Origin of the sequence: Paraburkholderia diazotrophica (assembly GCF_900108945.1) — a bacterium.
GTDB classification, from domain to species: Bacteria; Pseudomonadota; Gammaproteobacteria; order Burkholderiales; family Burkholderiaceae; genus Paraburkholderia; species Paraburkholderia diazotrophica.
In genome coordinates, this window is record NZ_FNYE01000010.1 from 57,158 (window position 1) to 114,138 (window position 56,981).

Annotated in this window: 53 protein-coding genes (2 of these 53 running past the window's edge); 27 read left to right on the forward strand and 26 right to left on the reverse strand. The window is 64.6% G+C overall.

The annotated features are described in order from the left end of the window. From BMW76_RS14990 to BMW76_RS15015, 6 genes are all read left to right on the forward strand, one after another. A protein-coding gene (locus BMW76_RS14990; RefSeq protein WP_090866222.1) for a heterodisulfide reductase-related iron-sulfur binding cluster crosses the window boundary here: on the forward strand, positions 1-536 show its 3' portion. Its footprint begins 1,627 nt before the window's first position; only the last 536 of its 2,163 coding nucleotides appear in the window; its start codon lies off the left edge, out of view; its stop codon occupies positions 534-536. A 22-nt stretch (positions 537-558) separates the two neighbouring features. Beyond that, complete coding sequence (locus tag BMW76_RS14995; protein WP_090866515.1) at positions 559-2,124, forward strand: hypothetical protein; 1,566 nt, start codon at positions 559-561, stop codon at positions 2,122-2,124. Next, a complete protein-coding gene (locus BMW76_RS15000) occupies positions 2,121-2,918 on the forward strand; it encodes an electron transfer flavoprotein subunit beta/FixA family protein (protein WP_090866224.1) in 798 nt (265 codons plus the stop codon). Before BMW76_RS14995 ends, BMW76_RS15000 begins: the two co-directional genes overlap by 4 nt. Beyond that, positions 2,918-3,877 (forward strand): electron transfer flavoprotein subunit alpha/FixB family protein, encoded by a 960-nt coding sequence (locus BMW76_RS15005; protein WP_090866226.1) that lies wholly within the window; start codon positions 2,918-2,920, stop codon positions 3,875-3,877. The genes BMW76_RS15000 and BMW76_RS15005 overlap by 1 nt, the downstream gene beginning before the upstream one ends. Before the next feature lie 216 nt (positions 3,878-4,093). Next, positions 4,094-4,741, forward strand: coding sequence for a two-component system response regulator NarL (gene narL, locus BMW76_RS15010; protein WP_090866228.1), 648 nt, complete (start codon positions 4,094-4,096; stop codon positions 4,739-4,741). A gap of 241 nt (positions 4,742-4,982) precedes the next feature. Continuing rightward, on the forward strand, positions 4,983-7,031 hold the full coding sequence (locus BMW76_RS15015; protein WP_090866230.1) for a sigma-54-dependent Fis family transcriptional regulator: 2,049 nt from the start codon (positions 4,983-4,985) through the stop codon (positions 7,029-7,031). A gap of 31 nt (positions 7,032-7,062) precedes the next feature. Here the strand turns inward: BMW76_RS15015 and gph are convergent, their stop codons facing one another. Genes gph through BMW76_RS15030 form a run of 3 tightly spaced genes read right to left on the reverse strand, consistent with a single transcriptional unit; the run spans position 7,063 to position 9,942 of the window. After that, positions 7,063-7,833, reverse strand: a complete 771-nt coding sequence (gph, locus tag BMW76_RS15020) for a phosphoglycolate phosphatase (RefSeq protein WP_090866232.1) — start codon at positions 7,831-7,833, stop codon at positions 7,063-7,065. Between the two features lie 43 nt (positions 7,834-7,876). Next, on the reverse strand, positions 7,877-8,749 hold the full coding sequence (locus BMW76_RS15025; protein ID WP_090866234.1) for a phosphoribulokinase: 873 nt from the start codon (positions 8,747-8,749) through the stop codon (positions 7,877-7,879). A 14-nt stretch (positions 8,750-8,763) separates the two neighbouring features. After that, positions 8,764-9,942: a class 1 fructose-bisphosphatase gene (locus tag BMW76_RS15030; RefSeq protein WP_090866236.1), complete on the reverse strand. Its 1,179-nt coding sequence runs from the start codon at positions 9,940-9,942 to the stop codon at positions 8,764-8,766. Between the two features lie 133 nt (positions 9,943-10,075). Here BMW76_RS15030 and BMW76_RS15035 point away from each other — a divergent pair, with 133 nt between their 5' ends. From BMW76_RS15035 to BMW76_RS15060, 6 genes are all read left to right on the forward strand, one after another. Continuing rightward, on the forward strand, positions 10,076-11,047 hold the full coding sequence (locus tag BMW76_RS15035; RefSeq protein WP_090866238.1) for a LysR substrate-binding domain-containing protein: 972 nt from the start codon (positions 10,076-10,078) through the stop codon (positions 11,045-11,047). A 193-nt stretch (positions 11,048-11,240) separates the two neighbouring features. After that, entirely contained in the window at positions 11,241-12,263 is a 1,023-nt protein-coding gene (locus BMW76_RS15040) for a beta-ribofuranosylaminobenzene 5'-phosphate synthase family protein (protein WP_177200393.1), read from the forward strand. Positions 12,264-12,286: 23 nt separating this feature from the next. Then, complete coding sequence (locus BMW76_RS15045) at positions 12,287-13,207, forward strand: NAD(P)-dependent methylenetetrahydromethanopterin dehydrogenase (RefSeq protein WP_090866241.1); 921 nt, start codon at positions 12,287-12,289, stop codon at positions 13,205-13,207. Positions 13,208-13,282: 75 nt separating this feature from the next. After that, positions 13,283-14,311 carry a methenyltetrahydromethanopterin cyclohydrolase gene (mch, locus tag BMW76_RS15050; RefSeq protein WP_090866243.1) on the forward strand — a complete coding sequence of 343 codons (1,029 nt, stop codon included), beginning with the start codon at positions 13,283-13,285 and terminating at the stop codon, positions 14,309-14,311. 10 nt (positions 14,312-14,321) lie between these two features. After that, positions 14,322-15,275: an ATP-grasp domain-containing protein gene (locus BMW76_RS15055; RefSeq protein WP_090866245.1), complete on the forward strand. Its 954-nt coding sequence runs from the start codon at positions 14,322-14,324 to the stop codon at positions 15,273-15,275. Next, complete coding sequence (locus BMW76_RS15060) at positions 15,272-16,210, forward strand: triphosphoribosyl-dephospho-CoA synthase (protein ID WP_090866248.1); 939 nt, start codon at positions 15,272-15,274, stop codon at positions 16,208-16,210. The genes BMW76_RS15055 and BMW76_RS15060 overlap by 4 nt, the downstream gene beginning before the upstream one ends. A 43-nt stretch (positions 16,211-16,253) precedes the next feature. On the opposite strand, the gene BMW76_RS15065 is transcribed toward BMW76_RS15060, so the two are convergent. Beyond that, entirely contained in the window at positions 16,254-16,667 is a 414-nt protein-coding gene (locus BMW76_RS15065; protein ID WP_090866250.1) for a dihydroneopterin aldolase, read from the reverse strand. 196 nt (positions 16,668-16,863) lie between these two features. Between BMW76_RS15065 and BMW76_RS15070 the strand changes: the two genes are divergently transcribed. The 4 genes from BMW76_RS15070 to BMW76_RS15085 are packed head-to-tail and all read left to right on the forward strand — an operon-like array spanning position 16,864 to position 20,226. Further along, positions 16,864-17,478: a flavoprotein gene (locus BMW76_RS15070; RefSeq protein WP_218162538.1), complete on the forward strand. Its 615-nt coding sequence runs from the start codon at positions 16,864-16,866 to the stop codon at positions 17,476-17,478. Further along, on the forward strand, positions 17,478-18,863 hold the full coding sequence (locus BMW76_RS15075) for a DUF6513 domain-containing protein (protein ID WP_090866254.1): 1,386 nt from the start codon (positions 17,478-17,480) through the stop codon (positions 18,861-18,863). Before BMW76_RS15070 ends, BMW76_RS15075 begins: the two co-directional genes overlap by 1 nt. Positions 18,864-18,865: 2 nt before the next feature. Continuing rightward, a complete protein-coding gene (locus tag BMW76_RS15080) occupies positions 18,866-19,459 on the forward strand; it encodes a DUF447 domain-containing protein (protein WP_090866256.1) in 594 nt (197 codons plus the stop codon). Beyond that, positions 19,456-20,226, forward strand: coding sequence for a (5-formylfuran-3-yl)methyl phosphate synthase (locus BMW76_RS15085; RefSeq protein WP_090866258.1), 771 nt, complete (start codon positions 19,456-19,458; stop codon positions 20,224-20,226). Before BMW76_RS15080 ends, BMW76_RS15085 begins: the two co-directional genes overlap by 4 nt. On the opposite strand, the gene BMW76_RS15090 is transcribed toward BMW76_RS15085, so the two are convergent. The 4 genes from BMW76_RS15090 to BMW76_RS41140 are packed head-to-tail and all read right to left on the reverse strand — an operon-like array spanning position 20,208 to position 23,247. Continuing rightward, complete coding sequence (locus BMW76_RS15090) at positions 20,208-20,798, reverse strand: amino acid kinase family protein (protein ID WP_090866260.1); 591 nt, start codon at positions 20,796-20,798, stop codon at positions 20,208-20,210. The two genes, BMW76_RS15085 and BMW76_RS15090, sit on opposite strands and share 19 nt — an antisense overlap. Before the next feature lie 30 nt (positions 20,799-20,828). Next, complete coding sequence (locus BMW76_RS15095; protein WP_090866262.1) at positions 20,829-21,890, reverse strand: hydantoinase/oxoprolinase family protein; 1,062 nt, start codon at positions 21,888-21,890, stop codon at positions 20,829-20,831. Next, the gene (locus tag BMW76_RS15100; RefSeq protein ID WP_090866264.1) at positions 21,880-22,878 is read right to left on the reverse strand and encodes an ATP-grasp domain-containing protein; all 999 of its coding nucleotides are present in this window, start codon (positions 22,876-22,878) and stop codon (positions 21,880-21,882) included. The genes BMW76_RS15095 and BMW76_RS15100 overlap by 11 nt, the downstream gene beginning before the upstream one ends. A gap of 18 nt (positions 22,879-22,896) precedes the next feature. After that, the gene (locus BMW76_RS41140) at positions 22,897-23,247 is read right to left on the reverse strand and encodes a hypothetical protein (RefSeq protein WP_177200388.1); all 351 of its coding nucleotides are present in this window, start codon (positions 23,245-23,247) and stop codon (positions 22,897-22,899) included. A gap of 64 nt (positions 23,248-23,311) precedes the next feature. Here BMW76_RS41140 and BMW76_RS15110 point away from each other — a divergent pair, with 64 nt between their 5' ends. Genes BMW76_RS15110 through BMW76_RS15125 form a run of 4 tightly spaced genes read left to right on the forward strand, consistent with a single transcriptional unit; the run spans position 23,312 to position 27,991 of the window. After that, the gene (locus tag BMW76_RS15110; RefSeq protein WP_245763237.1) at positions 23,312-24,499 is read left to right on the forward strand and encodes a molybdopterin-binding domain-containing protein; all 1,188 of its coding nucleotides are present in this window, start codon (positions 23,312-23,314) and stop codon (positions 24,497-24,499) included. Further along, the gene (locus tag BMW76_RS15115; protein ID WP_090866270.1) at positions 24,496-26,187 is read left to right on the forward strand and encodes a formylmethanofuran dehydrogenase subunit A; all 1,692 of its coding nucleotides are present in this window, start codon (positions 24,496-24,498) and stop codon (positions 26,185-26,187) included. The genes BMW76_RS15110 and BMW76_RS15115 overlap by 4 nt, the downstream gene beginning before the upstream one ends. After that, positions 26,184-27,170: a formylmethanofuran--tetrahydromethanopterin N-formyltransferase gene (fhcD, locus tag BMW76_RS15120; protein ID WP_090866272.1), complete on the forward strand. Its 987-nt coding sequence runs from the start codon at positions 26,184-26,186 to the stop codon at positions 27,168-27,170. Before BMW76_RS15115 ends, fhcD begins: the two co-directional genes overlap by 4 nt. After that, positions 27,167-27,991, forward strand: coding sequence for a formylmethanofuran dehydrogenase subunit C (locus tag BMW76_RS15125; RefSeq protein WP_090866274.1), 825 nt, complete (start codon positions 27,167-27,169; stop codon positions 27,989-27,991). The genes fhcD and BMW76_RS15125 overlap by 4 nt, the downstream gene beginning before the upstream one ends. Here BMW76_RS15125 and BMW76_RS15130 read toward each other — a convergent pair. Beyond that, positions 27,988-28,911, reverse strand: coding sequence for a LysR family transcriptional regulator (locus BMW76_RS15130; RefSeq protein ID WP_090866276.1), 924 nt, complete (start codon positions 28,909-28,911; stop codon positions 27,988-27,990). The genes BMW76_RS15125 and BMW76_RS15130 overlap by 4 nt on opposite strands. A gap of 287 nt (positions 28,912-29,198) precedes the next feature. Here BMW76_RS15130 and glyA point away from each other — a divergent pair, with 287 nt between their 5' ends. From glyA to BMW76_RS15165, 7 genes are all read left to right on the forward strand, one after another. Next, the gene (glyA, locus tag BMW76_RS15135; RefSeq protein WP_090866278.1) at positions 29,199-30,521 is read left to right on the forward strand and encodes a serine hydroxymethyltransferase; all 1,323 of its coding nucleotides are present in this window, start codon (positions 29,199-29,201) and stop codon (positions 30,519-30,521) included. 55 nt (positions 30,522-30,576) lie between these two features. Further along, the gene (locus tag BMW76_RS15140) at positions 30,577-31,845 is read left to right on the forward strand and encodes an aminotransferase class V-fold PLP-dependent enzyme (RefSeq protein ID WP_090866280.1); all 1,269 of its coding nucleotides are present in this window, start codon (positions 30,577-30,579) and stop codon (positions 31,843-31,845) included. Between the two features lie 98 nt (positions 31,846-31,943). Beyond that, positions 31,944-32,900, forward strand: coding sequence for a D-2-hydroxyacid dehydrogenase (locus BMW76_RS15145; RefSeq protein ID WP_090866282.1), 957 nt, complete (start codon positions 31,944-31,946; stop codon positions 32,898-32,900). A 51-nt stretch (positions 32,901-32,951) separates the two neighbouring features. Next, a complete protein-coding gene (locus tag BMW76_RS15150; RefSeq protein WP_090866285.1) occupies positions 32,952-34,139 on the forward strand; it encodes a malate--CoA ligase subunit beta in 1,188 nt (395 codons plus the stop codon). Between the two features lie 11 nt (positions 34,140-34,150). Next, positions 34,151-35,056 carry a succinate--CoA ligase subunit alpha gene (gene sucD, locus BMW76_RS15155; protein ID WP_090866289.1) on the forward strand — a complete coding sequence of 302 codons (906 nt, stop codon included), beginning with the start codon at positions 34,151-34,153 and terminating at the stop codon, positions 35,054-35,056. Next, on the forward strand, positions 35,034-37,946 hold the full coding sequence (locus BMW76_RS15160) for a phosphoenolpyruvate carboxylase (RefSeq protein WP_090866291.1): 2,913 nt from the start codon (positions 35,034-35,036) through the stop codon (positions 37,944-37,946). The genes sucD and BMW76_RS15160 overlap by 23 nt, the downstream gene beginning before the upstream one ends. A gap of 58 nt (positions 37,947-38,004) precedes the next feature. After that, entirely contained in the window at positions 38,005-38,985 is a 981-nt protein-coding gene (locus BMW76_RS15165) for an HpcH/HpaI aldolase/citrate lyase family protein (protein ID WP_090866293.1), read from the forward strand. Between the two features lie 58 nt (positions 38,986-39,043). Here BMW76_RS15165 and BMW76_RS15170 read toward each other — a convergent pair whose 3' ends face one another. From BMW76_RS15170 to BMW76_RS15255, 17 genes are all read right to left on the reverse strand, one after another. After that, entirely contained in the window at positions 39,044-40,495 is a 1,452-nt protein-coding gene (locus BMW76_RS15170; RefSeq protein ID WP_090866295.1) for a pyridoxal phosphate-dependent decarboxylase family protein, read from the reverse strand. A gap of 33 nt (positions 40,496-40,528) precedes the next feature. After that, a complete protein-coding gene (folD, locus tag BMW76_RS15175; RefSeq protein WP_090866297.1) occupies positions 40,529-41,428 on the reverse strand; it encodes a bifunctional methylenetetrahydrofolate dehydrogenase/methenyltetrahydrofolate cyclohydrolase FolD in 900 nt (299 codons plus the stop codon). Then, positions 41,425-42,792: an FMN-binding glutamate synthase family protein gene (locus BMW76_RS15180; RefSeq protein ID WP_090866299.1), complete on the reverse strand. Its 1,368-nt coding sequence runs from the start codon at positions 42,790-42,792 to the stop codon at positions 41,425-41,427. Before BMW76_RS15180 ends, folD begins: the two co-directional genes overlap by 4 nt. Before the next feature lie 14 nt (positions 42,793-42,806). Further along, complete coding sequence (locus BMW76_RS15185) at positions 42,807-43,505, reverse strand: GltB/FmdC/FwdC-like GXGXG domain-containing protein (RefSeq protein ID WP_090866300.1); 699 nt, start codon at positions 43,503-43,505, stop codon at positions 42,807-42,809. After that, on the reverse strand, positions 43,493-44,401 hold the full coding sequence (locus BMW76_RS15190; protein ID WP_090866302.1) for a class II glutamine amidotransferase domain-containing protein: 909 nt from the start codon (positions 44,399-44,401) through the stop codon (positions 43,493-43,495). Before BMW76_RS15190 ends, BMW76_RS15185 begins: the two co-directional genes overlap by 13 nt. Before the next feature lie 50 nt (positions 44,402-44,451). Further along, entirely contained in the window at positions 44,452-45,780 is a 1,329-nt protein-coding gene (glnT, locus tag BMW76_RS15195; protein WP_090866304.1) for a type III glutamate--ammonia ligase, read from the reverse strand. A gap of 80 nt (positions 45,781-45,860) precedes the next feature. Continuing rightward, positions 45,861-46,535, reverse strand: coding sequence for a hypothetical protein (locus BMW76_RS15200; protein WP_090866306.1), 675 nt, complete (start codon positions 46,533-46,535; stop codon positions 45,861-45,863). Further along, on the reverse strand, positions 46,532-49,498 hold the full coding sequence (locus tag BMW76_RS15205; RefSeq protein ID WP_245763238.1) for a glycine cleavage T C-terminal barrel domain-containing protein: 2,967 nt from the start codon (positions 49,496-49,498) through the stop codon (positions 46,532-46,534). Before BMW76_RS15205 ends, BMW76_RS15200 begins: the two co-directional genes overlap by 4 nt. Next, positions 49,499-49,756, reverse strand: a complete 258-nt coding sequence (locus BMW76_RS15210) for a sarcosine oxidase subunit delta (protein WP_090866308.1) — start codon at positions 49,754-49,756, stop codon at positions 49,499-49,501. A 14-nt stretch (positions 49,757-49,770) separates the two neighbouring features. After that, a complete protein-coding gene (locus BMW76_RS15215) occupies positions 49,771-50,958 on the reverse strand; it encodes an FAD-dependent oxidoreductase (protein WP_245763239.1) in 1,188 nt (395 codons plus the stop codon). A 122-nt stretch (positions 50,959-51,080) separates the two neighbouring features. After that, positions 51,081-51,944 carry a formyltetrahydrofolate deformylase gene (gene purU, locus BMW76_RS15220; protein WP_090866313.1) on the reverse strand — a complete coding sequence of 288 codons (864 nt, stop codon included), beginning with the start codon at positions 51,942-51,944 and terminating at the stop codon, positions 51,081-51,083. A gap of 334 nt (positions 51,945-52,278) precedes the next feature. Further along, positions 52,279-52,923, reverse strand: coding sequence for a helix-turn-helix domain-containing protein (locus tag BMW76_RS15225; RefSeq protein ID WP_090866315.1), 645 nt, complete (start codon positions 52,921-52,923; stop codon positions 52,279-52,281). Positions 52,924-53,058: 135 nt separating this feature from the next. After that, positions 53,059-53,718, reverse strand: a complete 660-nt coding sequence (gene narL / locus BMW76_RS15230; protein ID WP_090866317.1) for a two-component system response regulator NarL — start codon at positions 53,716-53,718, stop codon at positions 53,059-53,061. A gap of 95 nt (positions 53,719-53,813) precedes the next feature. Further along, positions 53,814-54,059: a hypothetical protein gene (locus BMW76_RS15235; protein WP_090866319.1), complete on the reverse strand. Its 246-nt coding sequence runs from the start codon at positions 54,057-54,059 to the stop codon at positions 53,814-53,816. Positions 54,060-54,127: 68 nt separating this feature from the next. After that, a complete protein-coding gene (locus tag BMW76_RS15240) occupies positions 54,128-54,556 on the reverse strand; it encodes a hypothetical protein (protein WP_090866321.1) in 429 nt (142 codons plus the stop codon). An 887-nt stretch (positions 54,557-55,443) separates the two neighbouring features. Beyond that, a complete protein-coding gene (locus tag BMW76_RS15250) occupies positions 55,444-56,292 on the reverse strand; it encodes an N-formylglutamate amidohydrolase (RefSeq protein ID WP_090866327.1) in 849 nt (282 codons plus the stop codon). 232 nt (positions 56,293-56,524) lie between these two features. Continuing rightward, a protein-coding gene (locus BMW76_RS15255) for a glycoside hydrolase family 28 protein (RefSeq protein ID WP_143062264.1) crosses the window boundary here: on the reverse strand, positions 56,525-56,981 show its 3' portion. It continues 1,745 nt past the right edge of the window; the window shows 457 of its 2,202 coding nt (coding positions 1,746-2,202); its start codon lies off the right edge, out of view; the stop codon is at positions 56,525-56,527.

Genomic DNA, 56,981 nt, shown 5'->3' on the forward strand with positions numbered 1-56,981 from the left:
ATTCGTACAACACGATCCGCAACGAGTACCCGGACTTCGGCGGCCATTTCGAAATCGAGCACTACACGAGTCTCGTCGCGCGCATGATCGCGGAAGGCACGATACGCCCGAAGCGCAAGCTCGGCTATCGCGTGACGTTCCATGATCCGTGTCACCTCGGCCGCTTCAACAAGGGTTACGACGCGCCGCGCCAGATCATCGAAGCACTCGGATGCGAACTCGTCGACATGAAGCGCTCGCGCGACAACTCGTTCTGCTGCGGCGCGGGCGGCGGCCGCATCTGGATGAACGACCCCGTCGGCCAGGAAAAGCCTTCGCAAAACCGCATGAAGGAAGCGGCGGCTATCGAAGGGCTCGAAGTGTTCGTCGTGTGCTGCCCGAAAGACCTGACGATGTTCGAGGACGCGCTCAAGACGAGCGGATACGAAGGCCGTTTCGTCGTGCGCGAACTGATCGAGCTGATTGCCGAAAGTCTTGCCGACGCCGACGGCGACACGCCACCCGCCGACGACGTACGCGTCACCGCGGACGCCTGAGCAACGCCACGGACAGCCCGCCATGACGAGCTTCGCCAGTCCTGCCGAACGCCACCCTCGCCCCACCGATGCGGCGCGCGAGGGTGCACGGCTGCGCCGTCACTGGCGCGAACTGGTGCGGCTCGCGCTCGACGCGCCCGACGTGCTCACGTCGTCGATGCTCTATCCGCATGCGCAAGGCACGGATCGCAAACGGCTCGAAGCCCGCATGTTCGGCTCGCGCAGCGACCGGCTCGCGCTCGCTGCATGCGCGTATGCGCCGCCCGCTGTTCTCGCGCGGCTTTGCACGCTCGCGACGGCGGACGCGGATGCCACGCTCGCGACACGTCTCGCCCGTAACGCCGCCACGCCCGCGTGTGGCCTGCAACGGCTCGCCGACGGTCTGCAACGGCTCGACGATACCCGCACGCAGCCGTGTGGAGACCGCATCGCGCAACTGCTCGCGCGCCATCCGCTTGCGCCGCCCGCGCTGCTGGCGAGGATCGCGGCGAACACCGCGAGTATCGATACGTTACGCTCGCTATGCGAGAACGTCGGCGTGCAGCCGGATCTGCTCGCGCAACTGGCCGGCCGCGGCATCGAACCGCTGCAACGATTGCTCGCGATTCACTTCGCGACGAACGCGCATACGCTGCATCACCTGTGGCACAGCACGCGCGAAAGCGCCGTCCGCGCCCAGGTGCTGCGCCACACCGCGTGCCCGGGCGAGCTGTTGCGAAGCATCCCCGCATCGAGTCTGGAGCGGCGCAGTCTCGCGCTGAACGTGCGGACCATGGGTGAAGTTCTGACGGCGCTCGCGCGCGACGACGACCCCGCCGTGCGGCGCGCCGCGGCCACCAATCCGGCGACGCCCGCAGGCGCGCTCATTCTGCTGTGCTTCGATGCAGACCTTCTCGTCAGACGCGCGATCGCCGTGCGTGACGACCTGCCGCTCAAGGTCGTCGAGTGGCTCGCCGAAGACAGCGATGTGTGGGTGCGCAGCAGTCTCGCGCGCAACCGCGCCTGCCCGCGCATCTGGCTCGACCGGCTCGCGCGCGATCGCGAAGCGGACGTGCGCCGCTCGGTGACGCGCCACCTTGCGTGCCCGGCGCCGCTGCTTTCGCTCCTCGCAAGCGACGAAGTCGCATGGGTCAGAGCGGGCGTCGCGTTGCGTGACGAACTGCCGGGACGCGTGCTGCACAGACTGTCGCAAGACACCGATATCGACGTGCTGGCGGGCGTGGCGCGCAATCGCGGCACACCGCAGGCAACGCTCGCGCGCCTCGCCGGACATGCGTCGTCCGATGTACGGCGGTCCGTCATCCTGAACCGCCACGCGCAGCGGCGCGTGCTGCTGCCGCTGCGCGACGAGCCCTATCCGCTGCACCGGGTACTCGTATTCATGCATTCGAGCCTGACCGATGCGGACCGCTGGCGCATGCGCTTCGAACCGGATGCCGAGGCCCGCGCCCGCATGTACGGCCATCTCGCCTGCACGCTCGCCGCGGCGCTCGATCGCAGTCGCGAGCCCCCGTCCGTTGCGACCGCAACGCAAGCACATGAGCCGGGCACACATCAATTGACCACATCAGTGGAGGAGGCAGGATGAAGATACTCGTAGCCATCAAGCAGGTCGCGTCGCTCGATGAGGATTTCGAGCTGCGCGACGATGACCGCGACGTCGAAGCGGACTTTCATGTATTCGATCTCAACGAATGGGACCATTACGCGCTAGAACAGGCGCTGCTGCTGAAGGAAGCGGGCAATAGCGACATCGAAGTCGTGGTCGTGACCGTCGGCCCCGAGCGCGCCGACGAAGAACTGCGCAAATGCCTCGCGAAAGGCGCAGACCGCGCGATCCGTATCTGGAGCGACGAGCTGGAAGAGGCCGACTCCGTCGGCGTCGCGCGCGCGCTCGCCGCGCTCGCACGACGCGAAGCGCCCGACATGATTTTCGCCGGCGTGCAGGCGTCCGACCACGCGTACGGCGCAACGGGCATGGCGCTCGCCGGCCTGCTCGACTGGCCGCACGCGGCCGTCGTCGCGGGTCTCGAGTACACGCCGGGCGCGGGCACGGCCAGCGCGCGCCGCGAACTCGAAGGCGGCGCGTACGCGAACGTCACCGTGCAATGCCCGGCCGTCCTGACGCTGCAACTAGGCATCAATACGCCGCGCTACGCGTCGCTGCGCGGCATCAAGCAGGCGGCGTCGAGGCCGATCGAAACCGTCGCGCCGGACGCACTCGGTCTGAGCGCCGACGAAACGGGCCCGCGAGGCTCGCTCTCGCGCATCCGCCGCGTCTATGTGCCCGAACTCGGGCGCGCGCAGATGATCGACGGCACGCCAGCCGAACAGGCCGCCCGCCTCGCGGGCATCATCAAGGAACTTCGAGGGGAAGCGTAATGGGCGGGATTCTGGTTATTGCCGAACATCGTCAGGGACAATTGCGCCCTGTGAGCATCGAAGTGATCGGCGCGGCAGTTGCTGCGCGCGAGGCAGGCGGCGAACGCGTGACGGTCGCGGTGCTGGGCGCCGCGCCGGCGGCGTTCGTCGATGCGCTCAAGCTGGCGGGCGTCGATGAGATCGTCACCGTGCGCACGCAAACGGATGCGTTCGATCCCGACACGTACCAGGCGGTGGCACACGCGCTGATCGAGGCACGCAAGCCGTCGCTCGTGCTGCTGCCTCATACGATCGACACGCTGGGCTACGCCGCGCCCCTCGCCGTCAAAGGAAACTACGGCTTCACCACCGACGCGTTCGGGCTCGCGCGCGACGGCGAAAGCTGGATCGCCACGCGCTCCGGCTATGGACAGAAGGTCAACATGGAAATCGAGTTTCCCGGCCGCGCGAGTGTCGTCGTCACGGTGCGGCCCGGCGCCTTCAAGGCACCCGAAGGCGCGGGCACGCCCGAAGTCAGCGAGTTCGATGCACCCGCGCTCGCGCCACGCAGTCACCACGAGTCGTTCGAAGAACCCGCGGCGAGCGGCGACGTCGATATCGCCGGCGCGGACTTCATCATGTCGATCGGCCGCGGCATCGGCGAAGAAACCCATGTCGAGCAGTTCCGCGAACTCGCAAGCTCGCTTGGCGCCACGCTCGGCTGCTCGCGTCCCATTGCGGACTCCGGCTGGCTGCCCAAGGCGCACCAGGTCGGGCAGTCCGGCAAGACGGCCGCGAACTGCAAGCTCTACATCGCGATGGGCATCTCGGGCTCGGTGCAGCACATGGCGGGCATGAAGCATGTCGAGAACATCATCGCCGTCAATACCGATCCCGAAGCGTCGATCTTTTCGATCGCGAAGTACGGCATCGTCGGCGACATCTTCGATATTGCGGAAGAACTGCGCGGCCACTTCTAGGCCCGTACTATGGAAAACCCGGAATGTGCCTGCATTCCGGGTGCAAACTATTTTTTCAATTGCAGCAAGTTGTTAAACTGATTGAAGCAACACTTCGGCAATAGCAACAATAAGCCACCGCTCAAAGGTTCACGATCGCGCTGCGCCATGCGCGCAGTTTTCGCAGCCAGGCCAATGAAAGCCGATTGGTATGGTTAATGAGTCCAGGAAGAGCAGATGGTCCCTCACAAAGTACTTCTTATCGACGACCACGCGTTGTTTCGCAAAGGAGTCGCACAACTGATCCAGATGGACCCGGCATTCGAGGTCGCGGGCGAAGCGACCTCAGGCCGGGACGGGATCGACATGGCCGTGCAGCTCAAGCCGGACATCGTTCTGATCGATCTGAACATGCCGCGCATGAACGGTATCGAAACGCTGGAAGGCATGCGCAAGGCGGGCGTCGACGCGCGCTTCATCATGCTGACGGTGTCGGACAACGAACGCGATGTCGTGGCCGCGTTGCGTGCGGGCGCGCACGGCTATCTGCTGAAGGACATGGACCCCGAGGACCTGTGCGTGTCGCTGCAAAAAGCGCTCAAGGGCACAGCCGTGCTCAGCGAATCCGTGACGGGCAGTCTCGTTCATGCGCTCTCGGGCGGGCAGCGCATTCCCGCCGCGCAAAATGACCTGACGGCACGCGAACTCGAGGTGTTCGACTATCTGGTGTCCGGCCTGTGCAACAAGGCCATCGCGCGCAAGCTCGATATCAGCGTTGGAACCGTGAAGGTTCACGTCAAGCACGTGCTGCGCAAACTCGATCTTCACTCGCGTCTCGAAGCCGTGCTGTGGCAGCAGGAGCACGGCTCGCGCTCGCATTCCTGATCCGGCGGCGCGCATGCGCGCCGCTTCCCTTCGTTTCCCCGGGTGCGCTCACGTTCCGCTCACGTTCGCGCGGCATCATGCCGTGCGAACGTCGCGCACGTGCGTCTGGTTTACCTCTACTCCCTGCGAGGTAGACCATCGAGGCTGATTGTCAGGCCGAAGCCGATTGCCAATAATCGGCTTCAGTGTGGCGCACCTGTCCGCATGTCGGTGCGTCCGTGACTTCTCGGAGATGTTCACCATGTCGTCATGCCAGCCGCTCGCGGGAAAGAGTAACCGGGTCGAAGCCATCATGCGCGAGCGCCTTGGCGCATTCGCCCCGAGCGCGCCCGTCGTGCGCTCCTGGACGCGCTGCGTCGAACACTACGGTCTCGATCCCGACGCGTGTATCCCGCCGCCCGTGATGACGAGTGCGGAACTCGCGCTGCGCCGCGAGCAGAACGCTGATCTCGTCGATTGTGCGAAGCTCGAAATGGCGACGCTCTATCAGCAGCTCGGCGACTCCGAGCTCGCCGTCGTCATGACGGATGCCGATGGCGTGATCCTGCATCTCGCGTCGTCGCCCGAGTTCGCCAGCGAAGTCGAAGACTGGGGACTGTGCGCCGGCGCCATATGGAACGAGCGCGAAGCGGGCACCAACGGCATGGGCACCTGTCTCGCCGAAGGCGAGCCTGTCGCCGTGCGCCAGCGCGAGCACTTCTACAGCCGCTATGGCACGCTGACCTGCGCGGCCGCGCCCGTACTCGACGAACGCGGATCGATCGCGGGCGTGCTGGACGTCACGAGCCGCTCGCCCCTGTTGCAGCAGCACTCGCTCGTGCTCGTCGGCATGTCCCGGCAGATGGTCGAGAACCGCCTGCTCGATGCACGTCATACGCACGCGTATCGTATCCAGTTTCACAGCCGCCCTGAGTTCGTCGGCACCTTGCATGCGGGCAAGCTGACCGTCGGCGAAGACGGCGCGATACTCGGCGCGAACCGCAGCGCGCTCGTGCAACTCGGCTTCGTGTCGCTCGACGCGATCGCGGGCAAATCGATCACCGACATCTTCAATGCTTCTCTCGAGGAGATCGTCGCGCGCAGTGCACGCAGTTCGTTTTATCCCATCGCGATCTATCGCACGCATGCGTCGAGCCGCTTCTTCGTGGTCGCTCAGGAGCCGCGCGATCGCGCCGCGCGCGAAGCCATCGCACCGGCGCAGCGGGCCGCGTCGAACGACGACACGGCTGCCACGGGCGCCCGGCGTCTGGCACGCGCGACGCGGACAACGGGCGCGTCGGGTGCGTCGGTTGCGGGCACGGTGCGCGTCGAATTCGGCGACGCGCAGATCGCCAGTCAGTTCGATCTCGGCGCACGCGTGATCGATCGCGGCATCGCCGTGCTCGTGCATGGCGAGACAGGCAGCGGAAAGGAAGTGTTCGCCCATGCGCTGCACGCGGCAAGCGAGCGCGGCAATGGCCCGTTCGTCGCAGTCAACTGTGCTTCGTTGCCTGAACACCTGATCGAAAGCGAGCTGTTCGGCTACCGCGCGGGCGCCTTCACGGGCGCGCAACGCGAAGGACGGCGCGGCAAGATTCTGCAAGCCGATGGCGGCACGCTCTTTCTCGATGAGATCGGCGATATGCCGCTCGCGTTGCAGGCGCGTCTGTTGCGCGTCCTCGAAGAACGCGAAGTGACGCCGCTCGGTTCCGAAACCGTCGTCAAGGTGGACTTCCAGCTCGTCAGCGCAAGCCACCGCGATCTCGCGGAACTGGTCGAAAGCGGCCAGTTCCGCGAGGATCTGTATTACCGGCTCAATGGCGTGATGCTGGAGCTTCCCCCGCTGCGCGCGCGCAAGGACAAGCTCGCACTGATCCGTCATCTGCTGGAAAAAGAGCAGACCCCTGCTCCACGGCTTTCAGCGGACGTACGGCAGATTCTGCTCGATTGCGACTGGCCCGGGAATATCCGCCAGTTGCGCAACGTGCTGCGTACCGCGGCCGTCCTCTGCAACGGCGATGAGCTCACCGCGGCCCATCTGCCCGCGTGGCTCGTGCAGCGTGACAAGAACCTGCATCGCCCACGACCGGGCAGCCCCGCAGCGCCACTGCCCGAGAGCGACGAAGCGGCCGACGCGGAAGACGAAATGGACGCCGCTGCGCCGCTCAATGCGATTCTGCAGGCCGAACGCGAAGCGCTGCTCGCGCTGCTCGACAAGCATCGCTGGAACGTGAGCCAGGTCGCCATCGCACTCGGCATCACGCGCAATACGCTCTACCGGAAGATGAAGCGCGTCCACATCAAGACCTGACGCGCCTCGCCTTTTTCATAACGCGCCGCGCTCAGTTCGGCTGGCTTGTCTGCATCTCCTGCGCTGCGATGCCGCGATCGATACGCGTTGCGCGAGGCCATTTGCGCGACGGTCCGCCGATCAGCTCCGTCAACTCGCTGATGCTGTCGATCACGCGGATGCACGGCAGTTCGGACACGGGATGGTCGCCGCTGTAGCCATAGCTCACGCACACCATCGGCATGCCAGCGGCCTGGGCGGCCAGTGCATCCGTCGCGCAATCGCCGACGAAAAGCGTATGCGCCGGGTCGACGCCCAGCGCTTCGCACGCATGCAGCAGCGGCTCGGGATCGGGCTTGCGCGGCAAGCGCGTATCCCCGTCGACGACCATGTCGAACCACGTCTGCAAGCCGAAGCGCCACATCAGCGGATCGACGAAACGCGATTCCGTGTTGGTGACCACGCCGAGCTTGAGTCCCATCTCGCGCAGACTGTCGAGCGTCGCCTCGGCGCCCGGATAGAGCCGCGTCAGCTGGTCCCCGTCGCGGCAGATCTGGTGGTAGCACGTCTCGTAGCGGCGCAGCACGAGATCGAGCGTCGCGGGACGCGCGTCGACACCCAGCAGCGTCAGCGCGCGATCGACGAGAATCTCCGAGCCGCCGCCGATCAACGTCTGCGCAACGCCTGGCGCGAGCAAAGGAAAGCCGTTCTCGGCCAGCGCCCGGTTGAGCGCATTGCCGATATCCGGCGACGTATGCAACAGCGTGCCATCGAGATCGAACAGCACCGCATCGATCGGCAGATTGCGCGGCATGACTTGCATGTCTGTGTCTCCTGTTGACGGTTGGAATGTCCCCGCAGACGGTTCAGGCCGCCCGTTTCTGACGGTCGATCATCTGCAGGATCATGGGTGTGAAGATCAATTGCATCGCGAGTCCCATCTTGCCGCCCGGCACGACGATCACGTTCGGCCGGCTCATGAACGAGTCGTGCAGCATCGTGAGCAGATACGGAAAGTCGATGCCCTTCGGGTTGGCGAAGCGGATCACGACAAAGCTCTCGTCGGCGCTCGGAATGTCGCGTGCGGTGAAAGGATTCGATGTATCCACGGTCGGCACGCGCTGGAAGTTCACATGCGTGCGGCTGAACTGCGGACAGATATGGTGAGCGTAGTCGGGCATCCGGCGCAGGATCGTGTCCATCACGGCTTCCTGCGAATAGCCGCGCAGCGTCTTGTCGCGATGCAGCTTCTGAATCCACTCGAGGTTGATGATGGGTACGACGCCCACCAGCAGGTCAGCGTGTTGCGCCACATCGATGCCGCGTCCGACGAAGCCGCCGTGCAGCCCCTCGTAAAAGAGCAGATCCGTGGGCGGCGCGATGTCCTCCCACGGCGAGAACGTGCCCGGCTCCTGGCCGTACTCAGCGGCTTGGGCCTCGTCGTGCAGGTATTTGCGCACGCGCCCCCGGCCCGTCGCCGCATATTCGCTGAACAGCGCCGCGAGCTCCTCCAGCAGGTTTGCTTCCGGGCCGAAGTGGCTGAACTGACGGCGGCTCTCTTCCGCCTCCTTCATCGCGGCGCGCATTCCTGCGCGGTCGAAGCGATGAAACGCGTCTCCTTCGACGATCTGCGCATTGAGCTTTTCACGGCGGAAGATGTGCTGGAAGCTGTTCATCACGGTCGTCGTCCCTGCTCCACTCGAACCCGTGACGGCAACAATCGGATGTCTGATCGACATGGTGTCACTCCCGCCTACACGCGCGCTTCAGGACGAAAGAGCGAGCGCTCGTTGAAGAGCGGTGACGTGAACGGCGCATCCTCGCCACGCTCGTGTTCGCGGTGGTAGCGTTCGATGCGCTCGACTTCGCGCTGCGTGCCGAAAAACATCGGCGTGCTCGCCTGCATATCGCCCTGCACGTCAAGAATGCGCGCACGTCCCGTGCTGGCGAGTCCCCCCGCCTGCTCGACGAGCCATGCAAGTGACTGCGCCTGGTACAGCAGAGGCGCACGCGCGGCTCGCGGCGTTCGACGGCTCTCGCGCGGGAAAAGACACAAGCCGCCGCTCATCAGCGTGCGATGCGTATCGGCCGCGAGCGATGCGCTCCAGCGCGTGTCGAAGTCACGCTGACGCACGCCCCCGCTGCCGTCGCGGCATTCGCGCATGTAACGCTGCACGGGCGGCTCCCAGAAGCGCTCGTTGCCGCCGTTGATGGCCAGTACCGCGCCCTGTTCGGGAATGCGCAGCGCCTGATGCGTCAACACGAACTCGTCGCGCTCGCGGCAGAGGGTGAAACCGTGCGTGCCGCGCCCGATGGTGATCACCATCATCGTCAAGGGTCCAAACAGTGCGTAGCCAGCGGCAAGCTGCTTCGTGCCCGTGATCGCGCATCCTCCCGCGGCGCTTGCAGCACCCGCGAGGCGCAGCGAGAAAACGGTGCCGAGTGCATCGTTCGATCCTGCATTCGCGGTGCCGTCGAGCGGGTCGGCAAAGAGCACATAGCGCCCCGCCGACGTCGTGCGCACGGATTCGACACCAGCCGAGACCATGCCCGCGACTTCCGAGCCGCGTTCATACATCACGGCTAGCACGTCATGCGCGCCCGTATCGGGCGCCGTGTGATTCGAACGCGCGTGTGCTGCATGGACGGCTTGCTGTCCGCTGATCGCACCCCGCCCGATGCGGGCAGCGATGATCTTCACCGCCTGCGCGATTTCGTCGATCACAGCGCAAAGCCCGGCAGCGTCGGCGGCGTGCACGACGCCTGGCGCCTGCGAGCGGCGAGGAGCGAGATGCGCGGCAAGGAAACTCGACAGCGTCGGTTGCACGGCGCGCTCAACGGCTGCGAAATCGTCGTTGTCGCGCTCGCCGCAGTCGTCGTTCGCGACGCCGACCGGGGGCGCCTGTTCGCCTGGTTCAATTCGTGCATTCATGGTGACCTCGATCGTCCGTTGCTTGCGATGACGGCTGGCAATCACAGTAAGCCAGCCATCTGTCGAGAGAAATTCAGATATTTTTATTTGCGCTTTAAGCGACGCTTATCTGTCGCTGGATGGAGTGCCGATCATGCTCAACCTGCTTCGCAACCTCACGCTGCGCCAGTTGCAAATCTTCTCGGCGGCCTCTCAATACGAGAGCTTCGCCCGCGCCGCAGACGATCTGCATCTGACACAGCCCGCCGTCTCCATGCAGATCAAGCAGCTCGAAGAGGCGATCGGCTTGCCGCTCTTCGAACGCATCGGACGGCGGATCACGCTCACCGAGGCGGGCGCGACGCTGTCGCATCACGCGAAGCGGATCCTGGGCGACATCAGGAACGCCGAAGATGCGATGCGCTCGCTTTCGTCGGCCGATAGCGGAACCATCTCCATCGGTCTCGTCAGTTCGGCGCGATACTTCGTCCCTCGCCAGATCGCGCGCTATGCGGAGCGTCATCCGAAAGTCGATATCCGCTTCCTGATCGGCAAACGCGATGTGCTGCTGCGCCAGTTGCAGGACAACGCAATCGATCTCGCCGTGATGGGGCGACCGCCCGTCGACTTCGACGCGCACTGCGAACCGCTCGCGTACAACCCGCATGTGATTGCCGCGAGCGTGACTCATCCGTTCGTCGATGCAGCGTGCTTCGACTTGCACGAATTGCGCCATGACACGTTTCTGATGCGCGAGCCCGGCTCCGACACGGCCGTCGTCGCAGCCGATATGTTCCAGCATCATCTCTTCACACCGGCCCGCACGCTGGCGCTCGACAGCCACGAGACCGTCAAGCAGGCCGTGATGGCGGGCATGGGCGTAAGCGTGCTGCCGCTGCACACGCTGCGGCTCGAACTGCTGGCGCGAGAGGTGTCGGTTCTGCGCGTGAACGGCACGCCCATCGATCGCGTCTGGCACGTCGTCCACATGAACGCAAAACAACTATCGCCGACCTGCTCCGCCTTCAGGCGCTTTCTGATCGAGAAAACGGGCGCCTGGCTCGAAGGCCAGTTCGCGGAGCTCACGCCGCCCCCGCACGCTGCGAGTCCGTTCGTGCAGACATGAAGCAGAATGTCACCGATTCTGCACAAGGTTCGACTGCACACTTTCCTTCGCGACGGATGTTCTTCCAGAAGCACACACTGCGTTCGCACACAGTCTTGCAGGCGCTCATCGTTGCGTGCGCCTCCTATGGCATGACGCTTGCGTTTCAGGTCCCCGACAACGATGACCCGTCATGGGATTGAGGAACGCGCATATGAGCCGATATGGCATCGCTGAATCGACGGCGAAACACACTAGCATCGTCACCGTGAATGCTCCCGGACGCCTGCATCTGGGATTCCTCGATCCGGGCGCGTCGCTCGGCCGGCGCTTCGGCAGTCTCGGGCTCGTGATCGACGGCATCAGCACGACACTCGACGCGCGCCTTTCCTCGGACGATGAGGATCACTACACGGCTGTGCCTTCCGCGTGCGATGAGTTGCCGCGTATTCAAGCCCACATCGAAACGCTGCGCAATCTGACGGGCATCGACGCACCCATCGATGTGCGATTGCAGCGCACGTTGCCGGCTCATGCGGGTCTCGGTTCCGGCACGCAACTGGCGCTCACCGTCGGCCATGCGTTCGCCCGCCTGCACGGTCTCGACATGAGCGCAGCGCAGCTCGCACCAGCACTTGCGCGCGGTGCGCGTTCGGGTGTGGGTATCGCCGGGTTCGAGCGCGGCGGCCTGATCGTCGATGGCGGTCCACGCGGGCCGGGTATCTTGCCGCCTGTGCTGTCGCGCTTCGACTTCCCATCCGCATGGCGCGTGATGCTCGTCTTCGACGATTCACGCACAGGGCTCTCAGGGCCGGCGGAGCGCGAGGCGCTCGCCGCGTTGCCGCCGTTTCCGCAGGCGCTCGCTGCGCACGCGTGTCACCTCACGATGATGCAGATCCTGCCCGCCGTCGCCGAACATGAGTTCGCGCCATTCGCGCAGGGCGTGAGCGCGCTGCAGGACGGCATCGGCCGCTACTTCGCGAAGTCGCAGGGCGGCATCTATACGAGCCCCGATGTCGGGCGCGCACTCGACTGGATCGGCGCGCGCTATTGCGCGGGCGTCGGTCAGAGTTCATGGGGACCGACAGGCTTCGCGATCATGGAATCGCAGGAAGAAGCAGAACACGCATTGCGCTCCGCGCGTGACGCGAATGCGATTGGAGCCGGGCTGCGAGTCGAGATAGTCAGAGGACTCAACTCGGGCGCCACCGTCAGCTGGGCGTCCGCCCAGGATTGATCCATCCTGTTTGCCGAGGAAACATGGAACGCCAACACATTCTCCACATGTTCACGCCGGGACGGCAGATGAGCCCGTTCGACGTGAACATGGCCGTCGATGCCGGATATCAGGTCGTCGTGCCATACACCGATGTCGACGTGAAGATGATCGGCCCGCTCACCCAGGACGCGATTTTCTCGCGCGGCCCCAAGGGTGTCGCGCATACGGGCATCTTTATCGGCGGACGCGACGTGATGCTCGCGACGGACATGCTGCGCCTGTCTCGCGAAGCGATGGTGCCGCCGTTCGAAATCTCCGTGTTTGCCGACCCCAGCGGATCGTTCACGACGGCAGCCGCGCTCGTCGCGAGCGTCGAATCGCAATTGCGCAGCGCCTTCGATACCGGCCTCGACGGCAAGCACGTTCTCGTCTTCGGCGGAACGGGTCCCGTCGGCCTGATCGCGGGCGTGCTGGCTGTACAGGCCGGCGCGCGCGTGTCGCTGGCGAGCAGCCGTGGGCTCGCCGCCGCACACGATGCATGTGAGCGCGCCGGGGCGCATTTTGGCACCACACTCGAAGGCGCCGATGCGAGCACGGCGGACGCGCTCGATTCGATCTTGAAGTCGGTCGACGTCGTCTTTGCGACGGCCGCTGCCGGTGTCGAAGTGATGAGCACGCAGCAGGTGAACCGCGCGGCGCGCCTGCTCGTCGCCGCGGATGTCAACGCAGTGCCGCCCGCGGGCATTGCAGGCGTCGGCGTGATGGACAACGGCAAGCGCATCGGTCAGCACGGCGCGCTCGGCATCGGTGCGCTCGCGATCGGCAACGTCAAATATGAAGTGCAGCAGCGACTGTTCATGCAGATGCTCGCGTCGAAGCAAAAGGTCTATCTGGGCTTCGAGGATGCGCTCGAGATGGCCCGGCGCGTCGTCAGCGAACGTTCGTCGCTTGCTGCGGCTTGATGTCGTCATGACGCCCGCCGCCGTCGTCGCGCGCGGCGACGATCACATCCATCGACACCATCAGGAAGCCAGGCCATGCAGACCTCCTCCTCCCTCGCTGAAGTCGCGCCAACTTCGTCTTTTCTGAGCGTCAATACGCTCGTGCGGCCATTGATCGCCAGTCTGCTCGAACGGCAGGCGGAATTGGGCATCGAAGTCCGGCGCGACGAGCGCGGCGTGACGATCGTCGATGCGGGCATCGATGCATCGGGCAGCGTCGCCGCGGGCATCGCGATCGGCGAGATCTGCATGGGCGGTCTTGGCCGCGTCGCGTTGCGTGCTGCCGCGTCACGCAACGCGGCAGACGAATGGCCGACGTTCGTCGAAATTGCCAGTGCGCAACCCGTTCTCGCCTGCCTCGCGTCGCAATACGCGGGCTGGAGTCTCGCGGCGAGCAAGGAAGAAACGGGCGGCAAGAAGTTCTTCGCGCTCGGCTCGGGACCGGCGCGCGCGCTCGCCTGCAAGGAACCGCTGTTCGACGAACTGGATTACCGCGACGTCGTCGCGACGGGCTGCCTCGTGCTCGAAGTGGACCGCCCGCCGCCCGCCGTCGTCATCGACAAGATCTTGCGCGACTGCAAGTTGCAGCCGCGCAATCTCACGTTGATCCTTACGCCGACCGCGAGCCGCGCCGGCACGACGCAAGTGGTGGCGCGAGCGCTCGAAGTGGCGCTGCACAAGGCGCATGAACTCGGCTTCGCGCTCGACGACATTCGCGAGGGCAGCGCAAGCGCGCCGCTGCCGCCGCCTGCGCAGGACCCCGTCGACGCGATGGGCCGCACCAATGACGCGATCCTGTACGGCGGCCGTGTCCATCTCACCGTGACAGGCAGCGACGACGCCGCGCGCGATCTTGCGCGACGCCTGCCGTCATCGGCATCGAAGGACTTTGGCCGTCCGTTCGCGGACGTATTCAAGGAATACGAATACGACTTCTACAAGATCGATCCCGCGCTCTTTGCGCCCGCCGAAGTGTGGGTGAGCAATCTCACCACGGGCCGGACCTTCCACGCGGGCGCTACCCGTTTCGATCTTCTGCGTCCGCTGTGGCTCGATGAAGCCTGAGAGGTCCGAGATGACAGGCATCCCGCTCGCTGTTGCGATCATGACGGATGAAACCGGCTGGCATACGTCGCGCCTCAAGCGTGCGTTGCGCGAGCGTGGCGCGCTTGGCCGCTGCGTCGATCTGGCCGACTGCCGCTTCGACACCACGCACGCGCCGCATGGCCTCGCGATACCCGGCTATGGACGTGGACTGCCCGATGCCGTCATCGTGCGCGGCATCGCGGGCGGCACGTTCGAGCAGGTCACCGTGCGGCTGGGCATCCTGCACGCACTTCGGGAACTCGGCGTGCCCGTCTACAACGACGCGCGCGCGATCGAACGCAGCGTCGACAAGTCGATGACCACGTTTTTGCTGCATCGCGCGGGCATTCCGACGCCACCGACCTGGGTCAGCGAATCCGCACCGTTCGCGCAACGCGTGCTGATGCGAGAATGCGCGAAAGGTCACGACATCGTGATGAAGCCGCTATTCGGCTCGCAAGGAAAAGGCATTGCGCGAGTCGGCGCAAGCAGCGAAGGTTGCGAACCGCTTCCTGCGTTGAAAGCGTATGGGCAGCTTGCGTATCTGCAGCGTTTCGTCAGGCCCGTCAGCGAGCCGGGCTATGACTGGCGCGTGATGGTCATCGGCGGGAAGGCCGTGACGGCGATGCGCCGGATCAGCGAGCATTGGGTGCACAACGTCGCGCAAGGCGGACGCTGCGAAGCGGCAGCGCTCAGCGAACCGCTCGCCACGCTCGCCGAGCGCGCGAGCGCCGCGCTAGGGCTCGACTATGCGGGCGTCGATCTGATTCCTTGCGACGACAATTCATTCGGCGCGACCGTCATCGAAGTCAACGGTGTGGCTGCATGGCGAGGGCTGCAGTCCGTGACGCCGTTCGATATCGCGGGCTGCATCGTCGACGATCTGCTGAACCGGCGCATGGCGCTCGGGCGAAGCACGGGCAACATCAAGGAAGTCGCATGACGCCCGACACGCGCATCGATACGATCACCGACGCCTTCGTATGGGCGTGCACGCTCGATGTCCTCTGCGCGAAGCCCGGCAACGTCAGCATAGGCGCGCGGGGCCACGGGATGACCGCGCGTCATTTTCTCGCCAGCGCACAGGCGGCACGCTATGCCATAACAGCGCGAGGCGCGCCTGTGGGAGAGCGCATCGAACGCGCAGTGAGCATGTCGATGGCGGCGGCCGGGTGCAATACGAATCTGGGTATCGTGCTGCTGTGCGCGCCCCTTGCGCACGCGTTCGAGAACCTGCTTTGCATGCGCCCCACACCCACGGTACACGACGCGCATGTTGCCCTACGTGCGACGTTATCGCGTCTGGATCTTGCCGATGCAAGCGCCGCGTATCGCGCGATCGCGCTCGCCAATCCGGGCGGGCTGGGAGAAGCGCCCAGCCAGAATGTCGGTACGGCGCCGACCGTCGATCTGCTGTGCGCGATGTCACTCGCGAGGGACCGCGACAGCATCGCGCGTCAATACGCAAACGGGTTCGCCGATGTGCTCGGATATGGGCTCAGCCAGTTGCGCGCGGCATTGGGCTGTGGTCCCGTCGATGAGCCGTGTCTCTTGCAAGCGGTACTCAGAACCTGGCTTGGCTTTCTGTCGCACTGGCCCGACTCGCATATCGCGCGAAAGCACGGTATCGCGCTGGCCCGCAAGGTCACTCAGGATGCCCGCACGTGGCACGCTCGGGCGACGCTCGATCCCATCGAACTCGCAGCATGGGACACGGCACTGAAACGCGACGGCATCAATCCAGGCACGAGCGCCGATCTCACAGTCGCGACGCTGTTCGCCGCCGCATCCCTCGACCCGTCGTTGCTGCGCGTGCGCTGCTTCGAAAGCGAAAGCGAAGCACGCGCAGGCAGCCTCGATATCGCAATCGAAAGCTGAGCGACACGCGCCTGTTGCACTGCTTCGCCTCGTGCGTCGACGTTCACGGCCAACGCACGGTCCGTTCGATCGTCACACCCACTGCCTTCACGTTGGCGAATTTGCGGGGCTTCGCCAGCGAAACCCGAACCCAATGCGCGCCGAAGTCGACGAGCAGCATCTGCGCGATCGTTTCCGCCAACGCCTCCAGCAATTGCAGCTTGTGCGTCGCGAGCAGCGATTCCAGCGCCGTGTGCACCTTGCTGTAGTCGATGGTGTCGAAGATGCGATCTGTGTCGCATGCGTGACTGTGCGGCACGCCCGCCCACAGATCGATCCGCACCGGCTGCGGAGTAGTCAACTCGTCCGGGTCGATGCCGATGACCGTATCGCCCTCGAAGCCTTCGATAAAGATCACGTCCATTTCCGACGCAGCGAGATGTGGCCGCTCGAGCACGTTTTTGTCGATGACGTTCATCTGGGTTCCTTATGGTCGGTTCGTCGATCGCTGTCATGCAAGAAGCGGCCCAGGCATGAATGTCGCAAGCGATCGGTGTGAATGCTCTCGCACGAGCCATGCGCATCGCGCGCACGGTCCGTAGCCCGACAGTGGGCTGATCGAGAGGCGTCGCACTCTGTATCGCAAACTGAACAACCTGGCTGCATGATCGATGATGACGACGACGACCCACATACGCCATACCGATACCGATACCGATGATGCCCCCGCCTCGGCCCGCTTCGCGTGGACGATCACAGGCTCCGGGCACGGGCTGGCCGAATCGCTCGACATCGCGGCCAGGCTGCTGCCCCACGTCGATCTGTTCCTGTCGCGCGCGGCAGAAGAAGTGCTGCCGTTATACAAGCTCGATCTCGCGCAATTGAAGGCGCGCTTTCGCGTGTTCCGCGATAACAGCGCGAGCGCCGTGCCCGTCGGCATGCTGTACGACGCGGGCCGCTATCACACGGTTGTCATTGCACCCGCCACCAGCAATACAGTTGCCAAATGCGCGTTCGGCATCGCCGATACGTTGCCGACCAACATGTTCGCGCAGGCCGGCAAGCTCGGCATTCCGGGCATCGTATTCGCGTGCGACACAGAGCCCGTCGTCGTCACCAGGAGTCCGCTTGACTGGGTAGAGCTGCGGCCACGCAATATCGAACTCGATAACGTCGAGCGATTGACGCAGATCGATCATTGCCAGGTCGTGCGCTCGCTCGACGAATTGCGCGCGGCACTCGACGCGCGCGTTGCCGAAAGCCGCACGACGTGCTGTGCGAGCGTCTGATGGAGCACATCGTCTTTCTCACCGGCCGCCTCGCCCAGCCCGCGCTCGAACGCGTGCTGCACAGCCTCGCGCCCACGCCTTTCAGTTGGGAGATACGCGAGATCGGCCTGCAGGTCGCGGCGTTGATGACGGCGGACATGATCCGCCGCCGCGTCGCAGCCCCGCTCGCGGCCGATCGCATGATCGTTCCCGGCCGATGCCGTGGCGATCTCGATGCGCTGTCCGCGCACTATGGCATTCCGGTCCAGCGCGGGCCAGATGAACTGAAGGATCTGCCCGGCTGGTTCGACCGCACGGCCCGCCCGGTGGATCTGTCGAAGCACGATATCGCGATCTTCGCGGAGATCGTCGATGCGCCGCATCTCAGTGTCGATGCGATCTGTGCACGCGCGGCCTCGCTTGCTGCTGATGGCGCGGATGTGATCGATCTCGGTTGCCTGCCCGCTACGCCGTTTCCTCATCTGGCCGACACGATCCGCGCACTGAAGGCGCAAGGGTTCAAGGTCAGCGTCGATTCGATGGACGTCAAGGAACTGGTGCGCGGCGGCCGCGCGGGTGCGGACTATCTGTTGAGCCTGACGGCCGACACGCTGTGGGTGCTCAACGAAATCGACGCGACGCCCGTGCTGATTCCGCGCCAGCCCGGCGACGAAGCATCGCTGTACCGCGCGATCGATACGATGCTGCAAAATGGCCGGCCGTTTCTCGCCGATCCGATACTCGATCCGCTGCCCTTCGGGCTGCTGAAGTCGCTGACGCGCTATCAACGGCTGCGCGAGCGCTATCCCGATGCACCGATCCTGATGGGCACGGGCAACGTCACGGAACTCACGGAAGCCGATACCAGCGGCATGCACGCGTTGCTGCTTGGCATCGGTGTCGAACTGAACATCGCGGGCATTCTCACGACGCAGGTCAGCGGCCATGCGCGTTGCGCGATACGCGAAGCCGATGTCGCGCGCCGCATGATGCTCGCGGCCCGCGAGCATCAGACGCTGCCCAAGGGCTTCACCCATCAGCTGATGACGGTGCACGCCAAACATCCCTTTCCCGATACGCCCGAAGAGATCGCGGCGACGGCCGCGGCGATCCGCGATCCGAATTTTCGCGTCCAGGTGTCGACGGACGGCATCCACGCGTACAACCGCGACGGCCATCATGTCGCCACCGATGCGTTTGCGCTCTGGCCGCATCTGCGGCTCGAAGCGGACGGCGCGCACGCTTTTTACATGGGCGTCGAACTCGCGCGCGCGGAACTCGCCTGGCGGCTCGGAAAGCGCTATAGCCAGGATCAGCCACTCGAATGGGGATGCGCAATCCCGCGCGACGCAACCAGCCTGCTCACGCAATGCGCGCCCGGCACCACTCGCAGAAAGGAAGCCTGACGATGATCCACGAAACCGTAGTCACGACGGTAACGCCCGACGGCACGCCGCACATCGCACCGATGGGCGTGCGCCATGAAGGCGACACGTTCGTCCTGATGCCGTTTCTGCCGTCGGCCACCTACGACAACGTTGTGTTGACGGGCTGCGCCGTCGTCAACTTCACGACGGACGTCCGCGTGTTCGCTGGCTGCGTCACGGGCCGCCGCGCATGGCCGACGGTCCCTGTCCACAAGGTGCCGTGCGTGCGGCTCGACGATACGCTCGCGCATGCCGAGCTGCGCCTCGTCTCGATCAATGGCGACCCGCAGCGCCCGGCGCTCGTCATGCAATGCATCGCCCTGTGCACGGATGCGCCGTTCACCGGCTTCAACCGCGCGCAGGCCGCTGTGATCGAAGGGGCGGTGCTGGTCAGCCGGCTCGCGATGTTGCCGCACGAGAAGATCGAGTCGGAAATTGCCTACCTTTCCATTGCCATCGGCAAGACGGCCGGTCCGCGCGAACAGCAGGCGTGGCAATGGCTGATGGAGGCAGTGAACGTCTTTTACGCGAGATCGGCTGCGGCCGCTCGAGTCTCAACCGAGGAGGCCTTATGATCCGTATGCTCGCCAGTGTGCGCAATCTCGACGAAGCGCGCGAAGCCGCCAGCGCCGGCGCCGATCTGATCGATCTGAAAGAGCCGGCGGCGGGCGCGCTCGGCGCCGTTTCCGCGCCCCGGATCGCGCATCTCGTACAGTCGCTGCGCGCGGAACATCCACAGTTGCCCATCAGCGCGGCCATCGGCGATCTGCTGCCTGGAGACGACGCATCGCTCGAATTTCGCGCGTCACAGGCGGGACGTTGCGGCGTCGACTATGTGAAGGCAGGCGTTCCTGCCGACAGCGCTTCATTCGATACCGCGTGCCGAACCCTCACGTATATGCGCGGCCTTCACTGGAACATGGTGCCCGTGCTGCTGGTCGACAACGGCCTCGATCTGCGGGTAGTCGAACACGCGTGCGAACTGCGTTTTGCAGGGGTGATGGTCGATACGGCCAGCAAGAAGCGTGGGAATCTTTTTCAATGCGTGCCGCTTGCCGTGCTCGACAGCATGGTGCAGATCGCGCGCGTGCACGATGTGATGGCGGGGCTGGCGGGTGCGCTGCTCGGCAAGCATGTGCCGTTGATCCGCGCCCTGAGTCCCGACATCGCCGGTTTCCGGACGGCACTGTGCGATGGCCCGCGCACCGGCCGGCTCAATGCCGCACGCGTGCGCGATCTGCGTGCACTCCTCGCGGGGTCGACACATACGGCAAACCCCGCGACACATCCAGCCACCAACGATCCCGGCTTCGAAGTCGCCGCTCAGTCCGCGGTTGCATGAAGCAGCCGGTCGCGTACGCGCGACGCGTCGTTCCTGTTGACGAGATCGACGGGATACGACGCGTCGCGCGTGAAGCCGGCAAATGACGGGTCGACGATGCCGAGCGCCGCGTAGTCGTCGATCGAACACGCCGGTTCGATCTCGCACGACTTCACGATCACCAGACGCTCTGCATTGAGCCGGTTCGCGAGCCATGCGGCGAGACTGTCGGAGGTCACGTCCCAGCTGGTCAGCCGGTTGGCTTCCTGAAACAGCAGATCGAGCGGCGCCCACACGGCGACGCGGCCCGCGTGCAACGCGGCGCGAATCTGCGCGTCTGTCGCGGCGATCACGAGACGCCGGCACAGGCCGTGCATCATCACCGCGTATTGCGCCATCCCAAGCACGGCCATGTTGTGCGCGGCGACGTCGTCGAAACGCCAGATGTCCTGATGCTCGCGTGCCTCGTCCGCGAATCCGCCACCGCCCGGCACGATCACGACCCGTCCGCGGCCGAACTCGCTCAGATGCGCGAGCCATTCTCCCAGCAACGGATCGCGGCTCAGACTGCCACCGATCTTGACCACCCACATAGGCGCTCCGTATGCGCAAGTGCTGAGGTTTCAAACGTTCGCGTCGGCAGTGCAACGTTCGTCCGCACGCAGCAGCGCGACAGCCACGGCGGGCGCGCAGACCTGTGCCCAGCGCGCGGCCGCATCGTCGGCTTGCGTGAGCGAAGCAAACGTGATCACGTCGCGCCCGAACTGGGTCGCCAGTTCATCCGCGAGGAACGCGCCGCAGCCTGCCGATACGAGCACGACGTCATGTGCGAGGCCGACGCGTCCGAGCACCTGCGCGAGATTCGTCGACAGATGCGCAAGCTGCGCGTTGCGCCATTCGCGGGCGAAGCTGTCCCAATCCGCCATCGACGCATCGCGTGCATCGCGCCCGATCATGCGGGCAAGACGCTGGCAACTCGCGATGCGGTCCTTCGCGGCACCGTCGGCGGCGGGATGCTGATCGTGCAGCGGATCGAGTTCGCCCGTCAGCCGGTACACATCGGCCGTCGTCGCGAACAGCTCGTTCATCACGTTGTGCGGCTCGCCGCGAAAGCGGATGCGCTGCGAGAGCGCGCACAACGGCGTGCGCACGACGCCCTGATACACGAGCTCACGCGATCTGAGCCGCCCTGCGTCGTCCATCCCGCGCGAGACGAGCACGCCGTCGCGGATCGCGATGAAATCCGTGGTGGTGCTGCCGATATCGACGAGCACGGCGGCGGGCACGCGCGCCGCGATCAATGCCGCCGTCGCATGCCAGTTCGCAGACGCAACATCGGCCCAATGGTCCGCGACGGTTTCGTACGGCTGCCATCCCGAGCGCCCTGCGTAGAACGACGCGCGCTGACCGAAACGGCTCGCAAACCTCTGCGCCAACGCTGCAACACCTGCCTCGCGGTTGGCAAAAATGTCCGCCATTTCGCCGCTCATCGTCACCGCATGTTCGGCGTCGCCATGATCGGGCCAGCGTTGCGCCGCTGCGTCGAATACGGCATCCAGATTCGCGACGCCTTGCCAGAGCGGACAGACCCATTGCCTCACGTCGCACACGCGCCCCGCCTCGACGCGAGCCGCCTTCACATGCGCGCCGCCGATGTCCCAGCCAATCACGAGGTCACGCGGCATAACGTCTCCGTTTGAAGTCATCGCCCAGTCCGAAGTGTTCCGCGACCACGCTTGCGGCGATGTTGATATCGAGGACGCCGGCAAGCGCGGGGTAGGCGCACGTCGCGCGCGGATTGATTTCGATCACGACGGGGCCGCGTCGAGGATGCCACACCAGATCGACGCCGACGAACCCGGCAAGCCCCGGCAGCGCGCGCGCCACACGCGCGGCGAGCGACCGGCACGTCGACGCCTTTTCGCTCGACAACGAAACGGCGTTCGCCGTCAGTCCTTCGTAGGCGACCTGTCCATCATATACGCCGATATGTTGCCGGTTGATGCCGAGAAGCTCGGCATGACCGCGCGCGCAAAGCAGCGAAAGACTGAGCGCATCGCCGCTGATCCACTCTTCGAGCGTGACACGCTCGCGCGCCGCGGCACGGCGCAGGAAAACATATTCGGCCATCCGATAGTCGTGAAAGAAAACAGTATCGACGGCACCCGCACCATCGTCGGGTTTGACGACCCAGGCGCTGGCGTTCCTCGCGACTTCGAGGGGCGCTTTCACCGACCACGCGCGCGGCGTCGCGATGCCAGCCCGCGCGAGATAGCGTGCCGTGCGTCGCTTGCTGCTCGCGATATGCAGCGTCGCCGCGTCGCAGCCGATCCATCGTGAAGGATCGACGGCCTCGCACAACGTGCTCAACACGCCGTCCGTCTCGGGCGCGATCACCCATACGGCGTCGTGACGGCGCGCTTCGGCTGCGAGAAAGCGCGATGGCGGTATCGCAAACGGCGCGGGACACCATTCGATTGCGAGCGCTGTGTCCGTCGCGTCGTGCGCTTCATCATGGCCGGCCACGCAGGTCAGCGCGACGTGGCCGGAACGCACCAGATCGCGCGCAACGGCGTCGCGCATCGCCCTGCCCTGCATCCGCAGTTCCGCTGACACCCATCGATCGGCGAAACCATTGCCGCTGAGATATTCGTACAACAGGATCTTCTTCATCGCTCGCTTCCGTGCAGGTCATTGCGCTTCGCGTTCGGCACATTCATGTTCCATGCCACCGATCGGCGTGCTGGTGCGTGCAATGGCGCTCCCGCCGGCCTCGCCGTTCGCGATCACACGACGCGTGACAGTCTGCATCGCGCGCGGCGCAAAACACATCGAATGCGAGCTTTGCATTGCTGCGGCTGGAATCGCGCAGGCTGTGGCAATCAAACGCACGATGCCGCTTCGCCGCCGATGGCATATGAGTTGCTGACAGCCGGTCATGACCTCGATCAGTTCTCTTACCTCCTGGACATGTCCGTTCTGTCCGCTGTTATGCGATCGGCTTTCGGTCGGCACCGACGCGACGCTGACGCTGAACGGCACCGACTGTCCGCGTGCCGCTCGCTCGCTTGCGCAGTTCGGCACACGTCCCGCTCAGTCGCAGCCGATGCACGACGGCAAACCCTTGCCTGTCGACGACGCGATCCACGTCGCGGCTCAATGGCTAGGCGTTGCCAGGCAGCCGTTGTTCGCGGGCATGGCCACCGATGTGGCTGGCACGCGCGCGCTATATCGGCTCGCTAACGCGAGCGCTGCGATCATCGATCACGCACATGGCCGCTCGCTGATGCGCACCCTCACGGCGATGCAGGATCGTGGCGCGTTCACGACCACGCTATCCGAAGTGCGCGCGCGCTCGGACCTGATCGTCTGTTTCGCGTCGACACCCACGGCGAGATACCCGGACTTCTTCAAGCGCTGCGGGATCGGCGTAAAGCCTGCCGATGCAACGGGTCCCGTGCGGCGCGACGTGATATTCGTCGGCAGCGATGTCGATGCGGACCTCGCACGCATCGCGCAGCCAGCAACGGTTTCGCAACGCGCGATTGCGTTGCAAGGCGATCTGTACGAGACGGTTGCGCTGCTGAACACGCGGATCGATCAGCTTCTGAAAGACAGGCCAATGCCGGGCAACGCGGCCGCGCTCGAATCGTTAGCCGCCCGGATGCTTGCGGCGCGTTACGTCACGCTCGTCTGGAATACGGCCGATCTGCCCGGCGATCATGCGGCACTGCTGGTCGAAGCACTGGATCGTCTCGCCAAGTCGATCAACGTCAAGACGCGCGCGGGCACGCTCGCGCTCGGCGGAGAAGACGGCGCGGCCACCGTCAACCAGACGCTGACGTGGATGTCGGGTCTGCCGCTGCGCACGGGCATTCATCGGACCGGTCTCGAACACGATCCGCATCGCTATGACACGGCACGGCTGCTCGACGAGCATGCCGTCGATACGCTCGTGTGGATCGCCAGTTTCAGCGCCGACCTGCCGCCGCCGCACACCGACATGCCGACGATCGTGCTCGGTCATCCGCGCCTCGCGTCAGTGTGCGCGGATCGCCGGGGGCCGACGCTGTTCATTCCCGTATCGACACCGGGCATTGGTTCCGCCGGTCATCTGTTCCGCGCGGACGGCGGTGTCGTGCTGCCGCTCGTGCCCATCTATGACGATACGTTGCCGACTGTCGCGCACGTCGCCGGACAGATCGCACGATCTCACGCTGCGCTTCAATCCACTGCGCGATCCGTTGCGTCCGCGCCATTTGCGCCTTCCGCGCCAAAGGAGCCCGCCCGATGAGCACGTTCCGCTTGCGCGGTGGCCGCGTGTTCGACCCCGCTTCGCGCATCGAAGGGCAGATCAGGGACATCTGCGTGCGCGACGGCAAGATCGTCGAGCTGCATGGACACGAGCCCGTCGATCGCGAATACCACGCGTCGGGCATGATCGTCATGGCGGGCGGCATCGACATGCACTCGCATATCGGCGGCGGCAAGGTCAATCTCGCACGCGTGCTGATGCCGGAAGATCATCGCGGCCGCAGCGCGTCCGACAATCCGCTCGAACTCGCCTCGTGCGGCGACTGCACGCCGGGCACTTTCGCAACGGGCTATCGGTACGCGGAGATGGGCTATACGGCCGCGTTCGAGCCGGCGATGATCGCATCGAACGCGCGTCACACGCACCTCGAAATGGGCGACACGCCGATCATCGACCACGGCGCCTATGTGATGCTCGGCAACGACGACCTGTTCCTGCGGATGCTGGCCGAGCACGCCGACTACGAGCGCATGCGCGATTACGTCGGCTGGTCGATCAACGCGAGCCGCGCGCTCGGCGTGAAGGTCGTCAACCCCGGCGGCATTTCGGCGTTCAAGTTCAACCAGCGCAGCCTCGATGTCGACGAGCATCATGTCCACTACGGGATCACGCCGCGCGACGTGCTGCATGTGCTCTCGCGCGCGCTCACCGACCTCGGCGTGCCGCATCCGTTGCATATTCATGCGAGCAATCTCGGCGTGCCTGGCAATATCGATTCGACGCTCGCCACCATCGACGCGCTGGAAGGTCTGCCCGGCCATCTCACGCACATCCAGTTCCACAGCTACGGTAACGACGGACCGAAGAAATTTTCGTCGGCGGCGCATCGCATCGCCGAGGCGGTCAATGCGAATCCCAACGTCTCGATCGACGTCGGCCAGATCATGTTCGGTCAGACGGTGACGGCATCGGGCGACACGATGAAGCAGGTCAGACAGGCCGCGTTCGCATCGCCGCGCAAGTGGATTGCGGGCGATATCGAATGCGATGCGGGCTGTGGCGTCGTACCGTTTCGCTACCGCGAGACGAGCTATGTCAACGCACTGCAATGGACAATCGGTCTCGAACTGTTCCTGCTGGTGAAGAACCCGTGGCAGATCACGCTCACGACCGATCATCCGAACGGCGGTCCCTTCACCAGCTACCCGCATCTGATCCGCCTGCTGATGGACAAATCGTTCCGCGACGAACAACTGGCGAAGCTTCATCCCGATGTCGCCACGCAATCGCCGCTTGCGAGCCTCACACGCGAACTCGATCTCAACGAAATCGCGATCCTGACGCGCGCCGCGCCTGCCCGCCTGCTGGGCCTCGCGGATCGCGGGCGGCTCGACACGGGGGCGGCCGCCGACATCGCCGTGTACCGCGAGCATCCCGACCGCGAAGCGATGTTCCGCGCGCCGGCCTTCGTGTTCAAGGACGGCGAACTGGTTGCGCGCGAAGGGCGCATCGTCGCGACGCCTGTGGGCGGCACCCATTACGTCGAGCCCGAGTTTGATCGCTCGATCGAAAAGGTGATCGAAGACTACGGCGACGCCTATCTCGCGACCAACCTTCGGCGCGCGCCCATCAGCCGCGATGAACTTTGCCTGTGCGGCAACGGCGGACGTCTGCTGCCCGCCGCGTGCGGCATACACCGACAACCGCGTGCGGAGTCTGCGTCATGAGCATCGCGTCATCCGACACGGCACCCGTTGCCGAACGGCCGGCTGCGCCGCGCATCGTGCGCGGCATCTCGATCGACGACACGTTCGCCGAAGCATTTCCGATGAAGGCGACGCGCCTCATCGTGACGGCGCGCGATGCCACGTGGGCGCGCAACGCGGCCATCGCGGCAACCGGCTTTGCGACATCCGTGATTGCATGCGGATGCGAGGCAGGCATCGAGCGCGAGCTGCCGCGCGACGAGACACCCGACGGACGGCCCGGCGTCGCGCTGCTGCTCTTTTCGATGTCCGGCAAGGAACTCGCGAAACAGGTCGAGCGTCGCGTCGGACAGTGCGTGCTAACCTGCCCGACGACGGCCGTGTTCGGCGGCATCTCGGAGGGCGAGCCCATCGCGCTCGGCAAGAATCTGCGCTTCTTCGGCGACGGCTGGCAGATCGCGAAGCTGATTGACGGCAAGCGCTTCTGGCGCGTCCCCGTGATGGACGGCGAATTCGTCGCGGAGGAAACGACGTCCGTCGTCAAGGGCGTGGGCGGCGGCAATCTGCTCTTCCTCGCGCGCGATACGGACGCCGCGCTCGTGGCTGCGCAGACCGCCGTGCAGGCGATGCGCAACGTGCCGAACGTAATCCTGCCGTTTCCGGGCGGCGTCGTGCGCTCGGGATCGAAGGTCGGCTCGAAGTACGCGGCGTTGCCCGCTTCGACCAACGACGCATTCTGCCCCGGCCTCGCTGAACTCGCGCAACGCACGGAACTCGATACGGACGTGCGCAGCGTGCTCGAAATCGTGATCGACGGATTGAGCGAGTCGGACGTGGCCGAGGCCATGCGCGTCGGCATCGACGCCGCGACGGGCGCGAAGGCTGGCGTGGAAAACGGTCTGGTGCGAATCTCCGCAGGCAACTACGGCGGCAAGCTCGGGCCGTTTCACTTCCATCTGCATCAGTTGTGCGATCCGTTGTCCGAGCCGCCGGAGGGCCGATGAAGCGCATCACGTTACGCCTGAAGCACGCGCCCGCGTTGCGCATCGATGCGCGCGAGCTTCTGCCCGCACGGCTCGCGCAGCTCGATGCGGGTGCAATCAGTGCGATCACGCTTTGGCATGGCCGCGAGCGGATCAGTGTCGGCGACCTGTTCGCGGTCGAGATCGGCGAAACGAAGCGCGACGCCGCGCAACTCGTGTTCGAAGGCGATATGCAGCGCTTCGACCGGCTCGGCTCTCGCATGGATGCGGGCCATATCCTCGTCGACGGCAATGCGGGCGACTATGCAGGCACGCAGATGCGCGCGGGGACGATCATCGTCGAAGGTCATTGCGGCGACTTTACTGCGTGTGAACTGTCGGGCGGGCGTATCGAGATTCGCGGCAATACGGGCGATTTCGCGGGCGCCGCGCTGCCGGGCGACATGGACGGCATGCGCGGCGGCACGCTGGTGATTCACGGAGACGCGGGCGCGCGGCTCGGCGATCGCATGCGTCGCGGAACGGTCGTGGTCTTCGGCTCGGTGGGCGCGTTCGTCGCGTCGCGGATGGTCGCGGGCACCATCGCCATCGCGGGCGGCATCGGCGAACATCCCGCTTACGGGATGCGGCGCGGCTCCCTGTTGCTGCTCGATCCCGGTTGGCCCGCGACCCAGCGCTTCGCCGAAAACAGCAGCGATATCGACGTGTTCTGGCGGCTGCTCGTGCCGACCCTCGCGCGCGAGGGCGGTGCGTTTGCGATGCTGTCTCGCGATCAGGCGCCCCGGCGGCTGCGCGGCGATGTATCGGTTCAGGGCAAGGGAGAAATCCTGCTGCCCGGCTAAGCCTCCATCAAGACGTGCTCGCCCGCCTCGTGCGCGCCGCTCATCAGGCTCTCCCTGAACGCTGACGCGGCAGCCGAAAGCTGCTTGCTCTCGCGATGCACCAGGTACAGATACCGGACGATCGGAAAGTGCTCGACGTCGAGCACCTTGAGCCGCAGCGTTTCGAGTTCGGCCATGATCGTCGCAAGCGGAACGACTGACAGACCCATGCCCGCCTGCACGGCCCATTTGACGGCCTCGTTGCTGCTCACTTCCATGCCCGGACGAAAACTGATGCGGTGTTCGGCAAAGAAGCGCTCCATCGCGCGGCGCGTGCCGGAACCGGACTCTCGCACGAGGAACGTTTCGCGTTCCAGCGCATCGAGCGCGATACGGCGCTCGCGCACGAGCGCATGATCGGGCGGCGCGATCATCACGAGCGGATTTTTCGCCACACGCATGGCAGCGAGCCCCTGGCCTTCGGGCGGAAGTCCCATGATCGCGAGATCCGTCTGGTTGCTCGCGAGTTCGTTCAGCACGCACTCCCTGTTGCCGACCGACAGGCTCACCCTCACGCCCGGAAACGCCCGCGTGAACTTCGCGATCAGCTGAAGCGCGAGCGGGTTCGTCGTGCCGCTCACGAGCGACACCTTCAGCTTGCCCTGCTTCATGTCGCGCAGCTGGTCGAGTGATTCTTCGAGGACCGACAACTGTTGCTGGAGCAGCCGCGTATGGCTGTACAGCTCCTTGCCCGCCGCGGTCAGGAAGACGCGCCGCCCGATCTGCTCGAACAGCGGCATGCCGATGGTCGTTTCGAGCTGCTTCAGTTGCGACGAAACGCCGGGTTGCGTCAGATGAAGCTCCTCGGCTGCGCGCGAAAAGCTCAGGTGGCGCGCGCTCGCTTCGAAAACCCGTAGCTGACGCAAAGTCAGATGCAGCATCTCGCTCCCTACCTCCCAAACGCTCGGCCAAAACGGCTTGATTTCACGCCTCAACTGTATCAGCCGGGTCTACGTCCGCAATGCCCAAGAGGAGGTACTCCGCGAGGCGCCACGCCCGTCCCGCAAGGCTCACAAGCGAGGTTATGGGTCGGATAAGTAACCCGAATGAGTGTTTTGGGCGGCGCGCCTCTACCATCGTTTCAACAGGAATGCCAAACGGAAGAAGCACAGGGAAGAAACACACGGACGAACACACGGAAACAAACGGACGAAAGAGAGGTTCACTCATGTTCAGCTACAAAAACACGCTCGCCGTCACCGACCCGGAATTGCGCCATGCGATCGCAGCGGAAACGCAGCGTCAACAGGACCACATCGAACTGATTGCATCGGAAAACTACACGTCGCCCGCCGTGCTCGAAGCACAGGGATCGCAGCTGACCAACAAGTATGCGGAGGGCTATCCGGGCCGCCGCTATTACGGCGGATGCGAACACGTCGACGTCGTCGAGCAGCTTGCAATCGACCGCGCGAAGCAGCTGTTCAACGCCGACTATGCGAACGTGCAGCCGCATTCGGGATCGCAGGCGAATCAGGCTGTGTATCTGTCCGCGCTGAAACCCGGCGACACCATTCTCGGCATGTCGCTCGCGCACGGCGGACACCTTACGCATGGCGCGTCGGTGAACGTCAGCGGCAAGCTGTTCAACGCCGTGTCGTACGGCCTCAATCCCGATACGGAAGAAATCGACTACGACGAAGCACAGAAACTCGCGCAGACGCATCGGCCCCGCATGATCGTCGCGGGCGCGTCCGCGTACTCGCTCGTAATCGACTGGCAGCGTTTTCGCGCCATCGCCGACAGCGTGGGCGCGTCCCTGCTCGTCGATATGGCGCACTACGCGGGTCTCGTCGCGGCGGGACTTTATCCGAGCCCGGTCGGCATCGCGGACTATGTGACCACCACCACGCACAAGACGCTGCGCGGTCCGCGCGGCGGCCTGATTCTCGCCAGCGCGCAGAGAGCCAAGGCAATCGATTCGACGATTTTTCCCGGCATCCAGGGCGGCCCGCTGATGCATGTGATCGCGGGCAAGGCTGCCGCGCTGCGCGAAGCGATGACCGACGACTTCCGCAAATACCAGCAACAGGTGCTCGTCAACGCGCGGACCATCGCGCAGACGCTCCAGCAACGCGGCTTGCGGATCGTGTCGGGACGCACCGATTCGCACGTGTTCCTCGTCGACCTGCGCGCGAAGAACGTGACAGGCAAGGAGGCGGAAGCCGCGCTGGGCCGCGCGTTCATCACGGTCAACAAGAACGCGATTCCGAACGATCCGCAAAAGCCCTTCGTCACGAGCGGCGTGCGCATCGGCTCGCCCGCCATCACGACGCGCGGCCTGCGCGAAGCCGAAGCCGAACAGCTCGCGCATCTGATCGCCGATGTGCTCGACGCGCCGGGCAACGATCTCGTGATCCGCCGCACGGCCGATGCCGTGCTCGCGCTCACCGCGAGGTTCCGCGTCTATCGCGACGCACCGGACGCGCTGCGCCACGACACGCCCGCATCGCGGGACGACAGCGCGGCTGCAAGTCACACGGCCCGCTGAAATACGCAAGCCCTTCGAACGGATTCTCAAAGCCCATCACTCAAGGAGACAAACCATGTCGAATACTTCAGGCACGCGCATCCCCGGACGCAACATTCTCGCTGTCCCCGGTCCGACGAATATTCCCGACGCCGTGCAGCGCGCGATGGTCGTGTCGATGGAAGACCACCGCTCGACGAAGTTTCCCGAACTCGCGCATGGACTGCTCGCCGATCTGAAGAAGATCTATCGGACAGCCGAAGGCCAGCCGTTCATTTTCCCGTCGTCGGGCACGGGCGCATGGGAGGCGGCGCTCACGAACACGCTGTCGCCCGGCGACCGGGTGCTCGTGCCGCGCTTCGGCCAGTTCAGCCATCTGTGGGCCGACATGGCGCAGCGCCTGGGCTTCGATGTCGAGATTCTCGATGTCGACTGGGGCGAAGGCGTGCCCGTCGAACGGATCGCGGAGATCTTGAAGGCGGACCGCCAGCACACGATCAAGGGCATTCTCGCGTGCCACAACGAAACGGCAACGGGTGTGACGAGCGATATCGGCGCGCTGCGCCGCGCGATGGATGACGCAGGGCATCCCGCGTTGCTCTTCGTCGATGGCGTGAGCTCGATTGGCTGCATCGATTTCCGCATGGACGAATGGGGCGTCGATCTGGCCGTAACGGGCTCGCAGAAAGGCCTGATGCTGCCTGCTGGCCTCGGCATCCTGTGCGTGAGCCAGAAGGCGCTGAAGACCATCGCGCACGCGAAATCGCGCCGCTGCTACTTCGATCTCGCCGACATGGTGCGCGCCAACGCAACGGGCTATTTCCCGTACACGCCTGCCCTTTCGCTGATGTACGGGCTGCGCGCCGCGCTCGATCTGCTGTTCCAGGAAGGACTCGAAAACGTCTTCGCGCGGCATCACTATCTCGCGTCGGGCGTGCGCGCGGCCGTCACGGAAGGCTGGGGACTCGACGTGTGCGCGAAGGCACCGAAGTGGCACTCGGATACGGTGTCCGCGATCGTCGTGCCGGAAGGGTTCAACGCCGCACAGGTGATCGACACGGCGTATCGCCGCTACAACCTCGCGCTCGGCGCGGGTCTTTCGAAGGTGGCGGGCAAGGTGTTCCGCATCGGCCACCTCGGCGACCTGAACGAGCTGATGCTGACGAGCGCGATCGCGGGCGCTGAAATGGCGATGCTCGATGCCGGTATCGACGTGCGTCCGGGCAGCGGCGTCGGTGCGGCCGGGCAGTACTGGCGCACGCATGTGCCGGGCGCGCAGGCAGGGGCACAGGCGGCAACGCAGCCGGCCGCACAGCCCGCCGTGCGCCGCGTCGCCGCTGCCTGATCGCAGCGATCCCGGCGATCGCGGCGACCGATGCTCATGCCGATGCTCACGCATCGGGTCGCGATTCTTCACGCTCACATCACGGCACCCACGACATCATGCAACACGACATCGTCTTTCTCGACCGTTCCACGCTGAATGCCGACGTCCGGCGTCCGACGTTCGCGCATCGCTGGGTCCAGTACGCATCGACCTCGGAACACGAGGTCGCGCAGCGGCTCGAAGGCGCCACCATTGCGATCACCAACAAGGTGCCGCTGCGGGCCGATATGCTCGACAGGCACCCGTCGATCAGGATGATCGCGGTGGCGGCGACGGGCTACGACTGTGTCGATACGGCGTACTGTCGCGAGCGCGGCATCGCCGTCGCGAACATTCGCGGCTATGCGACCCAGACGGTGCCCGAGCACACGTTCGCGCTGATCCTCGCATTGCGGCGCAACCTGCTCGCCTACCGCAGCGACGTGCAGCGCGGACGCTGGCAAACGGCGAAGCAGTTCTGCTTCTTCGATCACCCGATCCGCGATCTGCACGGCTCGACGCTTGGCATCATCGGCGGCGGCGCGCTCGGTCAGGGCACGGCTGAGATCGCGCGCGGCTTCGGCATGCGTGTGATCTTCGCCGCCCACGACTCGAAGCGCGCGCGCACGCCGGGTCTCGACTACGTGCCGCTCGACACGCTGCTGCGCACGTCCGACGTGATTTCGCTGCACACGCCGCTCACGCCCATCACGCGCAATCTGATCGGTCTGGACGAGTTGCGCATCATGAAGCGCGACTGCCTGCTGATCAATACGGCGCGCGGCGGGCTCGTCTGCGAAGCCTCGCTCGCCACGGCGCTCAAGGAAGGGCTGATTGCGGGAGCAGGCTTCGACGTGCTGAGCCAGGAGCCGCCCGTCGCGGGCAATCCGCTGCTCGAACTCGATCTGCCGAACTTCATCCTCACACCTCACGTTGCGTGGGCCTCCGACGACGCGATGCAGTCGCTCGCCGACCAGCTGATCGAGAACATCGAGGCATTCGCACGCGGCGAGCCTCGTAATCTCGTGATCTGACGGCTGCGGAGACACACAGGAACACACCAGCAATACCACGGAGACATCGACATGGACATTCACGAGTATCAGGCCAAAGACCTGCTGGCTGGCTTCGGCGTGCCGATCCAGCGCGGCGCGGTCGCCTACACGCCGGATCAGGCCGTGTATTGCGCGACGGAACTCGGCGGCTGGCACTGGGCCGTCAAGGCGCAGATCCATTCGGGCGCGCGCGGCAAGGCGGGCGGCATCAAGCTGTGCGAGACCTATCACGACGTGCACGAAGCCGCGACCTCGCTGTTCGGCAAGCATCTTGTGACGACGCAGACGGGACCGGAAGGCAAGGTCGTCGAGCGTGTGTACGTCGAAGTCGCGGAGAAGTTCGAACGCGAGATCTATCTCGGCATCGTGCTCGACCGGAAGGCGGAACGCGTGCGCGTCATCGCTTCGTCGCAGGGCGGCATGGATATCGAAGAGGTCGTGCGGACGAACCCGGAAGCCGTGCTTCAGACGGTGGTCGAGCCCGCCGTCGGCTTGCAGCTCTTCCAGGCGCGTGAGCTCGCTTTCGGCCTTGGCCTGACCATCAAGCAGGTCAGCCGTGCCGTCTCCGCGATCATGGGCGCGTATCGCGCGTTTCGCGACCTCGACGCGACGATGGTCGAAATCAATCCGCTCGTCGTGACGGCTGACGATCGCGTGATCGCCCTCGACGCCAAGGTCTCGTTCGACGACAACGGACTGTTCCGCCATCCGCACGTGTCGGAGATGCGCGACGCGGCGCAGGAAGATCCGCGCGAAGCGGAAGCCGCGCAATTCGGCCTGAACTACGTCGGGCTCGACGGCGACATCGGCTGCATCATCAACGGCGCCGGCCTCGCGATGGCGACCATGGACACCATCAAGTACGCGGGCGGCGAGCCGGCCAACTTCCTCGACGTCGGCGGCGGCGCGTCGCCCGAGCGCGTGGCGGCCGCGTTTCGCCTCGTGCTGTCCGACCAGAACGTGTCGGCCGTGCTCGTCAATATCTTCGCCGGCATCAATCGCTGCGACTGGGTCGCCGAGGGCGTCGTGCAGGCGGCACGCGGGCTGAGAGTGCCCCTCGTCGTGCGGCTCGCGGGTACGAACGTCGAAGAGGGACGACGCATCATCAAGGAAAGCGGCCTGCCCATCATCGCGGCTCAATCGCTGCTGGAGGCGGCGCAAAAGGCCGTCGAGGCCGCCAAGGCGCATCGCGCGCGCCAAGCCGGCAATCACAGATAAGGAGAACGGACATGAGCATCCTGATCGACGAAACCACCCGTGTGATCGTGCAAGGCTTCACGGGCGACAAGGCATCGTTCCACGCGAAAGAGATGATCGCCTACGGAACCAACGTGGTCGGCGGCGTGACGCCGGGCAAAGGCGGACATCGGCATCTCGATCGCCCCGTATTCGACACCGTGAAAGACGCCGTGCGCGAAACGGGTGCGACGGCAAGCCTCGTGTTCGTGCCGCCGCCCTATTGCGCCGATGCCATCATGGAAGCCGCCGACGCAGGGCTGAAGCTCGTCTGCGTCATTACGGACGGCATTCCGGCTCAGGACATGATGCGCGTCAAGCGCTATCTGCTGCGCTATCCGAAGGAAACCCGCACGATGGTGGTCGGCCCGAACTGCGCGGGCATCGTCAGCGCCGGACGCGCGATGCTCGGCATCATGCCGGGGCGCATCTACCGGCGCGGCAATATCGGCATCGTGTCGCGCTCAGGCACGCTCGGCTACGAAGCCGCCGCGCAGCTCAACGCGCTCGGCCTCGGTGTCACGACGAGCGTGGGCATCGGCGGCGATCCCATCAACGGCAGCTCGTTCCTCGATCATCTGAAGCTGTTCGAGCAAGACCCGGAGACCGAGGCCGTCGTGATGATCGGCGAGATCGGCGGACCGCAGGAAGCGGAAGCCGCGAAGTGGGTCAGCGAGCATATGACGAAGCCCGTCGTCGGCTATGTGGCCGGTCTCACTGCGCCGAAGGGTCGGCGCATGGGACATGCGGGCGCGATCATCTCGGCGGCGGGCGACAGTGCAGCCGAGAAAGCGGAAATCATGAAGTCCTACGGCCTTTCGGTTGCGCCCAGCGCATCCGAGCTGGGTTCCACCGTTGCCTCTGTGCTCGAAGACAATGTCGCGCGCCGCGTTGCCTGACTGGGGCTACGGCATCGATACACAGCCCGACTCGCCGCGCGTCGAGGCTGTGCGCCCCCTCCATGCGGGCAGGCACGCCGACGCCGACGGGCTGCACAAGCTCGCGGCTGCGTCGGCGTCCCTGCCCACACTCAGCGCGGACGACTATGAACACGCCGTAATCGACCTGCTGTCGGAACTGTTGCGCGATATTGCGCATGCCCGTCAGCCCGAAGTCGAACGCACGCTGCGCGGCGAGTCCGCGCACGAATCGATGAGCGAGCTGATGCGCGAGCGGATGGACGACCGCACCGCGCGCGTCGTGCTGCGCCGCATGCTGCAGGCACAGGGCATGTGGTTCCAGCTGCTCAGCATCGCCGAGCAGAGCACCGCAATGCGCCGGCGCCGCGAGATCGAAATCGAAGGCGGCTATGACCGGCTGCCCGATTCGTTCGCGCGCGTGATTGCCGAGGTCGCCGGCGCAGGCGTTCCCGCCAGCGAAGTGCGCGACGCGCTCAGTCATATGAAAGTGCGCCCCGTGCTGACGGCCCACCCGACGGAAGCGAAGCGCGTCACGGTGCTCGAAATCCACCGGCGCATCTACCGGCGCCTGATGGAACTCGAATCGCCGCGCTGGACGCCGCGCGAACGCTACACGCTGATCCACGCGCTCAGGAACGATATCGAGCTGTTGTGGATGAGCGGCGAGTTGCGGCTCGAAAAGCCCACGGTTGCGCAGGAAGTCGCGTGGGGGCTGCACTTCTTCGGCGAGACGCTGTTCGAAGCCGTGCCGCTGCTGTTCGACAAGCTGCAGGGCGCGCTCGAACGCCACTATCCGGGCGAGCGCTTCGACATGCCGCGCTTCTTCCAGTTCGGTTCGTGGATAGGCGGAGACCGCGACGGCAATCCGTTCGTCGATGACAGCGTCACGCGCGCGACACTGCACGAGAACCGGCTCGCGTGTCTGAAGCGCTACCGGCTGCGTCTCGCCGAACTGACGCAGATGCTGAGCATTACATCAGAGGCGCTGCCCGTGCCGGACAGTTTTCACGAGGCACTGGCGCGCGCGCTGATGGCGAGCGGCGAACCCACGTCGATCGCATCGCGCAATCCCGGTGAACTGTTCCGCCAATATCTGACGTGCATCTTGCGACGCCTCGATGCGACGCTCGCCAACGCGAGCCGTCCCGCCGACGGCGCGCCCGTTCAGGGCGGCTACACGAGCGCCGACGAGCTTGCGGCCGACCTGCTCGTCCTCGAGCAGACGCTCTTCGCGACGCAAAGCGGTCAACTCGCGCGGATGCTCATACGGCCGTTGCGGCACGAAGTGGAGACGTTCCGCTTCAGCACCGTGCAGCTCGACCTGCGTCAGAACACGACGGTCATCGAGCAAACGCTGCGTGCGTTGTGGCGCGCGACCTGCGGCACATCCGGCGAGCCGCCCGTGAGCGACTCACACGAATGGAAAGCGTGGCTCATCGGCGAACTCGGTCAAGCGTCGGACAGCGAAGAGGAGCGCGAGCGCCGTTTCCAGTCGCTGCCGCCCGAAGAGGCACAGACGCTGCAGATTTTCCGCACCGTGCGGGAGATGCGCCAGCAGGTGGATCGCAACGCATTCGGTGCGTTCATCCTGAGCATGACGCATCGGGCGAGCGATGTGCTCGGCGTCTATCTGCTTGCGAAGGAAGCCGGTCTCTTTTCCGACGCTGCGGGAACGGAAAGCTGCACGCTGCCCGTCGTGCCCTTGCTCGAAACCATCGACGACCTGCGCCGCGCGCCCGAAATCCTGCGCGAACTGCTGGCCGTGCCGATGGTCCGCCGCAGCATCCGCGCGCAAGGCGGCGTGCAGGAGATCATGATCGGCTATTCGGATTCGAACAAGGATGGCGGATTCTTCGCGAGCAACTGGGAGCTGTCGAAGGCGCAGACGAAGATCAAGCGGCTTGGCGACGAACTCGGAATCGCGATCGCGTTCTTCCACGGACGCGGCGGTTCCGTGAGCCGCGGCGGTATCCCTGCCGGTCGCGCGATTGCCGCGTTGCCCGCCGGTTCCGTCAACGGACGTTTTCGCGTGACCGAACAGGGCGAAGTGGTGTCGTTCAAATACGCGAATCGCGGCACGGCCCAGTATCACGTCGAATTGCTGGCGTCGAGCGTGCTCGAACATACGCTGAAGTCCGAACGCGAAGAAGCATTGCTGCCCAAGGGCGAATTCGATGAAGCGATGGAGGCGCTCTCTGGCGCGTCGCGGGCCGCGTACGCGAAGTTCATCGAGCAGCCCGGCATGCTCGCGTATTTCCAGGCGGCGAGCCCGCTCGAAGAACTGTCGATGCTCAACATGGGCTCGCGCCCTGCCCGCCGCTTCGGTGCAAAGAGCTTGCAGGATCTGCGTGCGATTCCGTGGGTGTTCGCGTGGGCGCAGAACCGTCACGCGCTGACGGGCTGGTACGGCGTGGGCAGCGCGATCGAAGGCTTTCTTTCCGTGCGTCAGGACCGCGGACTCGATCTGCTGCGGCGGATGTTCGACGAATCGCGGCTGTTCCGGCTCGTCATCGACGAAGTGGAAAAGACGCTGGCCCAGGTCAACCTCGACATTGCGCGCGAATACGCGAGCCTCGTACCGGACGTGCAGATCCGCGACACGATCTTCGCGCAGATCGAAGCCGAATACCGGCTCACTGTGAAGATGGTGAATCGCGTGACAGGTTCGTCTGGAGTGGGCACGCGCTTTCCGAAGTTCAGCGCCCGCCTGGAGCGGCGCCTGCCTGCCATCGACCTCGTCAGCCGGCAGCAGATCGAACTGCTTCGCCTCTACCGCTCGGCACAGACGGAACGGCAGCGGCGCGCGTACCAGGTGCCGCTGCTGCTGTCGATCAACTGCATCGCATCGGGCTTCGGCGCGACGGGCTAAACGCCCGTTGCTCGCTGTCGATACCCGCCACCCATAGATTGCCTACAGGAGAACCCGCATGAGCTTCACTGTCATCGAGCCGGCCAAAGCGCGGCTGCATCGTTCCGAGCTGGCCGTCCCCGGCTCGAATACTGCGATGTTCGAAAAGGCCGCGCGCTCGGCTGCCGACATCGTCTTTCTCGATTGCGAAGATGCCGTCGCGCCGGACGACAAGGAGCAGGCGCGCAAGAACATCATCGAAGGGCTGAACGAGATCGACTGGGGAACCAGGACGATGATGGTTCGCATCAACGGTCTCGATACGCACTACATGTATCGCGACGTGGTCGATATCGTCGAGGCGTGTCCGCGTCTCGACATGATCCTGATTCCGAAGGTCGGCGTGGCCGCGGACGTCTACGCCGTCGACATGCTCGTCACGCAGATCGAAGCCGCGCGCGGACGCAGCAGACGCATCGGCTTCGAAGTGCTGATCGAGACGGCGCTCGGCATGGCGAACGTCGAGAGCATCGCGCAATCGAGCCGGCGGCTGGAGGCGATGTCGTTCGGCGTCGCCGACTATGCGGCATCGACACGCGCGCGCACGACGGTGATCGGCGGCGTGAATCGCGACTACGGCGTGCTGACCGACAGAAACGAGCGCGGCGAGCGCGATTACTTCTGGGGCGATCAATGGCATGCCGCGCAGACCCGCATGATGGTCGCATGCCGCGCTTATGGGCTGCGTCCCATCGACGGTCCATTCGGCGACTTCAGCGATCCCGACGGCTACGATGCAGCCGCGCGCCGCGCAGCCGTGCTGGGCTACGAGGGCAAGTGGGCGATCCATCCGTCGCAGATCGAACTCGCCAATCGCGTGTTCACGCCCGCCGAAGCCGAAGTCACCAAGGCGCGCCGCATCATGGATGCGATGGCGCAAGCCGCGAAGGAAGGCAAAGGCGCAGTGTCGCTCGACGGCCGGCTGATCGACGCCGCAAGCATCCGCATGGCCGAGGCGTTGCTCGCGACGGCCGACGCGATCGGCAACAACAAACGCTAGGGGTCGTGAAAAAGGGCGGCCCGCGAGCCGCCCTTTGCAATGTTCAATCAACGCATCATCAGCCAAAAGCCAGCGCCATCGCCTCACGTTCCTGACACAGGTAGTCGCCATGCACCTGATCCCAGCTCGACAGAATCGCATCGGCGGCGCAATCCGCGTCGTGCTCCGTCGTGGCCCACGAGATGACCGACAGGCGCATCACGGCACGTCCCTGCCAAAGCGCCGCACGCACGTCGCAAACGCCCTGCGCCTGGATGCGCGCGACCGTGCGCAACGTCAGTTCGTCCGCGAGCGCGTCGTCGTACGCCGAGCCGAAGCGCACGATCATCTGGTTCAGCTCGACCTCGTTGAGCAGCGCGACACCCGGTCCCAAAGCAAGTCGCCGCGCGATGCGGCACGCCAGTGCGCAATGTCGTCCGATCATCGCCGCGATCCCTTGCCGGCCGAGCGTACGAAGCAGCGCCCACAACGCAAAGCCGCGCGCGCGTCGCGAAAGCTCGGGCGTGTAGTGGACCGGGTCGCGCACGCCGTCGTCCGCTTCAGGCAGATAGCTCGCGCGAATCGACATCGCGCGTCGGTGTGCGTCGGCGTCGCGCACGAACGCGCAGCCCGTTTCGTAAGGGGCCTGCAGCCACTTGTGCGCGTCGGCCGCCCAAGAGTCGGCGTCTTCGATGCCTGCGGCAAGATGCATGCGCTCAGGGCACGCTCTGACCCATAGCCCGAACGCTGCATCGACGTGAACCCATCCGGCTCGCTCATGCGCGCACGCCGCGATTTCGCCGATGGGATCGAACGCGCCCGTCATCATGTGTCCCGCCTGGGCAATGACGATGAGCGGTCCCGAATGCTGCGCGAGCGCGTCGCGCAACGCGGATACCTGCATCCGGCCCGCCTCGTCGGCTGCGACCTGGATCACGCGCCGCTCGCCGATGCCCAGATAGCGCAGCGCGGCCAGCACGCTCGCGTGCACGCCTTCGCCGACGTACACGGAGATGGGCGGCGCGCCGCATAGTCCGTCGGCTTCGACGTCCCAGCCGACGCGCCGCAGCACGGCATCGCGTGCGGCCGCGAGGCAGACGAAGTTGCTCATCGTCGCGCCCGTGGTGAAGCCGACCGAGCACTCGCGCGGCAGGTCCAGCACGTCGACGAGCCACGACGCGGCCACCTGCTCCGCGACGGCTGCGGCAGGCGCGCCATGCGCCGTCGCGGCGTTTTGCCCCCAGATGCTCGTGAGCCAGTCCGCCGCGACGCCGGCGGGATGAGAACCGCCCGCGACCCAGCCGAAAAAGCGCGGCCCCGCCGTGCCGAGCAAGCCTGGCTCCGCGATGGCCGCGAGCCGTGCGATCACGGCATCGGCGGGCTCGCCTTCTTCCGGCATCGGCCCGCCGAACGCCGCGCTCAGTTCGCCGAAGCTCGCTGTGGGACACGTCGGACGCGACGCGCGCGCGTCATGGAACGCGAGCGCGAGTCTCGCGGCCGTTTCGAGTGCGTTGCGTGTATCGTCAGCCATCCGGGGTCTCCTGCAATCGTCAATGCCTCCAACCTAACCTGCCGGCACCTGCCAGAAAGGCTGGGGCGGATGAAACGCCTGCCCGTCTGCAAAACGCTCTGCCGAGCGTAAGGTGTTTTCGATCAACATCGTAACCGTCATCGGTCCGACGCCGCCGGGCACGGGCGTGATCCACGAAGCCCGCTCGCGCACGGGCTCGAAGTCCACATCGCCGACGATACGCCCATCCGGCATCCGGTTGATCCCCACGTCGATCACGATCGCGCCTTCCTTGACCATCTCCGCCTTGATGAGGCCGGGCTTGCCCGCTGCGACGACCAGAATGTCGGCGTGTATCGTGTGCTGCGCGAGGTCACGCGTCTTGACGTGGCAGATGGTGACGGTTGCTTCCTTCTGCAGCAGCATCAGCGCCATCGGCTTGCCGACGATATTGCTCGCGCCGACCACGACGACGTTCTTTCCCGCCACGTCGATGCCCGTCGTCTCCAGTAGAAGCTGGACGCCATACGGCGTGCAAGGCGGAAAGATCGAATTGCCGACGACGAGCGCGCCGACGTTGTACAGATGAAAGCCGTCGACGTCCTTGTCGACGACGATGCTTTCCAGCACGCGCCGCACATTGATCTGCGGCGGCAACGGCAGTTGCACGAGAATGCCATGCGTGCCGCGCTCGACGTTGAGGGCGGCAATGCGGTCGAGCAGTTCCGTCTCTCTGCAATCGGCATGAAAGCGGTGCATGAACGAGCGCACGCCGCAATCCTCGCAGGCTCTCACCTTGTTTGCGACGTAGAGCTCTGACGCGGGATTGTCGCCGACCAGCACCACGGCGAGACCCGGCACGACGCCGCGCGCGGACAGGGCCGCGACGCGCTCGCGAAAGCGCGCGCGCAGACGCCGCGCGAGGTGCCGGCCATCGATCAGTTGCGCTGTCATCGTGCGCCGTTGAAGCCAGGAATCCAGTTGGTCCCGGCGAGCGGCACACGGGCCATCGCCGCCGCTTCGACCGTGAGCGCGACAAGGTCTTCCGGCTCCAGATGGTGCACGTTCTGCTTGCCGCACGCGCGCGCGATCGTCGTCAGCTCCATGTTCACCGTCTTCAGATAGTTCTTCAGACGCTTCGCGCCGACTTCGGGTTTCAGACGCTCCTGCAACACGGCGTCCTGCGTCGTGATGCCGACGGGGCACTTGCCGGTGTGGCAGTGGTGGCAAAAGCCGGGCGCGGTGCCGAGATTCGCGTAGTCGTCGAGCGCGGACACGTGCTGGCCGTTCTCGATGTACGACGAGCTATTGCAGCCGAGCGACACCAGCACGCCCTGGCCGATCGCGACGGCATCCGCACCCATTGCCAGCGCCTTCGCGACATCGGCCCCGCTGCGGATGCCGCCCGAGATGATCAGTTGCACCTGTCCCTTCATGTTGAGGTCTTCGAGCGCGTCGACGGCCTGGCGCAGCGCGGCGAGCGTCGGAATGCCGACGTTCTCGATGAAGCAGGTCTGCGTCGCGGCCGTGCCGCCCTGCATCCCATCGACGACGATCACATCCGCGCCCGCATGCACCGCGAGCTTCACGTCGTTGAACGTGCGGGTCGCACCCACCTTCACGTAGATCGGCGTCTGCCAGTCGGTCAACTCGCGCAACTCGAGAATCTTGATGTGCAGATCGTCCGGACCCGTCCAGTCAGGATGACGCGATGCCGAGCGCTGATCGATGCCTTCCGGCAGCGTGCGCATCTTCGCCACGCGCGGCGAAATCTTCTGGCCGAGCAGCATGCCGCCGCCGCCGGGCTTCGCGCCCTGTCCGATCACGACCTCGATCGCGTCGGCCTTGCGCACGTCGTCGGGATTGAAGCCATAGCGCGACGGCAGGCACTGGTAGACGAGCGTCTTCGACGAGCGCCGTTCCTCGGGCGTCATGCCGCCGTCGCCCGTCGTCGTCGACGTGCCGAGTTCCGTGGCCGCACGGCCGAGCGACTCCTTCACGTTCGCCGACAGTGCGCCGAAGCTCATGCCCGCGACAGTGATGGGAATCGCGAGCTCGATTGGCTTCTTTGCGAAGCGCGTGCCGAGCACGGTCTTCGTCACGCATTTCTCGCGGTATCCCTCCAGCGGATAGCGCGACAACGACGCGCCGAGAAACAGCAGGTCGTCGAAGTGCGGCACGCGCCGCTTCGCACCGAGGCCACGGATCTCGTACAGTCCGTGTGCCGCAGCGTTCTGGATATAGTCGATCGTCTTGCGGTCGAAGCCCCAGGACTCTTCAGTGGCGATGTGTTTCATATGTACGGGCTTGATTTCCATGGCAGGTCCCCGGTTCAATATTCCTGATTCGCGTCGGCATTCCAGTGATACAGCGAGCGGGCTGACGCGATGCGCCTGAATTCCTTCGGATCGAACTCGGCGAACGCAGGCCCCGCAGCGCGCAGCAATTGCGCAACGGCTTCCACATCGGCGGCCTGCATTGGCTCCTCGCGCGCGTCGGCGCCCAGCGACTTCACCTTGCCCCGCACGTAGATCACCGCTTCGTACAGCGAGTCGCCGAGCGCGTCGCCGGCGTCGCCGCAGATCACGATCCGGCCCGCCTGGGCCATGAACGCCGAAAAGCTGCCGACCGATCCCTTCACGACGATGTCCGCGCCCTTGAGCGAAATGCCGCAGCGCAGGCCCGCATCGCCCTCGATGACGAGCAGCCCGCCATGCGCCGATGCGCCCGCCGCGTTCGAAGCGAAGCCCTTCACGTGCACGCGGCCGCTCATCATGTTCTCGGCCACACCCGTACTGGCGCTGCCCGAGATCGTCACCTTCGCTTCCTTGTTCATGCCGGCGGCGTAATAGCCCGCGTGGCCGTCGATCTCGATTTCGATGGGCAGATCGAGCCCCACCGCGATGTTGTGCGCGCCGTCGGGATTCGAAATCAGCACCTTGCGCGTGCCCGCTTTCGCAGCCTCGCGGTGCAGGAATCCGTTCACGTCCGTCACGGAGCCGGACGCCAGGTCGAAGTTCACACTGTCCATACGTACATCTCCTCGGGAGCCGGTTCAAAGACGCGGGCATGCTTGATGTCGGGCAGATGCGCGAGCGAGCGGAACTCGGAAGCGATCGCGACGAGGTCGTCAGTCTCTGCGACCACGGCCGGCTTGCAGGCGAACGGATCGCGGATCAGCGCGAGCTTGTCGGGCGTGCCCATCAGGAACGTGTAGAAGCCGTCGAGTTGCTCGAAGCCCTTTTGCAACGCGACTTCCAGATCGTCACCTTCGCGCAGCCGGTATTCGAGGAAGCGGCATGCGGCTTCCGTATCGTTGTCCGTGTCGAAGCGGATGCCTTGCGGTTCGAGCATGCGCCGCACGCCGTTCGGATTCGACAGCGAACCGTTATGCACGAGGCAGAAGTCTTCGCCTGCCGTGAACGGATGCGCGCGATCGGGTGTCACGGCGGATTCCGTCGCCATCCGCGTATGACCGACCAGATGCGTGCCCGTCAGACCGCTGAACGCGTAACGGTCCGCGACCTGGCCCGGCGTGCCCGTGTCCTTGTACAGATCGATCATGCGGCCCGTCGACAGCACATGCAGCCCCGGATGCGTTTCGCGAATCCAGTGCTTGACCGTCTCGGGATCGACGGCCACGCTCAACACGGCGTGATTGTCCCTGGCCTGCACCGACGCCTTCGCGCCAAGGTGCTGGTTCAGTTCATGCACGAGCCCTTGCCAGTTGAAATCCGCGCCGTCTTCCGTCAGGCCCGAGTAAAGGCTGATCTTGCGCACGCCGTCCGCGACGGGTTCCGTGAACACCGCAAGCCCTGCGGAGTCCGGCCCGCGCTCCGTCATGCCCAGCAGCATGGGCACCATCAATTCGCCGAGACGTTCGCGCATCTCAGGCTTCTTGACGAGTAGTCCGACAATTCCACACATCGTTATCTCCTCGCGCTCAATTCAAGCGACAAGCTGTTTAGGATTCTTCGTCAGAAAAATTCAAGGTAGGTCTTCTGTTCCCAGTCCGACACGTGGCGCATGTACTCGATCCACTCCATGTGCTTCAGACGCAGGAACTCGCTGCCCGCCGGGCCGAGCGCTTCCTGCATCAACTCGTCCTGTTCGAGCGCATGCAACGCTGACAGGAGGTTCTGCGGCAGGATGCCGATGCCGTTCTCCTTCAGCTGCTCAGGCGACATCTCGTAGAGGTTCGCGTTGCACGGCTGGCCAGGCTCCAGGCGGTTCTCGACGCCATCGAGCCCTGCCGCGATCACCGCGGCTGTCGCGAGGTAGGCGTTGCAGGCTGCATCGGGCAGCCGGAGTTCGATCCGCCCGCCAGGAATGCGCACCATCGACGAGCGGTTGTTGTCGCCATAGCTCACATACGCGGGCGCCCACGTCGCGCCCGTCAGCGAGCGCCCGACGACGAGGCGCTTGTATGAATTCACCGTCGGCGCGCAGATCGCCGTGAGCGCGCCCGCATGCTTGAGAATGCCTGCCGTCCAGTGGTACGCGAGCTTCGAGAGACCGAGGCCGTTCTCGTCGTGATCGTCGGCGAACAGGTTCTTCTTGCCGTCGGAAATCGACATGTGCATGTGCATGCCGTTGCCGGGACGATTCGCGAACGGCTTCGGCATGAACGAGCAGATGAGGCCCAGTTCGTTCGCGATTTCCGCCGCCGCCATCTTGAAGAACACGTAGTGATCGCAGGACTTGAGGCAATCGGTGTACGTGTAGTTGATCTCGAACTGGCCGTTCGCATCTTCGTGATCGATCTGATAGACGTCGATGCCCGCCTTGATCAGTGCGTCCGTCAGCCGCTCCAGGAACTCGCGCGAACGCGACAGGCCCTTGTAGTCATAGCAGGGCTTGGGCAGTGCATCGGTGTGGTCGCACGGCACGATCGCCCCGTCGGGGCCCTTGCGCAGCAGCGAGAACTCCGGCTCGAGACCCGTGTTCAGAATCCAGCCGCGGTCTTCGAGGCGTCGCACCTGCTTTTTCAGCGTCACACGGCTCTCGAACGGCCAGGGCTCGCGCTTCACATGCCCGTCGCAGACGATGCGCGCGTAGCCTGGCTGCCAGGGCACGAGCTGCAGCGTATTGATGTCGCCGACGGCCATGAAGTCAGGCCCCTGCGGATCGATGCCGAGCCCCCATACAGCAAAGCCCGCAAAGCCGGCGCCGGCCGTGAGAATGCTGTCGAGGTGGGCGGCAGGCACGGATTTCGTCTTCGCGACTCCGTGGATGTCGACGAACTGCGCGAGGATGTATTTCACCTCGTTGTCTGCGAGAAACTTTCGGGCGTCTTCGGGGGTCATGTGAATGTCCTCAAACGTGATAAGTCCATGGTTTCGAAAAACGCCGGCCCGTCTTCGCGCCCGCGTCGACTACTTGCTTGCTACCGGACGGACGACTGATCGATGTCCGTGACGGCATCGACCCCGACAGGGCCGCCGCCCAGCTCGGCAGCGATGCCCGAGAGGGTTTCCCACAGATACAGACCGTATGTGCCGTCGGCCCAGATCCGGTAGTAAGGCCTGCCCGCCCGGGCGCCCGGCATGACGGTGACGGCGACACCCGCCATCGAAGTCAGCACGACTGGCCGGGCTGCCAGATCGAGCGCGCCGAAATTGACATTGCAGGTTTGCAGCAACAGCTCGCTTACGGCGTCGCCGCACAGCACGAGCGCGACATCCTGATGAAGCACGGGATACACGTGCACGGGCGTGTCGAGGTGCGCCATCTTCGCGGAACTGCCTTGCGTGAGGCCGTCTTCGATCAGGTACTCGGACATGCCGAGCCGCAACACGACACCGCCGCCAGCGACGGGAGCCCAGCTGTTCGGCTGCTCCGGCACGGGAATGCCCTGGGCCTCGAGCCATGCCGCCGCGCCCTTGCCCTTGAAGCCGGCTCGCGCCAGCCACGACACATCGGCGATGCCGAGCGTTGCCGCGCGCGTGCTATCGGCGGCATCGACCTGTTCCTCGACGCGCATGTTCTCCCGCACACCCGATCGCAGACGCGGCGCCTTCCATGCGTCGCACACGGGACTCATCCGAAGTGGCGCGTTCATGCTGTCTCCTTCCTCGGCGCAGCCGGCTTTGTCGTTACGGCGTCTTTCTGACGCTCGCTCTCAGGGTCATAGAACGGTGTCGGCACGACGGTGGCGGGCACCATCCGGCCATCGCTCAAACGGAAGGCGATGCGCGTGCCGGGCTCGGCCTGCGCGGGACGCACGAACGCAAGGCCGATCGTCTTTTGCAGCGTCGCGCTCCACGCGACGCTCGTGACACGCCCCGCGATCTCGCCGCGATCGATCACGAGATGGCACTCGCGGAGACCGGTATCGCGTGCGCCCGCATCGAGCGCGAAGCCCACCAGACGCTGTTTGGCCGGCAACCTGTCGATAATCTGCAAGCTGCGCTTGCCGACGAAGAACGGCTTGTCCATCTTCACGGCCCATTCCATGCCGGCGTCGCGCGGCGTCGTCAGACCGTCGGTGTCCTGGCTCACGATCACGTGTCCCTTCTCGAGCCGCAGCAGACGTTGCGCTTCGACGCCGAACGCGCGGATGCCGTGTTCCTTGCCCGCTTCGAGCAGCGTGCGCCAGAGCGCCGCGCCGTACTCGGCGGGAATATGAATTTCGTAGCCCCATTCGCCGACGAAGCCCACTCGCATCAGACGCGCCGGCACGCGGTTCTGGCCGATTGCGACGCCCGTCACGCGCACGCCGAGGTACGGGAACGCCGCCGGCGACAGATCGAGATCGACGAGCTTGCCGAGCACCGCTCGCGAGAAAGGCCCCGCGAGGTTCACCGCCGCAAACGCGCCCGTCACGTTGACGATGCCGCAGTCGAGCTGCCAGATCGTGTTCAGGCGCGACAGCTCGCGATAGATGCCAGCCGCGCCCGACGTCGTGGTCGTGAAATAGAAGTGGTCGTCGGCGAGGCGCGCAATCACGCCGTCGTCGATCACGACACCGGACTCGTCGCACATCACCGCATAACGAGTCATGCCAGGCTTCAGGCCCGCATACTTCGACACGTACACGCGCTCGAGAAACTCGGCGGCCTGCGGTCCGCGCACTTCGATCTTGCCGAGCGTGCCCACATCGATGATGCCCACGCCGTTGCGCACGGCGAGCGCCTCTTCTTCGATGCAGGTCGCGCGATCCTTGCCCGCGACCGCGTAGTACTCCGGCCGCTGCCAGACGCCCGCCGGCATCCACACTGCGCCCAGCAACTGATGCTGCGCGTGCAGCGGCGTGCGCCGCTCCGGATTGAAGCCGCGTCCGGCAAGATGCGACATCGGCACGGGATGGAAGAACGGCCGCGCCGTCGTCGTGCCGACCTCCTGTGGCTCTTTCCCTGTCAGCCGCGCGAGGATGCGAAGGCCATTCATGTTCGAATGCTTGCCCTGGCTCGGCCCCATGCCGTTGGTCGAGAAGCGCTTCAGCAGCTCGATGTTGTCGAAGCCTTCCTGCACGGCATTTTCGAAGTCTTTCAGTTGCAGGTCTTCGTCGAAGTCGACGAAGTTCTTGCCGGATGTGTGACCCACGATCGGCCACGGATGCGACGGCGACTCGCGTTCGGCAAGACGCGCCGGCGCAGCGCCCGTGTTGCCTTCGCCGAAGCCGCAGTGCGCCGCGGCCTGCATGCCCGCGCGCGCGCCGTCACGCAGCTTGCTGTCGAGTGTGTACACGCCGTTGACGCGACCGCATGCGAACACGCCGGGCGGCAATTGCTCCGGCACGAACTGCTCGACAGCGCGGTCGAACTGCATCTTCGTGCCTGCCTGATACAGCAGATTCGCAGCGGGCGCCCAGCCGACGCTCATCAGCAACGTGTCGCATTCGATCAGACGCGTCGTCGCCGTCGAATAGCGCAAGCCGCTTTGCGTCGAGAATGCGCCGACGCGCACACCCGTCAGACGTGAGCCCGACCCGTCGGCGACGGCCTCGACGACGCAGCTCGATGCGAGTACGTCGACGCCCTTCGCGCGCAGATCGCGTTCGAGATCTTCGCTTGCATGCGATGCGCGCAGGTCCACCACGGCAATCACTTCGATGCCCCGCGCGTGCATGTCGAGCGCCGCGCGATAGCCGTCGGCGTTCGCCGTCAGCACCACGGCCCGCTTGCCGGGCGCGACGGCATAACGATAGACGAGCCGCTGCGCCGCCGAGGCCAGCATCACGCCGGGCACGTCGTTGTTGCGGAACACGGCGGGCTGCTCGAACGCGCCGCTTGCGACGATCACCGCTTTCGCGCGCATCTTCGTGATACGCGTCGCATCGACGAGCGGCACCCACAGGTCGGCGTAATACGCGGCTGCGAGCGTGCCCGTCATCACGCGGATGCGCGGATGGCCGAGCACGGACGCCTGCAACGCGCGGACCGTGTCGAAGCGCCCGTCGTCGCCGCCCAGCTGATAGCCGCCGCTGCCGCCAATGCGCGCATTCTCGTCGACGATGACCACGTCCGCGCCTTCCTCGGCCGCCGCGAGCGCCGCCGACAGACCCGATGGCCCGGCGCCGATCACCAGCACGTCGCAAAAGCCATAGCGCTTCGGCGTGCGGATATGCGGCGCGTTGAAGTCGACTGTCCCGAGGCCCGTCATCGCGCGGAACATGCGCTCCCAGCGCGGGAACCAGCGCTTGCTATGAAACGCCTTGTAGTAGAAGCCGACGGGCAGGAACGCGGCGAGCTTGCCGACGAGCCGTCCGCGATCGGCCTCCACGCCGCCGAACGTGTTGACGGAATGCCAGTTGCCGCCGGGCGTCAGCGCCGTTACGTCGGCACGCACGTTCAGCCGTGCGCCGTCCTGAAGCATCACGTTGACATCGTGATTGGCGAGCGAGAGCACGCCGCGCGGCCGGTGATACTTGAAGCTGCGGCCAAGCACATGCACGCCCGAAGCCCACAATGCGCTCGTGATCGTGTCGCCGACGAGGCCGCTGTAGTGCTTGCCTTCGTACGAGAAATCGACGCGCGTGTTGCGCTCGATCCATTCGCCGCGGTGAGGTGTCAGACGCATCATTCAGGCCTCCTCGCCGGCAAGCCACGTGCGCAGCACGAGATCTTTCGCCGTGTCGCGCTCGGCGATGAACCATGTGTTGCTCGGCGTGTGGCACCACCATTCGCGCTTTACGCCCGGTGCGCCGTTGCGGCAGAACACGTAGTCGGCCCATTGCGCGTCGCTCGCGTCCATCGGGTCGGGCATCGGGCGAAGCTCGCCCCAGTACGCGAATTCCGACACTGGGCGCGCGCCATTCACCGGACAGGTCATGATCTTCATCGTCAATCTCCAGGTCAGTGGCCAACGGAGGCCGCGCCTTTTTCGCCCGTCAGCGAGAAGCGGCGGAACCGGTCGAGCGAGAAGCCCTCGATCAGCGGATGGGTGGCATCGTTCGCGACGGTGTGTGACATCGTCTTGCCGCACACGGGCGTCGCCTTGAAGCCCCAGGTGCCCCAGCCCGCGTCCAGATAGAAGCCTTCGACGGGTGTCTTGCCCATGATGGGCGCGAAGTCGGGCGTCATGTCGGCCATGCCGGCCCATTGACGCATCACCTTCGCCTGCGACAGGAACGGGAACATCTCCAGCATGTGCGCCGTGAGCCCTTCGACGAAGTCGAGCGTGGAGCGGGTCGAGTGCAATTCGTACGGATCGAGCGACGCGCCCATCACGAGCTCGCCTCGCGCCGACTGGCTGATGTACACGTGCAGGCTGCCCGACACGAGAATGGGATCGAGCCATGGCTTGAGCGGCTCGCTCACCATCGCCTGCAGCGGATGGATGAAGATCGGCGTGCGGATACCGACCATGTCCGTCACGCGCGGCGTCGAACCCGCCACCGCGCACAGCACCTTGTTCGTCGAGATATAGCCGCGCGAGGTCTTCACGCCCTTGACCTTGCCGCCTGCCACGTCGATGCCGAGCACCTCGGTCTGCTGGTGGATCTCGACGCCGCGCTGGTCCGCACCGCGCCCGTAGCCCCAGGCGACGGCATCGTGCCGCGCGACGGCGCCCGGCGCGTGATACAGCGCGCCCAGGATGGGCGCGACGCCGCCGCACGAGATATCGATCATCGGCGCGGCCTTCCTCACCTCGTTCGGACCCACGACTTCCGAGTCCACCCCGTAGTGCTTGTTGACCTCGGCGCGCCAACGCATCGTGCGCATCGCCGAATCGGTATGGGCGAGCGTGTAGTGGCCGCGCGTCGAATAGAAAAGATTGAGATCGAAGTCCTGCGACAGGTCTTGCCACAGCTTCACCGACTCGTCGTAGAACTTCACGCCTTCGGGCGTCAGATAGTTCGAGCGGATGATCGTGGTGTTACGCCCGGTATTACCTCCTCCGATATACCCCTTCTCGAGCACGGCCACATTCGTGATGCCGTGCTCCTTCGCGAGATAGTACGCAGACGCGAGACCGTGGCCGCCCGCGCCGATGATCACAACGTCATATGAACGACGCAAAGTGTCGTGTCTCGTGAACATCCTCGGTTCCGGATGTTTCTTCGAGAGAGCGAAGCGGACGAGACGCCATGGCATAAAACGCTCCTTTGTGCTGCCCCACCGGGGCGGCTCTGCGACCTGTACGTTTGAAGGAAACTGTGCGGCTACCGCAGCACGATGGTCTTGTTGCCGTGGATCAGCACGCGATCCTCGAGGTGATAACGCAAGCCTCGCGCCAATACGGCTTTCTCGATGTCCCGGCCAAGGCGCACGAGATCATCCGGCCTGTCCGAGTGACGCACGCGAATCACGTCCTGCTCGATGATCGGCCCCTGGTCCAGCTCTTCCGTCACGTAGTGGCAGGTGGCACCCGTCAGCTTCACGCCGCGGCTATACGCCTGGTGATAAGGCTTCGCGCCGACGAAGCTCGGCAGGAACGAATGATGGATGTTGATGATTCGCCCCGGATAGGCGGCGCACAGCTTCGGCGAAAGAACCTGCATGTAGCGCGCGAGCACCATCGTGTCGGCGCGCGCGTCCTCGAACAGACGCTGCACTTCGTCATACGCCCGGGACTTGTTGTCGGGCGTGACGGGCACGCAATGAAACGGAATGCCGTGCCACTCGACGAAGCTGCGCCATGTTTCGTGGTTCGAGATCACGCACGGAATCTCGATGTCGAGCTCGCCCGCTTTCCAGCGCGCGAACAGGTCGTACAGACAGTGCTCCAGCTTCGACACGAGGATCACGACCCGCTTCTTCACGGAGTTGTCCGAGACCTTCCAGTCCATCTCGAACTCTTTCGCGATGTGGGCAAAGCGCTCGCGAAAGCCGCCGATACCGAATGGCAGCGACTCGGCGGCAATCTCGTGACGCATGAAAAAGCGCTGCTCGATCTCGTCGGCGTGATGGGTGGCCTCGACGATCCACCCGCGATGCTCGGCAAGGAACGTGCTTACGGCAGACACGATGCCGATGCGATCGGGGCAGGAAAGCGTCAGCGTGAAACGGTGCGTATTGGTGGACATGGTGTGTGCGTCGTCGATTCGAAGAGGAACCATTGAGCACAACAGTAGCCAGGCGAAATTCAAGTGTCAACGACAATCAACTTTTTTTCCTGTCAGGAAACACCCGTACTTCTTTTCTACCTCACCGGGGGTACTGCGCGGCGCCTATCACCGGATGGACGGCGGATGACCGTCTATTTTTTCCAAATACGCTTTGCATTCCGAATTAAAAATAGCGCGCACAAAACGATATGGGATAACGCGGACCTCCGTCCCGATGGGACGGCTGCAAGCGGCTCGCGCGCGAACGTGCGAGCAGTTGTCGTCAGCGCGGATCAGACGGGGAAATGCAGGCTCAGGTGTCCAGTTCCGGCGACTGGCCGTACATGATCACCGTGATGAAGCGGATCGGCAGCTTGATCAGGCGCTCGGGTCCGTGCGCGACCGAGCCGCGAAAGGTCAGCGCGTCGCCCGGCTGCAGCAGATAGCTGCGATTGCCGTGGCGATATTCCATTTTGCCTTGCAGCATATAGATGAACTCAGTGCCGGGATGCTCGAAGGTCGGAAACACCTCGGCTTCATCGTCCATCGTGATGAGGAACGGCTCGAACAGCTTGACGGGCCCCTGGTCATAGGCGAGCAGATGATAGGTGTGTCCCTTCGTGGTCCCGCGCCGCACGACCTCCATGCCTTTGCCGGCTTTCACATGCTGCGCATTGCCCTCGCGATGCTCGAAGTTCTTGAACAGGGCGGAAATCGAAATGCCCAACGCGCGCGCAAGGCTGACGATCGAATCGAGGCTGGTCGATACCTGTCCATTTTCGATCTTCGACACCATGCTGCGCGACAGACCGCTTTGCTCCGCAAGGTCGGCAATCGTCAGCCCCTGGTTCGTACGGTGCTCCTTGACGACCTTGCCCAGGAAAGACTCGATCGACCTTCCGTCGACGACATCTTCCAGTTGGCTGCTGGGCAAATCGGACGCTGACTCGCTTTTCATCGCTCGGCTCTGCACGTGACTATCGGCTATGGGTAATCGGATTGCGACCGCGCTCTTCGGGCGGCCGCAGTGCGAATAGTACCAGTGGACGGCAATGACGAGGACTAGCCGGCAGATGGGTTCAGCGAGGCCCGTTCATGCGTGTGGCGGATTGCGCCGCGCGAGGTGCTCGTGATGCCATACGACGGCTTCAACCCGCGAATGCAGATCGAGCTTATGCAGCAGGTGCTTGACGTGCACCTTGACGGTTCCCACGCTGATATCGAGCTTGCGGGCAATCTCCTTGTTGCATAGCCCTTCGACGAGATAATCGAGCACCTCCTGCTCGCGCGCCGACAGTCCTGACTCGTTGGCGTGCAAAGGCTGCCCGGCCGACAGTGCATGAAACAGCCTGCCCGTTACGGCCTCGCTGAGTACAGCCGTGCCTTGCAGCGCCTTCTGCAAGTTAACGCACAATTCTTCCGGCTCCATGTCCTTGAGCAGATAACCGCTCGCGCCCGCGCGCAACGCGGCGACGACATCGCGTTCGTTGTCCGACACCGTCAACATCAGGAAGCGGGCGTCGACGCCGTGCTGCCGCATCATGTCGAGCGTCTCGATTCCGCTCATTTCCGGCATGTTGAGATCGATCAGAACGACGTCGGGCTTGAGCCGAACGGCCAGATCGACGCCCACGCGCCCCGACGATGCCTCGCCAACCACGCGAAACGCCGGGTTCATCTGAATCAGCTGCGCGACTCCCTTGCGAAACAGCGCATGATCGTCGATCAGCAGTACGGTGTTGACAGGCTCCACGTTCTATTCCTCATACCTGAATCGGCCCCAGATGCTGCAAATACCGCGCCGATACCGACAATTTCATCATAGGTCAAACGCGTTGATGCAACGCGTCACGCAGCTTGCGGATAAGTCATCACGGGATATTCGCGGCGAGGCGGAAACACGCGCCAGGCACCGTCGTCATGCCGGAAGAAAACAATGGCCACAGAGCATGCCGGGCGCGCGACCTCGATACAGACATATCGGCGGTTGCCATCTCGTGTGCGGCTGAAGCGGGTCACGCGAACGGGTGTTGCCGGCGTCGGCGACAGCCATTTCTCGACGAGGTTACGTAAAGAGTGTTGATGGGTGTTCATGATCTCCGCCCTATCGCCCGTTCATGATTGCTATTTTCTTCTCGCCCGATGCATCCTGTGCGGCGCGATCAGGCCGCCATCTTCAGCAGGTCGACCGAGAGACCAAACTGGCGCGCGATCGACTGAAGCCGCTCGTGCCATTCCCATTTGCCGAACACATCGTGCACGTTCTGCAGACAACTGAGCAATTCGATCGTCGTGGGATCGTAGACATTGATGTGGGCACGCAGCAGTGCCTTCCTGAGCGCCGCGACGCCGACGTCCATGTATGCGGGTCTCGCGTCGGGCGACTGTTCGCCGATATAGCGGACGGGCACCCCTTCCATCGCCGTCATGTAATCGCGAGGCTTGATGAAGCTGCCGACGGGACATCCTCCACAATAGCCGCGATAGGCACCGCCGCCGTGCGGCAGCAATGCGGTACGGCCCTGGCAGAAGAGATGCTCGACTGCCCGGTCGAAGATTTGCTGATGGGTCAGAAAATTGCGGCTTTCCATGATGCTGCTCCGCTGCAAGGTTTCGATGATTCGTGTCTGTAGTATGGCCCGTCGACAGCGCCTTGCAATCCGCCAGAGGGGGCTCCCCCTCCGTGGGTATCCGGTTCGATCAATGGAGGAAAGCCAGACGGATTGCGCGGGACCAACGACAGGTCGTGCTGCTCGTGTTCGGTCAACTCGCCGGACACTGCGGCCGCGCGGGGCATCCATTCATGGAGGAGGACCGCCGCGATCAGATCATCTGCTACCCACCTGGCGGTATCTCCACATGGGGGTTGCCACGCGCTTGCCTGAAACTGACACTGTGAGCCGACGAAGCACCTATCTCTGCTCGGCCCGGTACGGTTCCAAATGAAACGATCTGACACGCGAAATCTCGTCGAGGATGTCGGGACGGAATGCGACGCTCTGGCTGCGCTGGCGCTATACGACCACAGCATCCAATGCGGGCATAGAAAAATCGCTCTGCTCCGGTATATGGACGCGAGAGATCTGGCAGCACCGCTTACGGAACGGCACCATGCTTACGCGTGGACTGTTGCAAAGTCGCTGGGCATGGACGCGATGAAATCCATTGCAAGGCAGGCTGTCGAGCGGAGCCGGCAACGGCGGGATGCCGCGACGAAACGAATGCGATAGGGAAGAACGCGATCGCACTTGGCACGATTTCAGGTGCTGGTACGCGTCATGGATTGGTACGCAGGCTGTGACGTTTGCGTCAAGGCGACGAACTTGCGAACGCCGGCGGCTTAATGGGTATCCGAGGGTCATCGTCATCTGCCGTTGGAGATGGGCTGTCTCCGCAACGGTCGGTCAGGGTGGCGATGTTTGAGGCCTCGACTTGTTCAGGAAGTCGAGGTCATTTTTTTGTGTGCTGCTTTCGGGTGTTACTGGCCTGCTTCTTCGGGGGACACGAAAGCCGCATCCGAAAGACAGTCTGCACGAGGCAAAGATGACATCGCGTCCTGTAGATTCGCGATGAGGCTGCCCATTGCCGGATCTTCGCGTCGCATGCGCGATCCATCCGTCGAATTCAGTTCAGCCCTCCATCGAGCGGCAATCTCGACTTCTATCACGTGAATTCCGCTGGCTGGCAAGCCATAGCGTTGAGCAGCGAATGCATCCGCGATGTTGCCGTTCACCACCCACGAACGGCGATGAGCCTCGACTGTTCTGGTCAACGCAGAAACGAGTCGCCTGTCACACGAGCGCCCGCCGTTCGTCCCGACATTGCAGTCAGACACAGCGGGCGAGTCACGATAGGGAGAGAGCCATGCACTCGCATGCGATACGAGCAGCAGGACGTTGTCGTGCATGCGCCTCAATCGTAGAAGTTCAGCAATGAGCGCGGTATGAAATGGCCGCCAGTAAGCGGAGACACGGCGGCCGACTTCAGCTTCCGTGGGCTCGGAACCGGGCGGATACAGCGCTTCGCCGCTTGAGGTTTGCGTCCGGCACAGCGACCCGTAGACAAGGGACTTCGGCAGTTGACCGACGTCGCTCGCAACGTTGAGGTCGATAGCGCATGGATGATACACGGCCGAGATGCAAGATACAGCGTTCGATTTAGCTGCCCTTTGAAGCTGCACGCCGGCAGGATCGGCGAGTCGCCCATTGACGGAAACCCACGCGGGATATTCAAGCAGTTCAGCGGGTACGATGGAACCCGTATGAGGGGTGGCCATCAGTACCGGCGAGTCGGTACGCAATAGATGCTCGTAAGCGAGGCCATGCATTTGCTTACCCTCGTGCGTGAAGTCGGAGAACTCAGGACGGTGGCATGGATTCGCGCGCCTGATGCGAATATCAGCAACTGGACTTTATGTGCTGTCTGGCACGCCGCTTCTCCGCAAGCCGTAATCACCGTCAAAGGATTGAGAAAAAATACAACGTCCCGCAGCGAATCCAAATACCCACTCCGGAGTACTCGACGCCACTGTTCAACAAGAAAGCGAATGATCTGTATCGTCAACGCGGACGATACGAAGTATCGGGAGTCGCGTAAGCATACGGATGCACCGCGCTCGGCACGGTTGGATAGCCATACAGGCGGTCTGGTGGTGTGCCCGGTGCGGGGCGCAGAATGGTGACGGCACGCTTCGTTGCATCCGGCGGCGTGAACACATTGCTGACAGTCGTCATGCGATAGGGAAAGTCCGGCACAAACTCGTTCTCCGCTTCGCGCTTTCTCGCATTGGTGACCATAACAAAATCTGGTGTTCCCGATTTTGCCATCGCCGCGAAACCGATAAAGCTGCTATCGCGAACATCATCCAGTACGACAGGTGGCCGCTCGTCTTCGGCGCCATAAGAGAGCCTGACGTTGCGCATCTTCAAGCCTTGCACGTGACGGGCGTAAAGACCATACGCGGGAAGAACTCCGTACATGCTGGGCTCCGGATATTCACGCGGCGCCTCGGGGATG

What these genes read in the sequence shown, in the direction of transcription:
- BMW76_RS15030 (WP_090866236.1), bottom strand. Translation starts at nt 9,942, where the DNA reads ATGAATGCACGAATTGAACCAGGCGAACAGGCGCCCCCGGTCGGCGTC.
- BMW76_RS15070 (WP_218162538.1), top strand. Translation starts at nt 16,864, where the DNA reads ATGACGACGACGACCCACATACGCCATACCGATACCGATACCGATGAT.
- BMW76_RS15240 (WP_090866321.1), bottom strand. Translation starts at nt 54,556, where the DNA reads ATGGAAAGCCGCAATTTTCTGACCCATCAGCAAATCTTCGACCGGGCA.
- BMW76_RS15080 (WP_090866256.1), top strand. Translation starts at nt 18,866, where the DNA reads ATGATCCACGAAACCGTAGTCACGACGGTAACGCCCGACGGCACGCCG.
- BMW76_RS15180 (WP_090866299.1), bottom strand. Translation starts at nt 42,792, where the DNA reads ATGGAAATCAAGCCCGTACATATGAAACACATCGCCACTGAAGAGTCC.
- BMW76_RS15130 (WP_090866276.1), bottom strand. Translation starts at nt 28,911, where the DNA reads ATGCTGCATCTGACTTTGCGTCAGCTACGGGTTTTCGAAGCGAGCGCG.
- BMW76_RS15140 (WP_090866280.1), top strand. Translation starts at nt 30,577, where the DNA reads ATGTCGAATACTTCAGGCACGCGCATCCCCGGACGCAACATTCTCGCT.
- BMW76_RS15060 (WP_090866248.1), top strand. Translation starts at nt 15,272, where the DNA reads ATGACGCCCGACACGCGCATCGATACGATCACCGACGCCTTCGTATGG.
- purU (WP_090866313.1), bottom strand. Translation starts at nt 51,944, where the DNA reads ATGTCCACCAATACGCACCGTTTCACGCTGACGCTTTCCTGCCCCGAT.
- BMW76_RS15210 (WP_090866308.1), bottom strand. Translation starts at nt 49,756, where the DNA reads ATGAAGATCATGACCTGTCCGGTGAATGGCGCGCGCCCAGTGTCGGAA.
- BMW76_RS15150 (WP_090866285.1), top strand. Translation starts at nt 32,952, where the DNA reads ATGGACATTCACGAGTATCAGGCCAAAGACCTGCTGGCTGGCTTCGGC.
- BMW76_RS15225 (WP_090866315.1), bottom strand. Translation starts at nt 52,923, where the DNA reads ATGAAAAGCGAGTCAGCGTCCGATTTGCCCAGCAGCCAACTGGAAGAT.
- BMW76_RS15005 (WP_090866226.1), top strand. Translation starts at nt 2,918, where the DNA reads ATGGGCGGGATTCTGGTTATTGCCGAACATCGTCAGGGACAATTGCGC.
- BMW76_RS14995 (WP_090866515.1), top strand. Translation starts at nt 559, where the DNA reads ATGACGAGCTTCGCCAGTCCTGCCGAACGCCACCCTCGCCCCACCGAT.
- fhcD (WP_090866272.1), top strand. Translation starts at nt 26,184, where the DNA reads ATGAGCATCGCGTCATCCGACACGGCACCCGTTGCCGAACGGCCGGCT.
- gph (WP_090866232.1), bottom strand. Translation starts at nt 7,833, where the DNA reads ATGCAAGTCATGCCGCGCAATCTGCCGATCGATGCGGTGCTGTTCGAT.
- BMW76_RS15055 (WP_090866245.1), top strand. Translation starts at nt 14,322, where the DNA reads ATGACAGGCATCCCGCTCGCTGTTGCGATCATGACGGATGAAACCGGC.
- BMW76_RS15185 (WP_090866300.1), bottom strand. Translation starts at nt 43,505, where the DNA reads ATGGACAGTGTGAACTTCGACCTGGCGTCCGGCTCCGTGACGGACGTG.
- sucD (WP_090866289.1), top strand. Translation starts at nt 34,151, where the DNA reads ATGAGCATCCTGATCGACGAAACCACCCGTGTGATCGTGCAAGGCTTC.
- BMW76_RS15215 (WP_245763239.1), bottom strand. Translation starts at nt 50,958, where the DNA reads ATGTTCACGAGACACGACACTTTGCGTCGTTCATATGACGTTGTGATC.
- BMW76_RS15085 (WP_090866258.1), top strand. Translation starts at nt 19,456, where the DNA reads ATGATCCGTATGCTCGCCAGTGTGCGCAATCTCGACGAAGCGCGCGAA.
- BMW76_RS15025 (WP_090866234.1), bottom strand. Translation starts at nt 8,749, where the DNA reads ATGTCGATCAGACATCCGATTGTTGCCGTCACGGGTTCGAGTGGAGCA.
- BMW76_RS15205 (WP_245763238.1), bottom strand. Translation starts at nt 49,498, where the DNA reads ATGATGCGTCTGACACCTCACCGCGGCGAATGGATCGAGCGCAACACG.
- BMW76_RS15160 (WP_090866291.1), top strand. Translation starts at nt 35,034, where the DNA reads ATGTCGCGCGCCGCGTTGCCTGACTGGGGCTACGGCATCGATACACAG.
- BMW76_RS15095 (WP_090866262.1), bottom strand. Translation starts at nt 21,890, where the DNA reads ATGCCGCGTGACCTCGTGATTGGCTGGGACATCGGCGGCGCGCATGTG.
- BMW76_RS15200 (WP_090866306.1), bottom strand. Translation starts at nt 46,535, where the DNA reads ATGAACGCGCCACTTCGGATGAGTCCCGTGTGCGACGCATGGAAGGCG.
- BMW76_RS15065 (WP_090866250.1), bottom strand. Translation starts at nt 16,667, where the DNA reads ATGAACGTCATCGACAAAAACGTGCTCGAGCGGCCACATCTCGCTGCG.
- BMW76_RS15000 (WP_090866224.1), top strand. Translation starts at nt 2,121, where the DNA reads ATGAAGATACTCGTAGCCATCAAGCAGGTCGCGTCGCTCGATGAGGAT.
- glyA (WP_090866278.1), top strand. Translation starts at nt 29,199, where the DNA reads ATGTTCAGCTACAAAAACACGCTCGCCGTCACCGACCCGGAATTGCGC.
- BMW76_RS15250 (WP_090866327.1), bottom strand. Translation starts at nt 56,292, where the DNA reads ATGCATGGCCTCGCTTACGAGCATCTATTGCGTACCGACTCGCCGGTA.
- BMW76_RS15075 (WP_090866254.1), top strand. Translation starts at nt 17,478, where the DNA reads ATGGAGCACATCGTCTTTCTCACCGGCCGCCTCGCCCAGCCCGCGCTC.
- BMW76_RS15100 (WP_090866264.1), bottom strand. Translation starts at nt 22,878, where the DNA reads ATGAAGAAGATCCTGTTGTACGAATATCTCAGCGGCAATGGTTTCGCC.
- BMW76_RS15170 (WP_090866295.1), bottom strand. Translation starts at nt 40,495, where the DNA reads ATGGCTGACGATACACGCAACGCACTCGAAACGGCCGCGAGACTCGCG.
- narL (WP_090866228.1), top strand. Translation starts at nt 4,094, where the DNA reads ATGGTCCCTCACAAAGTACTTCTTATCGACGACCACGCGTTGTTTCGC.
- BMW76_RS15015 (WP_090866230.1), top strand. Translation starts at nt 4,983, where the DNA reads ATGTCGTCATGCCAGCCGCTCGCGGGAAAGAGTAACCGGGTCGAAGCC.
- BMW76_RS15190 (WP_090866302.1), bottom strand. Translation starts at nt 44,401, where the DNA reads ATGTGTGGAATTGTCGGACTACTCGTCAAGAAGCCTGAGATGCGCGAA.
- BMW76_RS15115 (WP_090866270.1), top strand. Translation starts at nt 24,496, where the DNA reads ATGAGCACGTTCCGCTTGCGCGGTGGCCGCGTGTTCGACCCCGCTTCG.
- BMW76_RS15165 (WP_090866293.1), top strand. Translation starts at nt 38,005, where the DNA reads ATGAGCTTCACTGTCATCGAGCCGGCCAAAGCGCGGCTGCATCGTTCC.
- folD (WP_090866297.1), bottom strand. Translation starts at nt 41,428, where the DNA reads ATGACAGCGCAACTGATCGATGGCCGGCACCTCGCGCGGCGTCTGCGC.
- BMW76_RS15125 (WP_090866274.1), top strand. Translation starts at nt 27,167, where the DNA reads ATGAAGCGCATCACGTTACGCCTGAAGCACGCGCCCGCGTTGCGCATC.
- BMW76_RS15090 (WP_090866260.1), bottom strand. Translation starts at nt 20,798, where the DNA reads ATGTGGGTGGTCAAGATCGGTGGCAGTCTGAGCCGCGATCCGTTGCTG.
- BMW76_RS15145 (WP_090866282.1), top strand. Translation starts at nt 31,944, where the DNA reads ATGCAACACGACATCGTCTTTCTCGACCGTTCCACGCTGAATGCCGAC.
- BMW76_RS15040 (WP_177200393.1), top strand. Translation starts at nt 11,241, where the DNA reads ATGAGCCGATATGGCATCGCTGAATCGACGGCGAAACACACTAGCATC.
- BMW76_RS15035 (WP_090866238.1), top strand. Translation starts at nt 10,076, where the DNA reads ATGCTCAACCTGCTTCGCAACCTCACGCTGCGCCAGTTGCAAATCTTC.
- mch (WP_090866243.1), top strand. Translation starts at nt 13,283, where the DNA reads ATGCAGACCTCCTCCTCCCTCGCTGAAGTCGCGCCAACTTCGTCTTTT.
- BMW76_RS15045 (WP_090866241.1), top strand. Translation starts at nt 12,287, where the DNA reads ATGGAACGCCAACACATTCTCCACATGTTCACGCCGGGACGGCAGATG.
- BMW76_RS15110 (WP_245763237.1), top strand. Translation starts at nt 23,312, where the DNA reads ATGCACGACGGCAAACCCTTGCCTGTCGACGACGCGATCCACGTCGCG.
- BMW76_RS15235 (WP_090866319.1), bottom strand. Translation starts at nt 54,059, where the DNA reads ATGAACACCCATCAACACTCTTTACGTAACCTCGTCGAGAAATGGCTG.
- glnT (WP_090866304.1), bottom strand. Translation starts at nt 45,780, where the DNA reads ATGACCCCCGAAGACGCCCGAAAGTTTCTCGCAGACAACGAGGTGAAA.